We start from the raw sequence: 57671 nt of genomic DNA, 5'->3' as shown, positions 1-57671 counted from the left end.
CGAGCCGGGCGTGCAGGTGGTCCGGGGTGCCGTCGGTGGCGAGCACCGGGAGGTCCGGGACGAGCACGCCCGGGGCGGTGGCGGGCAGCAGTTCGCTGAGTGAGGTGGCGCCGCGCGCGCCGCGCTGCACCGGGACCCGGCCGGGGACCCCGGAGGGTGCCGCCGGGTAGGCGGGCGCACCGCCGAAGCGGCCGGTGCCGAGCTGGCCGTCGGCGAGCAGCGGGGCGTGCTTGCGGAAGCCGCCGACCAGCAGGGAGCGCCGGGTCTGCTGCCAGCCGCGCAGCGGGCGCAGCAGCGGCATGGACTGGTCGACGGCGCGCAGCCGGGCGCCGACCGCGCCGCGCCGCTCGGCCTCGTAGCCGTCCAGCAGCGAGCCGCCGGGCTGCGGGCCGCCGGCGTGGAGGTGCCATGCGAGGGCGAGCCGCCAGGCGAGGTTGTCGGCGTCGCGCAGCCCGTCGGCGAGGTTCTGCATGCCGAGCGCGCCGTGCAGGTGGGCGGCGTCGCCGGCCAGGAAGCAGCGGCCGACCCGGAACCGGGCGGCGAGGCGCTGCTGGGCGGTGTGGTCGGCGGCGGCGAGCAGTTCGAAGCGGGGGAGTTCGCCGCACCAGCCGGTGAGGGTGGAGGTGACCCGGGTGAGCAGGGTGTCGCCGGTGACGATGCCCGGCCAGGTGGCGTGCGGGTCGACCGTCTCGGTGGGGGCGGGGCGGCCCGGGGGCAGCCGCCAGTCGAGCCGCCAGACGCCGTCCGGCAGCGGACGGGCGGAGGCCTCGCGGTCGCCGCGCCACGGGGGTTCGCGGTGCAGCCGGGCGCCGTCGAAGGGCAGGTCGACCCGGACGGTGGCGATGGCGTTGCGGTCGACCGCGGGGCGGCCGGGGAAGCGGATCTTCAGGAGCTTGCGGACGGTGGATCTCGCGCCGTCGCAGCCGACCAGGTGGCTGCCGCGCCACCAGGTGGCGGAGCCGTCCTGGGTGCCCACGGTGCGGACGCTGACGCCGTCCCGGTCCTGTTCGAGCTCCCGGACCCGGTGGAGCGGGACCAGCTTGATCAGCGGGGTGCCGGTCAGGGCGTCGCGCAGGCCGCGCTGGAGGCGGTGCTGGGGGAGGTGGAAGGTGGGCGAGTCGGTGAGGTCGATCCGCAGCACCTCCTGGCGGCGGCGCCAGATGGCGAAGGAGTCCCACAGGGCGGAGTCCGAGACCGCCCGGGAGTAGCCGATCCGGGTCAGGAAGGCGGCGGTGTCGGCGCCGATGACGAGGCTGCGCGGTCCCTCGGGGCAGAGACCGGAGCCCTCGTCGAGGACGACGGTGGGCACCTCGTGCCGGGCCAGGGCGAGGGCCAGGGCCAGACCGACCGGTCCGGCCCCGACCACGATCACCGGGTCCATGAGGGGACCTCCGGGCACGAACCGGCCGATCGGCCGGCGTCAGTTACCGCTGCCGCATATGCCGCGTGGATGCTCCCGGGAGGTGTCACGAAGAGCAATGCAACAGTTCACCTGCGTGTCCGTCAAGCAGCAGCTGATGTGCGCCGGTTCGCGCCGCGACGGCCGCGTGCTTCGATCCAGCGCGCGAGCGCGGTCAGGAGGAGGCACATGACGATGTAGATCGGGCCGATCACGAGCACCACCTGGATGTAGGGGAAGCCCGCGGCGTTCAACGGCTGGCTGGCGATCTTCTTGCCCATGAACAGCAGCTCGTTGTAGGTGATGATGTACCCGAGCGAGGTGTCCTTGAGGGTGACGACCAGCTGGCCGATCATCGAGGGCAGCATCGAGCGGACGGCCTGCGGCACCAGGATGCCGCTCATCACCTGGGTCTTGCGCATGCCGAGGGCGTACGCCGCCTCGCCCTGGCCCCGCGGGACGGCGTTGACGCCACTGCGGATGATCTCCGCCTGGACCGAGCCGTTGTAGAGGGTGAGCCCGAGGACCAGGGCCCACATCGGCTCCTTGGCGAAGAACGCGTAGTAGAGCGCGACGATCAGGATCAGCAGCGGCATCGCCCGGAAGAACTGGACGAAGCCGACGCAGAGCCAGCGGACCGGCCGGTGGTCGGAGAGCTGCCCGGCGGCCAGCAGCGCGCCGAGGGTGAGGGAGAACGCCGCCGCCAGGCCGAAGGCCTCCAGGGTGGCGAGCAGGCCGTCCAGGATCATCTGCTGGACGGTGTTGTACTGGAACGCGTCCCACATCTCCGCGTCGAACTGGCCGTTGTCGGCGAGCGCGGTGACGGCGTACCAGAGCAGACCGGCGACGCCGATCAGCGAGAGCACGCCGAACAGGCGGTAGCGGGAGCGGGCCCGGGGGCCGGGAGCGTCGTAGAGGACGCTGGCCGTTCCGGCGGAGCGCTGAAAAATGCTCATGCGCCCACCTCGCTTCGCTCGGCAGGGGCATCAGCCCATGCGCACCTCTTGATGGTTCGCTCGCTGCGCTCGCTCATCGGGCCACCGCCAGTCGGGATTCCAGGAAGCGGAAGAACGTGGCGACCGTCGCGCTGATCAGCAGGTAGGCGCAGGCCACCCAGAAGAAGATCGCGAAGATCGAGTAGCCGCGCTCGGAGAAGGTCTGCTGGGCGCTGTACAGCTCGGCGACGCTGAACGCGCCGGCGATCGCCGAGTTCCTCGGCAGGGCGATGAACACGCTGCTCATCGGGGCCAGGACGGTGCGGGCGGCCTGCGGCAGGACGACCAGGGTGAGGGTCTGGCCGAAGGTCATGCCCAGGCTGCGGGCGGCCTCCGCCTGGCCGAGCGGCACGGTGTTGATGCCGGAGCGGATCACCTCGCAGACGAACGAGGCGGTGTACCCGCCGAGCGCCAGCACCGCGAAGGTGAGGTGGCTGAAGTGCACGCCCAGCGGCGGCAGGCCGAAGGTGACGGCGAAGAACAGCAGGGTCAGCGGGGTGTTGCGGAAGAGCGTCACCCAGGTGGTGCCGAAGGCGCGCAGGACCGGCACCGGGGAGACCCGGAAGGCCGCCAGCAGGGTGCCCAGCAGCAGGGCGAGCAGTGCGCTGAGGGCGCTCAGCTCGATCGTCTGCAGGAAGCCGTCGCGGAACAACGCGAAGTTGTCGTCCTCGAACAGGAACCCCATCCGGCGGCCCTCCTCTCAATCAGGGTCGGGAAATGTCGTGCGGCGGGCGGATCAGTAGCGGTCGAGGGCCGGGACGTCGGGCGCGGGGGAGCCGGAGGCGCCGAGGGTGGCGTCGTAGGCCTTCTTCCAGTCGCCGTTGTCCTCGTGGGCCTTCAGGGCGTCGCTGATGGCGTTGCGCAGCACCGCGTCGTCCTTGTTGAGGCCGACGCCGTAGTTCTCCTTGGTGAAGGGCTTGCCGACGACCTTGAGCTTGCCGGCGTACTTGGAGGCGTAGCCCTTGAGGATGGCGTCGTCGGTGGTGACGGCGTCGACCTCGCCGGAGAGGAGCTTCTCGACGCAGGCCGAGTAGGTGTCGAACTGCGTGATCTTCGGGCTGTACTGCTGGATGTTCTTGATCGAGGTCGAGCCGGTGGCGGTGCAGACGTTCTTGCCGTTGACGCTCTCCGGGCCGGTGATCGAGGTGTTGTCCTGCTTGACCAGGAGGTCCTGGCCGGCGATGTAGTACGGGCCGGCGAAGGAGACGGTCTTCTTGCGCTCGTCGTTGATGCTGTAGGTGCCGACGTAGAAGTCGATCTGGCCCTTGGCGATCGCGGGCTCGCGCTGCGAGGAGACCAGGGTCTGCCACTTGATCTGCTGCGGGGTGAAGCCGAGGTCGGCGGCGATCATCTTGGCGACCTCGATGTCGAAGCCGCTGCGGTCGCCGCTGGCGACGTCCTCCCAGCCGAGGTTCGGCTGGTCGGCCTTGGCGCCGATGATCAGCTGACCGCGCTTCTTGGCCTCGGCGATGATCGGGGAGTCGACCTTGGCGTCGGTCTTGACCGTGTAGGTCGGGAGCTTCGGGGCGTTGCTCGCGCTGGCGGCGGCGCCGGGGGTGCCGTCCTTGCCGCAGGCGGCGGTGGCGGTGAGCGCGACGGCACAGAGCGCGACGGCGAGGGTGCGGGAAGTCCTCATGAGGGTTGTTCTCCTGGGGCCGGGCCGCGGTGTCAACCGGGCTCTGACGTCTGGAAGTTGTGCACGGGCAGGGCTGATCGGCACCGTTGCCGGAGGCGGCCCCGCGTGGTCTCGAAGAGTCGGTGGAGCGTCAGTGGTGCAGGATCTTCGAGAGGAAGTCCTTGGCGCGGTCCGAGCGCGGCGCGGTGAAGAAGGCGTCCGGGGTGTTCTGCTCGACGATCCTGCCGTCGGCCATGAACAGCACGCGGTTGGCGGCGGAGCGGGCGAAGCCCATCTCGTGGGTGACCACGACCATGGTCATGCCGTCCGCGGCGAGCTGGCGCATGACCTCCAGCACCTCGTTGACCATCTCCGGGTCGAGCGCCGAGGTGGGCTCGTCGAAGAGCATCACCTTCGGCTTCATCGCCAGCGCGCGGGCGATCGCCACGCGCTGCTGCTGGCCGCCGGAGAGCTGGGCCGGGAACTTGTCGGCCTGCGCGCCGACGCCGACGCGCTCCAGCAGCTCCCGGGCGGTCTTCTCGGCCTGCGGGCGGGGCACCTTGCGCACCTTGACCTGGCCGATGACCACGTTCTCCAGCACGGTCTTGTGCGCGAACAGGTTGAAGCTCTGGAACACCATGCCGACCTCGGCGCGCAGCCGGGCCAGCTCCTTGCCCTCGGCCGGCACCGGCCGGCCGTCGATGGTGATGCTGCCGGAGTCGACGGTCTCCAGCCGGTTGATCGTCCGGCAGAGCGTGGACTTGCCCGAGCCGGACGGGCCGATCAGCACGACCACCTCGCCCTGGGCGATCTCCAGGTCGATGTCCTGCAGGACGTGCAGGGCCCCGTAGTGCTTGTTGACCTTGCTCAGCACGACCAGTGGGGCGGCTGCGGGGGTGGAGTCCTGGACCGGGCTCTCGGTCATCGCGCCTGCTCCCTCTGTATCGGATCGTGCCTACCTGAGAAGTCTCAACTCCCTTGGGAGGCAATGGTGGTGCTGATCCGGGAGCCGCGACCGGCGGAGCCGCAGCCCCCGGTGGGCCGACCATAGGAGCCGTGACGGCGCGCCGTCAGCCGATCTGAGCGGAACTTGAGGATCACGAAACGGCCACACGGTCGGCGCGCGCTGTTCGCACGGGTGCCGACGGGGCATGTCACAGCGGGGATCCGCCCCGGTGCTCCCCGTCCCCCACGGGCCCGGTGCGAGGTCGAACCTGGCGCCGGGCCGCCCACTGGCCCATACTGCGCAGGACCGGGACCTGACCGATCGGTCCGGTTCCCACCGGTGACCGCGTGGGGGAAGGAGGAGAACAGGATGCGACTGCTGCTCGTCGAGGACGACGAACGCGTGGCCGCCGCGCTGGTCGCGGTGCTGGGCCGGCACGGCTTCCAGGTCCGGCACGCCCGCAGCGGGCACGAGGCGCTGGACGCCCTGGTGCCGGACGGCAACGAGCCGTACCGGGTGGTGCTGCTCGACCTCGGGCTGCCCGATCGCGACGGCTTCGAGGTGTGCAGCCGGATCAGGGCCGGCAGCGGCGTTCCGGTGATCATGGTCACCGCCCGCGCCGACGTCCGCTCCCGGATCCACGGCCTCAACCTGGGCGCCGACGACTACGTCACCAAGCCGTACGACATGGGCGAGCTGCTCGCCCGCATCCACGCCGTGGCCCGCCGCGGCGCCGTCCCCTCCTCGGTGTCGGTGCCCGCGCCCGACGACGTACCGCAGCAGCGCGGCCCGCTGGAGTCCCGCGGCATCCGGATCGACCGGGAGCGCCGCCGGGTCAGCGTGGACGGCCGCGACGTGCCGCTCACCCGCAAGGAGTTCGACCTGCTCGCCCTGCTCGCGCAGAGCCCCGGCGTGGTCTACCGGCGCGAGCAGATCTTCAGCGAGGTCTGGCGCAGCGGCTGGGAGGGCAACGGACGCACCCTGGAGGTGCACATCGGCTCGCTGCGCAACAAGCTGGCGCTGCCCGGCCTGGTCGAGGCCGTCCGCGGCGTCGGCTACCGCCTGATCCCCGAGTCGCCGGCGCCCGCCGCCGCGGACCCGGCCCCGAACACCCCCGCGGAGCACTGACCGCACGTGCGCACCCGCCTGCTCGGCATCCTGATCGCCCTCATGCTCTGCGTCCTGGCCGCCCTGGGGCTGCCGCTCGCGGCGGCGGTCGCGGCGGCCGAGCAGAGCAAGGTGGTCGTCGACCGGCTCGACGACGCCGCCCGCTTCGCCCAGGACCTGCCCACCTCCGGCGCCAACGACGCCGCCCGCAAGGGCGAGCCCGAGCCCGCCCCCGGCGACCTCAGCCGGCAGCACTCGATCGACGCCGAGGTCCGCCGCTACTACGACCTGTACGGGCTGCGCCTGGGCATCTTCCAGCGCGACGGCCTGCCGATCGCCGCCGCCCCCGCGAACTGGCGGGTGCCCACCACCGGCTGGGGCGCCCAGGCCTTCCAGGAGGCCCTGGACGGGCGGCGCAGTCACAATCCGCCGCAGGTCTGGCCGTGGACCCCGGACCGGACGATCACCGTCGCCGCCCCGGTGGTGCGCGACGGTGACGTGGTCGCGGTGGTGCTGAGCGAGTCCCCGACCGGGCCGCTGCGCACCCGGGTGCTGCACAAGTGGATGGTGCTCGTCGCCGGCGAGGCCGCCGCGATGATCGTCGCCGTGCTGCTGGCCGTCCGGCTCACCGAGTGGGTGCTGCGCCCGGTGCGCACCCTGGACCGGGCCACCCACGACATCGCCACCGGCCGGATGGCCGCCCGGGTCGCCCCCGGCGGCGGACCGCCCGAACTGCAACGGCTGGCACGCTCGTTCAACGAGATGGCGGACCACGTGGTGCTCGCCATGGACCAGCAGAAGGCCTTCGTCGCGGACGCCTCGCACCAGCTGCGCAACCCCCTCTCGGCCCTGCTGCTGCGGGTCGAGGTGCTCGGCCTGGAACTGCCCGAGGGCCACGAGGAGGAGCTCAGCGGCGTACGGGAGGAGGGCACCCGGCTGGCCCGGGTGCTGGACGACCTGCTCGGGCTGGCCACCGCCGAGCACGCCCGCCCCGAACCGGAGCGCACCGACCTCGCCGCGCTCACCCTGGCCCGGATGGACGCCTGGCGGCCGGTCGCCGAACAGCGCGGCATAGACCTGCGCTGGGACGGACCGGCGCTGGCGATCGGCATGGCCGATCCGATCGGCTTCGGTTCGGCGCTGGACGCCGTACTGGACAACGCGCTCAAGTTCGGCCCGGCCGGGAGCGAGGTGCGGGTGCGGGTCGCGGTGCGCCGGGACGAGGTCGCGGTGACCGTCACCGACGCCGGGCCCGGGCTCACCGAGGACGAGCTGTCCCGGGCCGGGGACCGGTTCTGGCGCAGCCCGCGGCACCAGAACGTGGACGGCTCCGGGCTGGGCCTGTCGATCGCCCGCACGCTGCTGGCGGCCGGCGGCGGTTCGCTCGGCTTCGCGCCGGTCCAGCCGACCGGGCTCGCGGTGACGCTGGCGGTGCCGCGCCCGGAGGGCTGACGGCGGCGGGAGGACCGGGCCAGCCGCTCAGGGTTTCCGCTCAGGGCTTCCGCTCAGGGTTTCCGCTCAGGGCTTCACCGAGCGGTAGTAGCGCGCCGCGCCCGTGTGCAGCGGGAGCGGATCGGTGTAGACGGCGGTGCGCAGGTCGACCAGCTGGGCGGCGTGCACCTGCGCGCCGATCTGGTCACGGCTGTCGATCACCGCGCGGGTCATCCCCTCGACCAGCTCCGGGTCCGCGTCGTCCCGGGTGATCAGCAGGTTGGGCACGGCCACCGTGGCGACGGCGTCCGTCGGCTCGGCGTTCGGGTAGGTGCCCTTGGGCATGGTGGCCGCCCGGTAGGCGTCGGTGCCGCCGCCCTCCGCCTTGTGCAGGGCCTCGGACAGGTCGTTCAGCGGCACGATGCGGATCTTGAGGTGGTCGGAGAGGTCGGTGAGGGCGCTGGTGGGCAGGCCGCCCGACCAGAAGAAGGCGTCCAGCTGGCCCGCGCGCATCGCGTCGGCGGCCTCGCCGACCCCCTTCGGGACCGCGACGACGTCGTGCTCCGGGTTCAGCCCGGCCGCGGTCAGCAGCCGCTTGGTGACCAGGTTCACCCCGGACTGCGGCAGGCCGACGCCGACCCGCAGGCCCTTGAGGTCGGCGGTGCGGCGCACCGGGGAGGAGGCCGGGACGACCAGCTGCAGGTAGTCGTCGTACAGCCGGGCGATCGCCCGCAGCCGGTCCTTGCCGGGGCCCTTGTAGTCGGCGACCGCGTCGGCGGTGGCGATCGCGAAGGCGTCCCGGCCGGTGATCACCCGGGTGAGGTTGTCTATCGAGCCCTCGGTGTTGTCGAGGGCCAGCCGCACCCCCGGCATCGTCCGGGCGACGTGCGTCTGCAGCAGCTGCCCGTACCGGTCGTAGACGCCGCGGTCCACACCGGTGGCGAAGCGCACCTCCCCGCGCGGGTACCCGGGCGAACGGCCCGCCGACAGCCACCAGCCGCCGAACCCGGCGACCAGCAGTACCAGTACCAGCACCGTCCGCCACAGCGGGCTGCGGGCCGCCGTGCGGACGGCGGCGCCGAGATGTGACGGGGTGGTGGGGGTCATGCAGGGATACTGCCAGGCGCTCCGGCCGAACGGGAGGGGAACGGGACGGGCAAGCTCCGGGAAAAGCGCTTCGCGGCTGCCCGTACCCTGGTCTGGTGAGCGGTGAGAGCGGATTGAAGAGCTACAAGGTCGTCACGCACGGCTGTCAGATGAACGTCCACGACTCCGAGCGGCTGTCCGGGCTGCTGGAGGAGGCGGGCTACGTCAAGGCCGGGCCCGAGGGCGACCCGGACCTGGTGGTGTTCAACACCTGCGCGGTGCGCGAGAACGCCGACAACAAGCTGTACGGCAACCTCGGCCAGCTGGCGCCGGTCAAGACCCGCCACAAGGGCATGCAGATCGCCGTCGGCGGCTGCCTGGCCCAGAAGGACCGCGACACCATCGTCAAGCGGGCCCCCTGGGTCGACGTGGTGTTCGGCACCCACAACATCGGGCACCTGCCGGCGCTCCTGGAGCGGGCCGCGATCGAGAAGAAGGCCCAGGTCGAGATCCTCGAATCGCTGGAGACCTTCCCCTCCACCCTGCCCACCCGCCGCGACTCCGCGTACGCCGCCTGGGTCTCGATCTCGGTCGGCTGCAACAACACCTGCACCTTCTGCATCGTCCCCGCGCTGCGCGGCAAGGAGGAGGACCGCCGCCCCGGCGACGTCCTCGCCGAGATCGAGGCGCTGGTGGACGAGGGCGTCATCGAGGTGACCCTGCTCGGCCAGAACGTCAACGCCTACGGCTCCGACCTGGGCGACCGCGAGGCCTTCTCCAAGCTGCTGCGCGCCGCGGGCCAGATCGAGGGCCTGGAGCGGATCCGCTTCACCTCGCCGCACCCGCGCGACTTCACCGACGACGTGATCGCCGCCATGGCCGAGACGCCGACCGTGATGCACCAGCTGCACATGCCGCTGCAGTCCGGCTCGGACCGGGTGCTCAAGGCGATGCGCCGCTCCTACCGCCAGGAGCGCTTCCTCGGGATCATCGAGAAGGTCCGCGCGGCCATGCCGGACGCGGCGATCTCCACCGACATCATCGTGGGCTTCCCGGGCGAGACCGAGGAGGACTTCGAGGAGACGATGCACGTCGTCCGCGAGGCCCGCTTCACCAACGCCTTCACCTTCCAGTACTCCAAGCGCCCCGGGACCCCGGCGGCCGAGATGGAGGACCAGGTCCCGAAGGAGGTCGTCCAGGCCCGCTACGACCGGCTGATCGCCCTCCAGGAGGAGATCTCCTGGGAGGAGAACAAGAAGCAGGTCGGCCGCGTCCTGGAGATCCTGGTCGCCGAGGGCGAGGGCAAGAAGGACGACCAGACCCACCGGCTCTCCGGGCGCGCGCCCGACAACCGGCTGGTGCACTTCAGCAAGCCGCAGGAGCCGGTGCGGCCGGGCGACATGGTGACCGTCGAGATCACCTACGCCGCCCCGCACCACCTGCTCGCCGAGGGGCCCGCGCTCGCGGTGCGCCGCACCCGGGCCGGTGACGCCTGGGAGAAGCGCCAGGCCAAGCCCGCGGCCAAGCCGGCCGGCGTGATGCTCGGCCTGCCGTCCATCGGTGCCCCCGCCGCGCTGCCGCTGGCGGCACCGGCCGGCGGGGCCTGCTGCGGCGACTGACGCGCGTGCTGCCGTACGGGCGGCCCGGAGGCGAGCGTGCTCACCTCCGGGCCGCCCTTCGCTTTGGCTAGAGTGATCGACATGCTGGTAGCCGCCGCCGTGTGCCCCTGTCCGCCACTGCTCGTCCCGGAGGTCGCCGCCGGGGCGGCGAGCGAACTGGACGCGCTGCGCGCCGCGTGCGACGAGGCGTTGGCGGCCCTGGTCGCGGCCGGGCCGCAGCTGGTCGTGGTGGTCGGCACCGGGCCGCAGGCCGAGGTGTGGACCGAGGGCGGGGCCGGGTCCTTCCACCGCTACGGCGTGCCGCTGGTCGCCAAGCTGCCGGGCGACCGGGTCGAGGGGCCGGAGCTGGCGCCCTCGCTGACCGTCGGCGCCTGGCTGCTGGAACGCGCCGGGGTGACCCTGCCCACGCACGCCTGCGCGGTGCCCGCCGACGCCCCGGCCGACCGGATGCTCGGCCTCGGCCAGGGCCTGGCCGGGCTCGCCGACCGGGTCGCCCTGCTGGTGCTCGGCGACGGCAGCGCCTGCCGCTCGCTGAAGGCGCCCGGCTACCTGGACGAGCGGGCCGAGGGCTTCGACGCCGCGCTGGCCGCCGCCCTCGGTACGGCCGACCTGCCGGCCCTCGCGGACCTGGACCCGGGCCTGGCCGCCGAACTCAAGGCAGAGGGCCGGGCGCCCTGGCAGGTGTTGGCCGGCGCCGCGGAGGGCGCCGGCCTCACCGGGCGGCTGGGCTACCAGGACGCCCCGTACGGGGTCGGGTACTTCGTGGCGTCCTGGTCCTAGACCGGCCCGAGGCGGTACGGGACGGGCGGCGGGACGGGTCTCAGGCCTGCGGGGGCTGTCCCTCGCCGGGCTTCGGCTTGTGGGCGAAGTCGCCGACCGCGTCCTTGGCCTTGCCCGTGCCGTGCTCGATCTTCTCGCTGTACTTGCCCTTGGTCGCCTTGTCGATCGCGCCGCCGGCCTTGTCCACGAAGTTGTCGATCTGGTCGCTGTGCTTGCCGGCGAGCTCGCTCGCCTTCTCCTTGAGCTCCTCGGCCTTGCCCTTGAGGTTGTCCATCAGACCCATGGCGATCTCACCCTTTCATCCCTGTCTCCGGGACAACGCCCGTGACCGGCGAAGCGTTCGCGAACCGGCCCCGGCCGGGGGAACGGCCGGAAACGGCCATACGGCCGGAAACAGTCATATCGTCGCGCAGTCGGAGCGGAGCGGCAGCCCGGTCCGGGGATCGCCGGGGGTTTGCGAGACTGGAGCGGTGAGCAGCTCCCGTACCCCGCGTGTCGTCTCGATCGTCGGCGCGACCGCCGCCGGCAAGTCCGACCTGGCCGTCGCCATCGCCCAGAGCCTCGACGGCGAGGTGATCAACACCGACTCGATGCAGCTGTACCGGGGCATGGACATCGGCACCGCCAAGCTCACCACGGCCGAACGCGGCGGAGTGCCGCACCACCTGATGGACGTCTGGGACGTCACCGAGGCCGCCAGCGTGGCCGAGTACCAGCGGCTGGCCCGGGCCGAGATCGACCGCCTGCTCGCCGCCGGGCGCACGCCCGTCCTGGTCGGCGGCTCCGGGCTGTACGTCCGGGCGGCGATCGACGAGATGGAGTTCCCGGGCACCGACCCGGCGGTCCGCGCCCGGCTGGAGGCCGAACTGGAGCAGCTCGGCCCGTACGTGCTGCACGGGCGGCTGGCCGCGCTGGACCCGGCGGCCGCCTCGGCGATCCTCACCGGCAACGGGCGGCGGATCGTCCGCGCGCTGGAGGTCATCGAGATCACCGGGCAGCCGTTCACCGCCAACCTGCCGAGCAACACCGCCGTGTACGAGGCGGTGCAGATCGGCGTCGCCGTCCCGCGCCCCGAGCTGGACGAGCGGATCGCGCTGCGGGTCGACCGGATGTGGGAGGCCGGACTGCTGGACGAGGTGCGGGCGCTGGAGGGGGTCGGGCTGCGCGAGGGGAAGACCGCCTCCCGGGCACTCGGCTACCAGCAGGTGCTCGACCACTTCGCCGGCGAGTGCACCGAGGACGAGGCGCGGGCCGAGACCGTCCGGGCCACCAAGCGCTTCGCCCGCCGCCAGGAGTCCTGGTTCCGCCGGGACGACCGGATCCACTGGCTCTCCCGACCGGCCGGCACCGACCCCGTCGAGCTGCTGCAGCAGTCCCTCGAACTGATCGGGCGTCAGGGGGTTCCGGCCGCGTAGGACGGGTTCCGGCCAATTCGGCGGTGCACCTGCGCGCGCAGGTGGCCGTGCAGGACGAACCGGCGGTCACGGCCCGATCACGTGATGGCCACGGATCACCCGCCGACCCCGGTCAGGCCCGGAACGACCCCCTGGACATGCCATCATCGATGCCATAGGGGTCGGCCGAACGGGCCGACCGTGCCCGGCCGCGAGTCCGCTCGTGTCGAACTGTCAGGGGAGGCCGTGTGTCGACGGGTACCGGCCCCGAACCCGGCCAGAGCGGGAGCGTCACCGCACCGGCCGAGGAGTTCGACGAGTCGACGATGGGCGACCTCCCCGTGCTGACCGGACTGGAGGCGCCGACCTCGTACGCGGTCGCGCTGCCCGCCCTGGACACCCGCACCCCGCCCGACGCCGCGGTGCACGAGCGGGAGATCCGGCCGCTGCGCCGGCTGCGCTGGTGGCAGACGCTGCCGATCGCCCTGCTGGGCACCCTGGGCTCGCTGATGTTCGCCTTCCCGCTCGCGTTCGGCTCGGCCGGGGCGCGTGCCACCATGGTCGGGATGCTCGGACTGCTGCTCACCGCCGCCTCGGTCGGCTGGGGCGCGATGGCCGCCCGGCACGCCGGCTACTCCTGGCCGGGCCTGCCCCGCCGGGGCTCCGGGCAGCGGGCCGGCTGGAAGGCGATCGTGCTCTACACCCTGATCGCGGTGGCCGCCTGCGCGCTCGCGGTCTGGCGGGTCGCCTACCTGCGCTGAGCTCCCCGCGCCGGGCCGTCCGGCTGCTCAGTACTATCGGGAGGGTGAGCGCATCCTCTTCCCCGCAGGGCGGCATCCCCTTCTTCAAGGGGCACGGTACCCAGAACGACTTCGTCATCGTGCCCGACCCGGACGGCGCGCTGGAGATCGGTCCCGCGACCGTCGCCGCGCTGTGCGACCGGCGGGCGGGCATCGGCGGGGACGGGCTGCTGCGGGTGGTGCGTTCGGCCGCCGACCCGGCCGCCGCGGGGATGGCCGACCGGGCCGAGTGGTTCATGGACTACCGCAACTCCGACGGCAGCGTCGCCGAGATGTGCGGCAACGGCCTGCGGGTCTTCGCCCGCTTCCTGGTCGAGGCCGGGCTGGCCAAGCCCGGTGAGCTGGCGGTCGCCACCCGCTCCGGGGTGCTCGCCGCGACGGTCGCCGAGGACGCCGCGGACGGCGCGCCCGGTGACGTCACCATCGACATGGGCCGGGCCCGGCTGCCCGGGCCGGACGGCATCGAGGTCGCGGTCGGCGAGCGGCGCTGGCCGGCGCTGAACGTCAACATGGGCAATCCGCACGCGGTGGCCTTCGTGGAAAGCCTGGACCACGCCGGTGACCTGTTCACCGCGCCGCTCACCAGCCCGGAGGGCGCCTACCCGGAGGGCGTCAACGTCGAGTTCGTGGTGGACCGGGGGCCGCGGCACGTCGCGATGCGGGTGCACGAGCGCGGCTCGGGCGAGACCCGCTCCTGCGGCACCGGTGCCTGCGCCGTCGCGGTGGCCGCGATCCGCCGGGACGGTGTCGACCCGGCGGTCACCGGTGAGTCCGTCGCGTACACCGTGGACGTGCTGGGCGGTCGGCTGGTGATCACCGAGTACCCGGACGGCCGGGTGGAGATGACCGGGCCGGCGGTGATCGTGGCCGAGGGGCGGCTGGACGAGCGCTGGTGGGACTCCGTCCGCACCAGCTGACGGCCCCGTTTGCCCATTTCGTACGGCGACGAATCCCCCCGATCGGGTGATACCGGTCGCGGACGGGAATCATCGCGTCGCGGAACGTGCTCTGCTCGGTAGCATGGACCACCGGGTCGATCACCCCACGGGGAGGGGTAGCGCCCGGCGACCGTTGCCGGAGGTGCGCCGATGACCATCGAAGCCGGGCAGTCCCTGACGGGGCAGCCGACGACCGTACGGCAGGCCGGGGCCAGGAGGCCCCTCGGAGAGCTCGGCCGGGCCGCCCTCGGCCGGGCCGGGCGGGCCGCGTTACTGGCCGCCACCGGCCGGCCGCCCGTGCCGGACGCCCTGGAACCGCTCGTCCGGGTCCACCGGCAGCACCATCCGCAGGGCGACCTCGGCCTGCTCGCCCGGGCGTACCGGCTCGCCGAGGCCAGCCACCGCGGCCAGAAGCGCAAGAGCGGCGAGCCGTACATCACCCACCCGCTGGCCGTCACCATGATCCTGGCCCAACTCGGCGCCGGGACCACCACCTTGGTCGCCTCGCTGCTCCACGACACGGTCGAGGACACCGAGTTGACGCTGGACCAGGTGAGCGCCGGGTTCGGGCCCGAAGTCGCCTACCTGGTCGACGGGGTGACCAAGCTGGAGAAGGTCGACTTCGGTGCGGCCGCCGAGGCGGAGACCTTCCGCAAGATGCTGGTCGCCACCGGGGACGACGTCCGGGTGATGGTGATCAAGCTCGCCGACCGGCTGCACAACATGCGCACCATCCGGCACATGAAGCCCGCCAGTCAGGTGCGGATCGCCAAGGTCACCCGGGACGTGCTGATCCCGCTGGCCGAGCGGCTCGGCATCCAGGTGCTCAAGGCGGAGCTGGAGGACATCGTCTTCGCCACCCTGCACCCCGAGGAGCACGCCCGCACCCGGGCCCTGATGGCCGGTCACGAGGCCGAGCCGGACGCCGTGCTGGAGCCCTTCGCCCGGCAGCTGGCGCGGCAGCTGGCCGAGGCCGGGGTGGCCGCCGAGGTGACCGTGCGGCCCCGGCACTGCGTCTCGCTGCACCGGGTCCTGCTCAAGCGGTCCGGCGGGACCGGGCCGGACGGGCGGCCGCAGGGGCCGCGCCCGGCCGACTTCGGGCGGCTGCTGGTGGTGGTCGAGGAGAACGCCGACTGCTACGCCGTGCTGGGCGAACTGCACACCTGCTGGACACCGCTGCCCGGGGAGTTCAAGGACTTCGTCGCCGCGCCCAAGTTCAACCTGTACCAGTCGCTGCACACCGCGGTGGCGCTGAGCGGCGGCGCGGTGGTCGAGGTGCTGGTCCGCACCCGCCGGATGCACCAGGTCGCGGAGACCGGGGTGGTCGCGCTGGGCGACCCCTCCCCGGCCGGCACCGCCCAGGACACCGACGAGCTGGACCGCACCGACCCGGCCCGGCCCGGCTGGCTCAGCCGCCTGCTGGAGTGGCAGCAGGAGACGCCCGACCCGGACGCCTTCTGGTCCGCGCTCACCGCCGACCTGGCCGGCGACCGGGAGATCACGGTCGTGACGGAGAGCGGCGAAACGCTTCAGCTGAGGGCCGGCGCCACCTGTGTGGACGCGGCCTACCTGCTCGGCGAGGAGACCGGCCACCGATGTATCGGCGTCCGGGTCAACGGGCGGCTCAGCGCCCTGTCCACCGTGCTGGAGGACGGCGACCAGATCGCCGTGCTCACCGAGACCCTCCCGGCCGGCGGGGGACAGCCCTCCGGCCCCGCGCCCGAGTGGCTGGCGCACGCCCGCACCCCCGCCGCCCGGCTGGCCATCGAGCGCTGGCTGGCCGACCCGCCGGCCCGGCCGCCGGCCGTCCGCACCGGCCCGGCCGGGGCGCAGCCGGCCCCGCCCGGGCGCCGCACCGCCGAGAAGCGGTCCGCCCCGGTCGCGGTGGCCGGACGGCCCGGGGCGGCGGTACGGCTGGCCCGCTGCTGCACCCCGGTGCCGCCGGACGCGGTCTCCGGCTACCCGATCCGCGGCGGCGCGGTGGCCGTGCACCGCACCGGCTGTCCGGCCGGGGAGCGGATGCGGGCGGACGGGCGGGCCGCGCTGGAGGTCCGCTGGCAGCCGCAGGACACCCCCGCGGCCGGGCACCGGGTCACCCTGCGGGCCGAGGCGCTGAACCGGCCCCGGCTGCTGGCCGACATCACCGCGGCGATCTCCGCCGAGGGCGTCGGGATCGTCGCGGCCGAGGTCGAGCCGCCGCAGGAGTCACGGGTCCGGCAGACGTACACCGTCGAACTGCCGCAGCCGGGGGCGCTGCCCGGGCTGATGCGGGCGATGCTGCGGGTCTCCGGGGTGTACGACGTCAGCCGGCCGCACGCCCCGGAGGTGGGGTAGCCCCCGGGGCCGGGCGCCGGGGCGCCGGTCGGTGCCGGTCGTGCCGGGCGCTGCGTGCCGGGCAGTGCTGGTCGTTGTCCGGCGCCGCGCGCCGGAAATGGGGATGACCCGCCCGCGCCTGGCGTGCGACCATCATGGGGAATTCACGGCCGGTCCACGGCGTTCTCCCGGGCACAGGAGCCCGGTGGCACCCGGGGGCCTGAGGGGTAGCTCACCCCGCCCGGACGGTAGCCGGGGCGGCAGCTGGGCAGACTCCGTACGGGACCGCCCGCCGGTCCCCGAAGCCACCCGTACCAGCAGCCAAAGGACAGAATGACCTCCACGTTCGACACCCGCGACCACGCCGACGCTCCGCGCCGCCTCGACGGTCTGCGGGCGGAAGCCCTCATGGACGAGGACCTCGCGGCCATCGACGAGGACCTCGGCCACCACTACGACGGCGACCAGTACGACCGCAGCGAGCGCGCCGCGCTGCGCCGTGTCGCCGGCCTCTCCACCGAACTCGAAGACGTCACCGAGGTCGAGTACCGCCAGCTCCGCCTGGAGCGCGTGGTGCTCGTCGGCGTCTGGACCGACGGCACCCTGGAGGAGGCGGAGAACTCCATGGCGGAGCTCGCCGCGCTCGCCGAGACCGCCGGCTCCCAGGTGCTGGACGGCGTCATCCAGCGCCGCGACAAGCCCGACGCGGCCACCTACATCGGCTCCGGCAAGGCCAAGGAGCTGCGCGACATCGTCGCCTCCACCGGCGCCGACACCGTGGTCTGCGACGGTGAGCTCACCCCCGGCCAGCTGATCCACCTGGAGGACGTGGTCAAGGTCAAGGTCGTCGACCGGACGGCCCTGATCCTGGACATCTTCGCCCAGCACGCCAAGTCCCGGGAGGGCAAGGCGCAGGTCTCGCTCGCGCAGATGCAGTACATGCTGCCGCGACTGCGCGGCTGGGGTCAGTCGCTGTCCCGGCAGATGGGTGGTGGTGGCTCCGGCTCGTCCGGCGGCGGCATGGCCACCCGTGGCCCCGGTGAGACCAAGATCGAGACCGACCGGCGCCGGATCCGCGAGAAGATGGCGAAGCTCCGCAAGGAGATCGCCGACATGAAGAAGGGCCGCGACACCAAGCGCCAGGAGCGCAAGCGCCACCAGGTGCCGTCCGTGGCCATCGCCGGGTACACCAACGCCGGCAAGTCCTCCCTGCTCAACCGGCTCACCGGCGCGGGCGTCCTGGTGGAGAACGCGCTGTTCGCCACCCTGGACCCGACCGTGCGCCGGGCCGAGACCCCGAGCGGGCGGCTCTACACCCTGGCCGACACCGTCGGTTTCGTCCGGCACCTGCCCCACCACCTGGTCGAGGCCTTCCGCTCGACCATGGAGGAGGTCGCCGACGCGGACCTCATCCTGCACGTGGTGGACGGCTCGCACCCCGAGCCGGAGACGCAGCTGGCCGCCGTCCGTGAGGTCATCGTCTCGGTCGACGCGCAGAGCGTGCCCGAGATCGTGGTGATCAACAAGGCGGACGCCGCCGACCCGCACGTGCTGCAGCGGCTGCTGCGCCGCGAGCCGCACGCCATCGTGGTGTCGGCCCGCAGCGGCGCCGGCATCGAGGAGCTGCTGAAGCTCATCGACGACGAGCTGCCGCGACCGGCCGTCGAGGTGCGGGCCCTGGTGCCCTACACCCAGGGCGCCCTGGTCTCCCGGGTGCACGCGGAGGGCGAGCTGCTCTCCACCGAGCACACCGGGGAGGGCACCCTGCTGCACGCCAAGGTGCCGGCCGAGCTGGCCGCCGAGCTGGAGTACTTCGCGGTGGCCCTGCAGGGCTGAGACCGCGAGCTTCGGGAAGGGCCCCCGGGACCGTACTGGTCCCGGGGGCCCTTCCGCGTGCGGCCGGGGGTCATCGGACGTTCTTGGCGAAGTAGTCGAAGGCCTGCTTCGCCTGGTCCTGCAGCGAGGGGCCGGCCTGGTAGCCGGCGGGGTTGCGGTCGCCGATCGCGCCGACGCTGATCAGGTTGGGCTTGCCGTCCCTGGTGACGAACCAGCCGCCCCCGCTCGAACCGGCGGTCATGGTGCAGCCGATCACGTACATCGGCGGGCGGGTCCGGTCGAAGGAGAGCCGGCCGGGCGCGACCGGGGAGTCGCAGTGGTCCAGTTCCGTGCCGTCGGCGGGCCGCTCGGCCGGATAGCCGTACGCGGCGGCCGAGGTGATCTGGTCGCGCGGGGCGTTGAACCAGATCGGGACGGAGCCGCCGACCGTCTCCTCCAACGAGGCGCCGGAGCCGCTCTCGGCGCGCACCCGGAGGATCCCGTAGTCGAACTGGTCGCGGGCGCCCACGCCGCTCTCCTGGAGCCAGGTCGGCGACACCAGCGCGCGCACCGCCGTCCACCGGCCGTACGGGGCGGCCTGCGCGTCGGGGTACGGCTTGCCGTGGCTCGCCCGGCCGTCCCGGTTGAACCCGGGCACGAAGACCAGGTTCTTCAGCCAGCCGCCGCCCTTGCCGTCGTGCAGGCAGTGCGCGGCGGTGTAGACGAGGTTGCTGCGGCCGGGGTCGGTCGGGTCGGAGACCACGGTCGCGGAGCAGGCGGCGTCGCCCTGCGGGGTGGTCATGAAGAGCCGGCCGACCACGGCGGTGGCCTGGCCGTACGGGTGCGGCTGCGGCTCGGCCGGGACGGCGGCCGGCGGGGCGTCCCGCTCGACGCCGGGGGCGGCGGGGGCGGTGAGCGAGTACTCCGGGGTGGGCCGGGGCTTGGCCGAGTCCATCCGGGCGGCGGACCAGTAGCCCGGCGCCGGCTCGTTGGCGAAGCCGCTGGCGGTGACGTACTTCCTCCAGTCCTCCAGCTTCCAGCCCGTCAGGTCGCCCACGCTGGTGGGCGCGGACTTGGGGAGGGCGGGGGGCGGGGTGGCGGGCCTGGCGCGGCCGTCCGGTCCGCATCCGGCCGCGGCGAGCGCCGCCACGGCGAGCATCGTGGCGCCGACCGTCCCGGCCCGGCGCCCCCGGTTGGTGGTTCTCGGCATGCTGCATCGTCCCCCGTGCTGTGCTGGTGTCTCCGTACCGCCCCCGGTGGCGGCCGCCGCCGCTCCCGCTCCTGCTGAGCGACCGCTCCGCTACTGCTTCCTGGAGATCCAGTCCAGGGCCTGCTTGGCGACCGTCTCCAGGTACGGGCCGCTGAGCGAGGTGTGCTCCTGGGTGCCGATCGAGGTGTTGCTGACCAGGGCGGTCCTCCCGTCCGGCATGGTGGCGAACCACCCGCCGCCGCTGGAGCCCTGGGTCATGGTGCAGCCGATGGTGAGCATCGTGGGCCGCTTGGCGTCGAAGGAGAGCCGGGTCGGCTTGCCGCCGTCGCACTTGTACAGCTCCTGGCCGTCGAACGGCTTGAGCAGCGGGTAGCCGACGGCCGAGACGGCGAGCTTGTCGCGCGGGGCGTCGAACCACACCGGGACGGCCGAACCGACCGTCTCCTCGAGGGACTTGCCGGTGTCGTTCTGGTTGTGCACGCGCATGACGGCGAAGTCGTACTGGTTGGCGGCGTCGCCGGTGCCGCCGCCCTCGACCATCCACTGCGGCGAGGTGGTGACCTGGTCGGCCCACCAGGTGCCGAGCGGGGCCAGTTCGGACAGCGGGGCGCGCTTGCCGCCGCTGGAGGCACCGGAGTTGTTGTAGGCCGGCACGAAGACCAGGTCCTTGTAGAAGTTGCCGCCCTTGCCCTCGTGCACGCAGTGGCCGGCCGTCCAGACCAGGTTGCTCCGGCCGGGGTGCTGCGGGTCGGCGATCACCGTCGCCGAGCAGTTGCCGCGGCCGCCCTTGGCGGAGAAGAAGACCTTGCCGGAGGGCTGCTTGGTGTACGGGCGGGGAACCGCCACGGCGTTGACCACCGGCGGCTCGGGGTCGGTCACGCCGTCGTCGGTGGCGGGCTTGGGGGTGGCCGGCGAGGGCTTGGTGACGGGCGGGGCCGGCTCGGCGGGCTTGGAGTCGCCCATCGTGTCCGGGTCCCAGAAGTCCTTCACCACCGGGTTGTTGAAGACGTGCTTGGACGCCCAGGAGTCCCAGTCCTCGAACTTCCACTTCTTCAGGTCGTCCCAGCTCCGCGGCAGGCCCTCCAGCAGGCTGGTCGGCAGTCCGGACGGCAGGGTGATCCCGCCGATCACCCCGCCGCCGGTGCCGCCGCCCGACGCGGCCGAGGAGGGCGGCGGCGCGGCGCTGCCCCCGCCGTCGCCCGCCGGGCCGTCCGGCCCGCAGGCGCTGACGGCGAGCAGGGTTCCCGCGACCAGGGCGGCGGCCAGGGCTGACCGGTGGATCGTAGGCATCTGTGCGCTTCCCCCTGCGTTCGGTCGGTGTCGGTTCGGTCGGTGGGCGCTCGGGTGGTGCTCGGTCGGTTCCGTTCCGGGTCCGGTCGGTCCGGGCCGGGGCGGCCCGCCGTCCTGGAGTCTTCCATCGCGGATGAGGACGGCCGTGCCCACCCCCCGGGTTGCGGCACCGGCCGGAGACCGTCGATCCGTGACGCGGGCCCGGTCGGCTCGTTGGCACAGCAGGGCCCTGCGCTCCGGTGGCGGACAATCCCCGATCTTCACCCGGACGAGTGAGCCGTCCTTGTGATCACCCCTCAGGGATAGGTAACCCTTACCTGACGCGACGGTGTGAGTGCCCGCCGATCCCGCCGGCACAGAGCGCGTCCGCACTCCCACGCGCCCCAAGGAGCAGCCTTGAGCACCGCCCTCACCGGAGCCCCGCCCGAACCGCCGCAGCAGGCGGTGCCCGTGCGCGAGGAGCACCGGACCGAGCCCGACCCGCTGCTGCACCCCGATCCCGCCGTCGCCGCCGAACAGGCCGCCCTGGAAGCCCTGTTGCGCTGCTGGACCCGGGAGACCGGGGCCCGGCCCGGCCCGGACGGCCGGCTGCGGATCACCGTCCTCGGCGGCGCCGCCCGGCTCACCGTCCCGGTCCGCTACTGGTCGCCCGGCGGCTGGCACCGCTTCGGCCCGGCCGGCCTCGCGGCCGGCGGGGACGGTGCCGCCGGGGAGAACGGTGCCGTGGCGGAGAGCGGTCCCGCGGGGCACAACGGTGCCGCGGCGGGCGGCGCCGAGGCCCCGGTGGACGCCGTCACCGCCGCCGCGCTGCTCGCCGCCGCGGCCGCCGACCGGCCCGACCCCGGGCAGGTCGCCGACCTCGCCGGCCGGGTCGCCGACTCCGTCGTCCGCACCGCCGAGATCCTCGCCCACCGCCGCACCGCCGCCGCGCCCGGCGGCCCCGAGCGCTCGTACTTCCTCGCCGCCGAGCAGTCCCTGCTGCTCGGCCACCCGCTGCACCCGACCCCGAAGAGCCGCGACGGCCTCGGCCCGGCCCAGAGCGCCGCCTACTCGCCCGAACTGCACGGCTCCTTCCGGCTGCACTGGTACGCCGTGGACCGCGAGCTCCTCGCCGCGGGCTCCGCCGTCGCCGAGACCGCCGACCGGCTCACCGCCGGGCTGCTCGACGGCGCGCTCGCCCTGCCGCCCGGCACCGCCGCCCTGCCGCTGCACCCCTGGCAGGCCCGCGAACTCGCCCACCGACCCGCCGTCGCCGCGCTGCTCGCGGACGGCCTGCTGCACGACCTCGGCCCGGCCGGCGAGCCCTGGTACCCCACCTCCTCGGTGCGCACCGTCTACCGGCCCGGCACCCCCTGGATGCTCAAGCTCTCGCTCGGCCTGCGGATCACCAACTCCCGCCGGGAGAACCTGCGCAAGGAGCTGCACCGGGGCCTGGAGATGCACCGGCTGCTGGAGAGCGGGCTGGCCGCCGAGTGGCGGGCCGCCCACCCCGACTTCGACATCGTCCGCGACCCGGCCTGGATCGGCGTCGACCACCCGGCGCTCGGCGACCCGGGCGGGCTGGACACCGTGCTGCGCGCCCAGCCCTTCGCGCCCGCCGAGCGCGTGCTGTGCGTCGCCGGGCTGGTCGCCGAACAGCCGCTCGGCACCGGCGACACCGTGCCGTCCCGGCTCGGCGACATCCTGCGGGCGCTCGCCGCCCGCTGCGGCCGCCCACTGCAGACCGTCGCCGCCGAATGGTTCCTGCGCTACCTGGACGCCGTCGTGCTGCCCGTCCTGTGGCTGGACGGCCGCGGCGGCATCGCCCTGGAGGCGCACCAGCAGAACAGCCTGGTCCTGCTGGACCAGGACGGCTGGCCGAGCGGCGGCCGCTACCGCGACAACCAGGGCTACTACTACCGGGAGAGCGCCGCCGAGCGGCTCACCGCCCGGCTGCCCGGGCTCGGCGCCGAGAGCGACACCTTCCTGCCGGACCCGGTGATCGACCACCACTTCGCCTACTACCTCGGCATCAACCACGTCCTCGGCCTGATCGGCGCCCTCGGCTCCCAGCGACTGGCGGACGAGACCGTGCTGATCGCCGGGCTGCGGCGCTTCCTGGCCGGACCGCGGGCGGCCGCCACCGGCTCGGCGCTGCCCGGGCTGCTGCTGGACGCGCCCACGCTGCCCTGCAAGGCCAACCTGCTCACCCGGATCAACGGCATGGACGAGCTGGTCGGCCCGGTCGCCAGCCAGTCCGTCTACGTGGACATCCCCAACCCGGTGGCGGGTCACTGATGTGGGACGACCTGCCCGGGTGGGGCCCGATCCCCACCCCGGCCGGCGAGTTCCGGCTCAGCCCGGTCCGGCTGCCCGCCGACCTGGCGCTGCTCGCCGGATGGATGAACGACCCCGAGGTCGCCGCCTTCTGGGAGCTGGCCGGCCCGCCGGACCTCACCGACCGGCACGTCCGGGCCCACCTGGACGGCGACGGCCGCAGCGTCCCCTGCCTCGGCCTGCTCGACGGAGAGCCGATGAGCTACTGGGAGGTCTACCGCGCCGACCTCGACCCGCTGGCCGCGCACTACCCCGCCCGGCCGCACGACGTCGGCGTCCACCTGCTGCTCGGCCCCGCCGCCAGCCGGGGCCGCGGCCTCGGCGCCGTGCTGCTGGCCGCGCTCGCGGAGCGGATCCTGTGCCGCCGCCCGTCCTGCGAACGGGTCGTCGCCGAACCGGACGTCCGCAACCGGCGCTCGGTCCGGGCCTTCGAACGGGCCGGGTTCCGGGCGGCCGCCGAACTCGACCTGCCCGACAAGCGGGCCGCCCTGATGGTGCGCGTCCGAGCGGCCACTCCCCGGCCCCCGGCCGCGACCGGCCCGCCCCGGCCCCGCCCGGCCCCGACCCCGACCGGCCCCGCCCCGGCCGGCCCCGACCCCGTCTAGGACGCCCCGTGGACACCGCAGCATCCCAGCCGCCGTACGACCTGCTCGGGGTCGGCATCGGCCCGTTCAACCTCTCGCTCGCCGCACTCGCCGCGCCCGTCCCCGGCCTGCGCACGCTCTTCTGCGACCAGCGCCCGGAGTTCCGCTGGCACCCCGGGATGCTGGTGGACGGAGCCAGGATGCAGGTGCCCTTCCTCGCCGACCTGGTCTCGCTGGTGGACCCGACCAACCCGTGGTCCTTCCTCAACTACCTGCGCGAGCAGGACCGGCTGTTCCCGTTCTACTTCGCCGAGCGCTTCCAGCTGCCGCGCCGCGAGTACGACCACTACTGCCGCTGGGCCGCCGAGCGGCTGGCCAACTGCCGCTTCGGCACCGAGGTCACCGCCCTGCACTGGACCGCCGCACCGGGCGGAACGCCCTGCTACCGGGTCGAGCTGACCGACACCGCGACCGGCCGGCGGACCACCGTACGGGCCCGCAACCTCGCCCTCGGCGTCGGCACCCGGCCCGTGCTGCCCGAGGCCTTCGCGGGCCTGGCCGGCCACCCGCGGGCCTTCCACTCCGCCGACTACCTGGACCGCCGCGCCGACCTGGCCGGCGCCCGGGACATCACCGTGATCGGCAGCGGCCAGTCCGGCGCCGAGGTCTTCCTCGACCTGCTCCGGCGCCACCAGGACGACGGCGTCCGGCTGCGCTGGCTCACCCGCACCCGGGCCCTCGCCCCCATGGAGTACTCCAAGCTCGGCCTGGAGCACTTCACCCCCGACTACACCCGCTACTTCCACGGCCTGCCCGGACCCGTCCGGGACGCCCTGGTCAGCGCCCAGTGGCAGCTGCACAAGGCCGCCAGCGCCGAGACCCTCGCCGAGATCCACGACCACCTCTACGAACGCACCATCGGCCGCCCGATCGACACCGCCCCGGTCGAGATCACCCCCGGCACCGCCGTCACCGACGCCCGCCCCGGCCCCTGCGGCGGCCTCGAACTGCACTGCCGGCACACCGACTCCGGCGCCGAACACCTCGTGCGCACCGACGCCGTGGTGCTCGCCACCGGCTACCGGGCCGCCCGCCCGGCCGCGCTCGAACCGCTCGCCGACCTGATCGACTGGGACGAGTCCGGGCGCTACCGGGTCGACCTGCACCACCGGGTCGCCACCCGGCCCGAGCTCACCGGCGGCCTCTACGTCCAGAACGCCGAACTGCACACCCACGGCGTCGGCACCCCCGACCTCGGGCTCGGCGCCCACCGGGCCGCCGTGATCCTCAACGCCGTCACCGGACGGACCGTCCACCGGCTGCCCGGCCGCACCGCCTGGACCGGCTTCGCCCCGCCCGCCCCCGCCCCCTACGGACAGACCCCCGTCCTCCCTCGCCCCCAGGAGCTGACCCGTGCCGCAACCGTCGGCCGCTGAACCCCCGCTCTACCTGCCCCCGCACCTGACCGCCGGGCACTGGCGGCGGGCCGGTCGCGCCCTCCTGGCCAAGATGCTCGGCGAACTCGCCTACGAGGACCTGCTCAAGCCCGCTCCCGGCGCCCTCGACGGCGAGTACCTCCTGAAGCTGCCCGAGGTCGAGTACCGCTTCACCGCCCGGCGCGGCGCCTACGACGGCTGGCAGGTCGACCCGGAATCCGTCAGCTGCTCCGCACCGGACGGACTGGACCCGCTGCGCTTCCTCCCGTACGCCCGGCAGGCCCTCGGGATGTCCGGCGACACCACCGCCCACCTGATCCGCGAACTCTCCGCCACCCTCACCGCCGACGCCCGCCAGCTCGCCACCGAGCTCACCGCCGCCGAACTCGCCGACCTCGACCACACCGCGCTGGAGGGCCGGCAGGGCGGCCACCCCTGGATCGTCCCCAACAAGGGCCGGATCGGCTTCTCCGCCGCCGACGCCGCCCGCTGGGCCCCGGAGGCCCGCAGCCCGCGCCCACTGCCCTGGATCGCCGTCCACCGCCGGCTCGCCGAGTACCGGGGGGTGCCCGGCCTGGAGCGCCCGGAGCAGCTGTACGCCCGCGAGCTGGACGACGTGGCCGCGCTGCGCGCCGCGCTCGGCCCGGACGCCGAGGACTACCTGCTGCTGCCCGTCCACCCCTGGCAGTGGGACGAGACCGTCCTGCCGCTGTTCGCGCCCTGGATCGCCTCCGGCGAGATCGTCCCGCTGCCCTCGGACGGCGACCCACGGCTGCCCCAGCAGTCCATCCGCACCTTCTTCAACACCGCCCACCCCGAGCGCTGCTCCGTCAAGCTGCCGCTGTCCATCCTCAACACCCTGGTCTGGCGCGGCCTGCCCACCGAGCGCACCCTCGCCGCGCCCGCCGTCACCGCCTGGCTGCACGGGCTGCGCGACGCCGACCCCTTCCTGCGCGACCAGTGCCGGGTCATCCTCCTCGGCGAGATCGCCTCCGTCACCGTCGACCACCCCCTGTACCGGGAGCTGCCCGAGGCCCCGTACCAGTACAAGGAGCTGCTCGGCGCGATCTGGCGCGAACCGCTCGGCCCCTTCCTGGACGACGGCGAACGCGCCCGCACCCTTGCCGCCCTGCTGCAGACCGGCTCCGACGGACGGGCGCTCGCCGCCGAGCTGATCACCCGCTCCGGCCTCACCCCCGCCGAGTGGACCGGCCGGCTGTTCGCCGCGATGCTGCCGCCGCTGCTGCACTTCCTCTACCGCTACGGGCTGGTCTTCTCCCCGCACGGCGAGAACGCCATCGTGGTCTTCGACGAGCGGGACACCCCCGCCCGGCTCGCGGTCAAGGACTTCGTCGACGACGTCAACCTCAGCTCGCACGACCTCCCCGAGCTGCGCGACCTGCCCGCCGAGGTGGCCGACGTGCTGCTGCGGGAGGCGCCCCAGGGGCTCTGCCAGTTCATCCACTCCGGGCTGTTCATCGGCGTCTTCCGCTACCTCGCCCCGCTGCTGGAGGCGCAGACCGGACTGCCCGAGACCGAGTTCTGGGCCCTGCTGCGCGCCGAGGTCCTCCGCCACCAGGAGCGCTTCCCCGAGCTGCGCGAGCGCTTCGAGCTGTTCGACCTGTTCCGGCCCCGGATCGACCGGCTCTGCCTCAACCGCAACCGGCTGCTCCTCGACGGCTACCAGGACCGTCCGCACCGCCCGCACGCCGCCCGCTTCGGGACCGTGCCGAACGCGCTGGTGACCGTGGACGTGCGGCTGCCCGCGCAGCGGGACCGGATTGTCACCCCCGCCCCGTAGGGTGGGAGGGTCATGACGAACGACTCCGAATCCCACGACTCCGAGCCCCGCGACTCCGAGTCCCGCGACTCCGAAGCCCGGCCGGCGGTGGACCTCGGCGACGAGGCCGAGGAAGCCGTCGCCGTCCCGCGCTCGCGGATCCCCGAGCTGCTGCACGCCGCGGTGGCGGCCGTCGGCGGCGTCGAGCGCCCCGGCCAGGTCCGGATGGCCGAGGCCGTCGCCGACGCCGTCGACCACGGCGAGCACCTGCTCGTCCAGGCCGGCACCGGCACCGGGAAGTCCCTCGCCTACCTGGTGCCCGCGCTCGCCCACGGGGACCGCGTGGTGGTCGCCACCGCCACCCTGGCCCTGCAACGCCAGCTGGTGGAACGGGACTTGCCGCGCACCGTCGAGGCGATGCACCCGGTGCTGCGCCGCCGCCCGCTGTTCGCGATGCTCAAGGGCCGCTCCAACTACCTGTGCCTGCACCGGGCCAACGAGGGCACCCCGAGCGACGAGGGCGAGGGGCTGTTCGACCCGGTGGACGCGCTCGGCGGGCCGACCGGCAAGCTCGGCCAGGACGTGCTGCGGCTGCGCGACTGGGCCGACGAGACCGACACCGGGGACCGCGACGACCTGAGCCCCGGCGTCTCCGACAAGGCCTGGGCCCAGCTGTCGGTCACCTCCAAGGAGTGCCTGGGCGCCACCCGCTGCCCGTACGGGCAGGAGTGCTTCGCCGAGAAGGCGCGGGAGCGGGCCAAGCTGGCCGACGTCGTGGTCACCAACCACGCGATGCTCGCGATCGACGCGATCGAGGGCGCGCCGGTGCTGCCCGAGCACGGGCTGCTGATCGTGGACGAGGCCCATGAGCTGGTCAACCGGGTCACCGGCGCGGCCACCGCCGAGCTGACCGTCGGCGCGGTCAACCGGGCGGTGAAGCGCGCCGCCCGGCTCGCCAACGAGAAGGCCGTGGACGCCCTGCAGGCCGCCGCCGAGAACTACCACGGCCTGATGGAGACCGCCCAGCCCGGCCGGGTCGAGGAGCTGCCCGAGTACCTGGCGTACGCGGTCACCGCGATCCGGGACGCGGCCCGCCAGGTGATCACCTCGCTGGGCGAGACCCGCGACAAGGGGCTCAGCGACGAGGACGCCGTCCGCAAGCAGGCGATGGCCTCCGCCGAGGCGCTGCACGAGACCGCCGAGCGGCTGCTGGAGGACTCCGAGTACGACGTCGTCTGGATCGAGCGCAGCGACCGCTACGGGCTGGGCACCGCCTCGCTGCGGGTCGCCCCGCTGAGCGTCTCCGGGCTGCTGCGGGAGGGGCTGTACAAGGAGCGCTCGGTCGTCCTCACCTCGGCCACGCTCAAGCTCGGCGGGGACTTCAACGGCGTCGCCGCCTCGGTCGGCCTGCCCTCGGAGGCGCGGCTGCCGGACGTCCGGACGGCCGGGGACAACCCGGAGCCCGGCCCCGGGTTCGGCGAGGACGCCGTCCCGCACTGGCGCGGGATCGACGTCGGCTCGCCGTTCAAGTACCCCAAGCAGGGCATCCTGTACGTCGCCAAGCACCTGGCCGATCCCGGGCGCGACCCCGAACGGCCGGACATGCTCGACGAGTTGGCCGAACTGATCGGCGCGGCCGGCGGGCGGACGCTCGGCCTGTTCTCCTCGATGCGCGGTGCCCAGACGGCCGCCGAGGCGATGCGGGAGCGGCTGGACCAGCGGATCCTGCTCCAGGGGGAGGACACCCTGGGCGAGTTGATCCGGGAGTTCGCCTCGGACGCGTCCACCTGCCTGTTCGGCACCCTGTCGCTCTGGCAGGGCGTGGACGTGCCCGGCTCGGCCTGCCAGCTGGTCGTGATGGACCGGATCCCGTTCCCGCGGCCGGACGACCCGCTGATGAGCGCCCGCCAGAAGGACGTCGAACAGCGGGGCGGCAACGGCTTCATGGCGGTCGCGGCGACGCACGCGGCGCTGCTGATGGCGCAGGGCGCGGGCCGGCTGGTGCGCGCCGCCGACGACCGGGGCGTGGTGGCGGTGCTCGACCCGCGCGTGGAGACCAAGCGGTACGGGGGCTTCTTCCGCTCCTCGATGCCCGAGTTCTGGTACACCACGGACCGCAACCAGGTGCGCCGCTCGCTGGCGGCGATCGACGCCTCGGCGGCGCCGGTGCGGCCGGTGGCGAAGCGGGGCTGAGGCACCGGGACCGCCGGGTGGCGGAACGCCGGAGGGGCTCCCCGCGGGTGCGGTGGAGCCCCTCCCGTTTCGGCTTCTTCGGCGCCTTCGGCGGTGCCGGGCGTGGGCCGGGCGTGGGTCAGACGTCGGCCGGGCGTGAGCCTGGCGTGGGTCAGAGGCGTCGGAGGACCGCGACGACCTTGCCCAGGATGGTCGCGTTGTCGCCGTTGATCGGCTCGTACGCCGGGTTGTGCGGCATCAGCCAGATCCGGCCGTCCTCGCGCTTGAGGCGCTTGACGGTGGCCTCGCCGTCGATCATCGCGGCCACGATGTCGCCGTTCTCGGCGACCGGCTGGCGGCGCACGGTGACCCAGTCGCCGTCGCAGATGGCCGCCTCGATCATCGAGTCACCGCGCACGGTGAGCGCGAACAGCTCGCCCTCGCCGACCAGTTGGCGGGGCAGCGGGAAGACGTCCTCGACCGTCTGCTCGGCCAGGATCGGTCCGCCGGCGGCGATCCGGCCCACCAGCGGTACGTACGAGGTGGACGGGCGGCCGGCCGTCTCGGCGGTGTTGGGGCGGGCCACCTCGACGCCGCGGACCTCGTAGGCGCGCGGACGGTGCGGATCCCGGCGCAGGAAGCCCTTGCGCTCCAGGGCCATCAGCTGGTGGGCCACCGAGGAGGTGCTGGACAGGCCGACGGCCTGGCCGATCTCGCGCATGGACGGCGGGTACCCCCGGCGCTGGACGGAATCCCGGATGACCTCGATCACCCGGCGCTGGCGCTCGGTGAGACCGGCCTCGTCGGTACGGATGCCGGGGGGGCGGCCGGGCATCGCGCGGGCCGGGGAGGGGTGGGTGTCGTCCATGGCGGGGGAGTGTTCGATCGGCTGGTCGGGCACCCGGTTCGAGCCGGAAAGGCCCGTGCCGGACAGGCGGTGGTCTTCACTGCGGTCCATGCTGATGTCCACGCTCTGCTGATTCGTGGTGCGCTGCCCCACCTTGAACTGGGAGTGTTCCTGCACCGGGATGGTGTTGCTTTCGATCGTGTTCACGGCGGCCCCTCTCGACGGCTGTCCTCTCCCTTTTCCAGCCCAACGCACCTCCTATCGAAAGGTTGCGCCAAACACACGTTCGAGTGAATTATTCGGGAGTTGGCTGACTCGATCAAGGCTTTGTTGTACATCGATTAAATGTTCGACCGGAACTCGACTCCGGCAGTCTAATCGGCGCCGACACGCCAGGGGTGTCGCCTCCCCCCGAGACCTAGATGTAGTGGCTACAGTCCTCTCCGTGCCCAGTACTAGTGGTCGCGTCGCATGATCAGCTTGCCGAGGCCGGGGGCGCATCGCATAGACTCGACAGGTCCGCACGATCTGCCAGGGAGGGATCCCGAGGTGCACTGCCCCTTCTGCCGGCACTCCGACAGCCGCGTTGTCGACAGCCGGACCACCGAGGACGGCAGCTGTATCCGCCGCCGCCGCCAGTGCCCGGACTGCGGCCGCCGCTTCACCACGGTGGAGACGGCCGCGTTGATGGTCATCAAGCGCAGCGGCGTCACCGAGCCGTTCTCCCGGCAGAAGGTCATCACCGGCGTCCGCAAGGCCTGCCAGGGCCGACCGGTCACCGAGGACGCCCTGGCCCAGCTCGGCCAGCGGGTCGAGGAGTGCGTGCGGGCCAGCGGCAACGCCGAGCTGACCACCCACGACGTGGGCCTGGCCATACTCGGCCCGCTCAAGGAACTCGACGTGGTCGCCTACCTGCGCTTCGCCAGCGTGTACCAGGCGTACGACGGACTGGAAGACTTCGAGGCCGCCATCGCGGAGCTCCGCGCCGAGCGGCCCCTCACCCCGGAGACGGACGACGCCCGCGTCTCCGTCCCCGCCGCCGCGCCCTAGGAGGCGCCGGCGCACCGGGCCCCGGACGGGGCCCAGCCGCACCACACCGGCCCCACGGGGTCCCCGCGCGCCCGGAAACGGGGCGCAGAACACTACAAACCGTGCGAAAACGAGGCAGGGTCTCCGCCTGCCCGCACACCGGAAGAACGAACCAGCGGTGCCCGGACTTTTCGGGGCACTTCGGGCGTTTGCCCAGGAGGAGGAGCGAGAAGTGACAGACACCACGAGCGGTTCCGCACGCGGGTCGAAGTCCGAGAAGGCCGCGGCCAAGGGCGCCAAGGCCCCGAAGGGCGGCCTGCGGATGGAGCGCATCCACACCACTCCTGGCGTGCACCCGTACGACGAGGTCCGCTGGGAGCGGCGTGACGTCGTCATGACCAACTGGCGCGACGGGTCGATCAACTTCGAGCAGCGCGGCGTCGAGTTCCCCGACTTCTGGTCGGTCAACGCCGTCAACATCGTCACGTCCAAGTACTTCCGCGGCGCCGTCGGCACCCCGCAGCGCGAGTGGAGCCTCAAGCAGATCATCGACCGCGTGGTGCTCACCTACCGCGCCGCCGGCGAGAAGCACGGCTACTTCGCGAGCACGGACGACGCCGACGTCTTCGAGCACGAGCTGACCCACGCCCTCCTCCACCAGGTGTTCAGCTTCAACTCGCCGGTCTGGTTCAACGTCGGCACCAAGCAGCCCCAGCAGGTCAGCGCCTGCTTCATCCTGTCCGTCGACGACTCCATGGAGTCGATCCTCGACTGGTACAAGGAAGAGGGCATGATCTTCAAGGGCGGCTCCGGCGCCGGCCTCAACCTCTCCCGGATCCGCTCCTCCAAGGAACTGCTGTCCTCCGGCGGCAACGCCTCCGGCCCGGTCTCCTTCATGCGCGGCGCCGACGCCTCCGCCGGCACCATCAAGTCCGGTGGCGCCACCCGCCGCGCGGCCAAGATGGTCGTGCTCGACGTCGACCACCCGGACGTCGAGGCCTTCATCGAGACCAAGGTGAAGGAGGAGGAGAAGATCCGCGCCCTGCGCGACGCGGGCTTCGACATGGACCTCGGCGGTGACGACATCACCTCCGTGCAGTACCAGAACGCCAACAACTCGGTCCGCGTCTCCGACGAATTCATGACCGCCGTCGAGAACGGCACCGAATTCGGCCTGCGCGCCCGGATGACCGGCGAGGTCATCGAGACCGTCGACGCCAAGAAGCTCTTCCGCAAGATGGCCGAGGCCGCCTGGGCCTGCGCCGACCCGGGCATCCAGTACGACTCCACCATCAACCACTGGCACACCTGCCCGGAGTCCGGCCGCATCAACGCGTCCAACCCCTGCTCCGAGTACATGCACCTGGACAACTCCAGCTGCAACCTCGCCTCGCTCAACCTGATGAAGTTCCTGCGGGACGACGACTCGTTCGACGCCGAGCGGTTCGCCAAGGTCGTCGAGCTGGTCATCACCGCGATGGACATCTCCATCTGCTTCGCCGACTTCCCGACCGAGAAGATCGGCGAGACCACCCGCGCCTACCGTCAGCTCGGCATCGGCTACGCCAACCTCGGCGCCCTGCTGATGGCCACCGGCCACGCCTACGACAGCGAGGGCGGCCGCGCCCTGGCCGGCGCCATCACCTCGCTGATGACCGGCACCGCCTACCGCCGCGGCGCCGAACTCGCCGGCGTGGTGGGCCCGTACGACGGCTACGCCCGCAACGCTGCCGCGCACCGGCAGGTCATGAAGCAGCACGCGGACGCCTCGCTCGACGCCGTCTCGGTGGACGAGCTGGACGCCCCGGTCTGGCTGGCGGCCAACAAGGCCTGGCAGGACGTCGTGCGCATCGGCGCGCAGAACGGTTTCCGCAACGCCCAGGCCTCGGTGCTCGCCCCGACCGGCACCATCGGCCTGATGATGGACTGCGACACCACCGGCGTCGAGCCCGACCTGGCCCTGGTCAAGTTCAAGAAGCTCGTCGGCGGCGGCTCGATGCAGATCGTCAACGGCACCGTCCCGCGCGCCCTCAAGCGCCTCGGCTACCAGGACGAGCAGATCGAGGCGATCGTCGCCCACATCGCCGAGCACGGCAACGTGGTCGACGCGCCGGGCCTCAAGGCCGAGCACTACGAGGTGTTCGACTGCGCGATGGGCGAGCGCTCCATCTCTCCGATGGGGCACGTGCGGATGATGTCGGCGATCCAGCCGTGGATCTCCGGCGCCATCTCCAAGACCGTCAACATGCCTGCCAGCGCGACCGTCGAGGACGTCGAGGAGATCTACTTCGAGGCGTGGAAGATGGGCGTCAAGGCGCTCGCCATCTACCGCGAGAACTCGAAGGTCGGCCAGCCGCTCTCGGCCAAGAAGAAGGACGAGAAGGCCGAGGAGACCGAAGCGCCTGCCGCGGTCGAGAAGGTCGTCGAGTACCGCCCGGTCCGCAAGCGCCTGCCCAAGGGCCGTCCGGGCATCACCACCTCCTTCACGGTCGGTGGCGCCGAGGGCTACATGACCGCCAACTCCTACCCGGACGACGGCCTCGGCGAGGTCTTCCTGAAGATGTCCAAGCAGGGCTCGACCCTCGCGGGCATGATGGACGCCTTCTCCATCGCCGTCTCGGTCGGCCTGCAGTACGGCGTGCCGCTGGAGACCTACGTCTCGAAGTTCACCAACATGCGCTTCGAGCCGGCCGGCCTGACCGACGACCCGGACGTGCGGATGGCGCAGTCGATCGTCGACTACATCTTCCGCCGCCTGGCGCTGGACTTCCTGCCGTTCGAGACCCGCTCCGCCCTCGGCATCCACTCCGTCGAGGAGCGCCAGCGCCACCTGGAGACCGGCTCGTACGAGCCGCTGGACGCCGAGGAGCTCGACACCGAGTCCCTCGCCCAGTCGGCCCCGGTGGTCGCCGCCAAGCCGGCCCCGGCCGTGGAGGCGCCGAAGGCGGCCCCGAAGCAGGCCCACAACTCCACGGAGCTGATGGAGATCCAGCTCGGCCTCAACGCCGACGCCCCGCTCTGCTTCTCCTGCGGCACCAAGATGCGCCGCGCCGGCAGCTGCTACCTCTGCGAGGGCTGCGGCTCCACCAGTGGCTGCAGCTGATCGTGCCCGACCCGGTTTCCACCCGCTGAGGTGAAAGCCCGAGGCGGGGCGAGGACTTCACGTCCTCGCCCCGCCTCTTTTCCGTTTCCCGCCTCTTCCGTTTCCCGCCCCTTTTCCGCCCGGCGGGCCGCCGATGTCACGGATCGGGGCCGTGTCCGGTCCGTAGGGGTGACAGGTGTTCGACGGAAGGAACGGCGTGGTGAACGGGACGGTGCTGGTGACCGGGGCGACGGGGACGCTGGGGCGGGAGGTGGTGCGGCTGCTGGTGGCGCGCGGGGTGGCGGTGCGGGGGTTGAGCAGGCGGGCGCGGGGCGGGGGCGACGGGGTCGACTGGGTGGTCGGGGACCTGGTGACCGGGGCCGGGATCGCGGAGGCGACGGCCGGGGTCGAGGTGGTGGTGGACTGCGCGACCACGCAGAGGAAAGCGGACGTGTCGGGGGTGCGGACGCTGGTGGAGCGGGCGCGGGAGGCCGGGGTGCGGCACCTGGTGTACGTGTCGATCGTGGGGATCGACCGGGTGCCGCTCGCGTACTACCGGGCGAAGCTCGCCTGTGAGCGGGTGGTGCGGGAGTCGGGGCTCGGGTGGACGGTGCTGCGGGCGACGCAGTTCCACGACCTGCTGCTGAAGGTCTTCGACGCCTCGGCGAAGCTGCCGGTGTTCCCGGCGCCCGGTGGGGTCCGGTTCCAGCCGGTGGACGTCCGGGAGGTGGCCGCGGCGGTGGCCGGGCTGGTGGGGGAGGAGCCCGCCGGGTTCGCGCCGGAGGTGGCCGGGCCGCAGGTGCGGTCGTACCGGGAGCTGGCCGAGGCGTACCTGCGGGCGGCGGGCAGGCGGCGGGTGCTGCTGCCGCTGCGGATCCCGGGTGCGGTCGGCCGGGGGTTGCGCGCGGGCGGGAACCTGGCGCCGGAGCGGGCGGTGGGCCGGGGGACCTTCGAGGAGGCGCTGGAGCGGCGGTTCGGGGACCGCTGACGACCCCATCTGTCAACCGGGGTTGACACCCGCGCCGATGTCAACCAGAGTTGACAGCATGAGCGAGAGCGGAGAACTCGCGGCCGCGGCGAGCAGCCGTGACCCCGCGGTGGGACTCCGGGCGGTCCGCGCCCTGCGCGATCTGGCGGACCGTCTGGAGGGCCTGCAGGTGGGCAACGCCCGGTCGCAGGGCTGGTCCTGGCAGGACATCGCGGTCTGCCTCGGGGTGACCAGGCAGGCGGTGCACAAGAAGTACGCCCGGCGCGGAGCCGGCAAGGAGCAGGAAGGGGGCTGAGGGATGTTCGAGCGATTCACCGAAGCGGCGCGGCAGGTCGTGGTCACCGCACAGCAGGAGGCGCGGGAGCTGCGGCACGGACACGTCGGCACGGAGCACCTCCTGCTGGCGATCCTGAGGCAGTCGGAGGACCCGGCGGCCGGGGTGCTGACGGAGGCCGGCCTGGACCACGCCACGGCGCAGCGGGCGGTGCGCCGCCTGCTGGGGGAGACCGGCGAGGCGCAGGCGCTCGCCGCGATCGGGGTCGACCTGGACGCGGTGCGCGAGGCTGTCGAGTCGGTCTTCGGGGAGGGGGCACTGGACGCCCCGCCCGAGGAGGTGCCGAAGCGTCGCGGCTGGTTCCGCTCCGGCGGGGGGAGGGGCGGGCACGTCCCGTTCACGGCGCGGGCGAGGAAGGCGGTGGAGCTGTCGCTGCGGGAGTCGCTGCGGCTGAAGTCGGGGGAGATCGGGGTCGGGCACCTGCTGCTCGGCGTGCTCCGCGAGGGGGAGGGGCTGGGGGTGCGGGTGGTGGTCGACCACGGGCTGGACCCGAAGGCCGTCCGGGAGGCGGTCGAGCGGAAGCCGGGCTGAGGCCCGGCTTCGCGCCCCGGCTGGGGACCCCGGGCCGTGGACCCCGGCTGCGCGCCCCGGCTGCGCGCCCCGGCTGGGGCGCCCGGCTGTGAACCCGGCCACGCGGCCGTGCGGCGGTTGCGTCGCCAATCGGTGTACGACGCGTGGACGGAGGAGACTGCCCGTCAACTGACCGCTTGAGGGCAATGTCTGAATCGATATGATCGGCCGAAAGCGTGAACCGATCAGCCGCCCGGAGACGTTTCGCCGCGTCCCCGGGCGGTCTGGTATGCGCCCGACCAGCTGTCGGCGGTCGCGATCGTCGCCGACCCGCCGCCGTGCCGCCGCCCGCCGACGTTGCCGAGGACCGCACCGATGAGAGAAGCCACCAGCCCCGACGGCCGGCCGCGCCGACGGCCCGCGCCGCGCACCGTCGCCCTGACGGCGGCCGCCGTCCTGCTGGCGCTGGTCGCCGCACCGGTCGGTGTCAGCCGGGCCCTGGACGCGCACCAGCCGCTCACCGCCCTGGCCGTGGGCGCCGTCACCGTCCTGTGGCTGATCGCGGTCGGTCTCGCGGCGACCGGCGTCGAGCGCTCCCGCCGACTCGCCGAGGACGTGGCGGAGCAGCACCAGGAGGCCATGACGGCACTGGTCGTCGCCGGTGCCGCCCGGCAGGCGGAGACGGCGGCCAAGGGGCGCGCCACCGCCGCTGAGGCCGAGCGGGACGCCGCCCGTGCCGAGCAGGCCCGCGCCGAGGCGGAGGTCGTCGCCGCGCGGGCCGAGGTGGCCCGGGTGCGGGCCGAGCTGGACGCCGAGCGGGCCGGGGCGGAGGCGGAGCGCGCCGCGGTCGAGGCCGAGCGCGCCGAGCTGGACCGGATCGCGGAGGGCGTGCTGCCCGCGCTGGTGAAGAAGCTGCGGGCGGGCGCGGCCGTGGACAGCGCGCTGGCCGCCCACCGCAAGCACCCCCAGTACGCGCTGCTGCGCGCCGTCGGCGAGGAGATCGGCCGGGGGGAGCGGCTGCGGGCCGCCGCCCTCGCGGTCTGCGCGACGGCCGCCGGCCGGGTGCAGGCGCTGGCCACGAGCATGCACGCCGAGCTGCGCGAGATGCAGCACCGGCACGACGAGGAGGTGCTCGGCGACCTGCTGAGCCTGGACCACTCGACCGCCCAGGCGGGCCGGATGGCCGACAGCATCGCGGTGCTCACCGGTGCCCGCTCGGGCCGCCGCTGGGCCAAGCCGATCGCGGTGGAGTCGGTGCTGCGCGGCGCGCTCGGCCGGATCGGCGCCTACCAGCGGGTGCGGCTGCACAACGCCAGCTCCGCCGCGGTGGCCGGGTACGCCGCCGAGGGGATCATGCACGCGCTGGCCGAGCTGCTGGACAACGCGACCAACTTCTCCGCCCCGCCGGCCGAGGTGCACGTCTACGTCGAGGAGGTGCCCGCCGGACTGGCGGTCACCGTCGAGGACAGCGGACTGGGCCTGAGCGACAGCTGGCTGCGCCGCGCCGAGCGGGCGGTCTCCGCCGAGCCGCTGGACCTCACCACGCTCTCCGCCGGTACCCGGCTGGGGCTCGCGGTGGTCGGCGTGCTGGCGCGCAAGCACGGGCTGCAGGTCTCCTTCCGGCCGTCGGCACGCGGCGGTACGGGGGTGGTGGTGCTGATCCCGCAGCAGCTGATCACGCACCAGGCTCCGGCGCCCGCACCGGCGTCCGTCCCCGCGCAGGCGCCGGCCGCGGAGTCCGCGCGCCCCGCCCTGACCCCCGCACGCCCGGGCCGTACGCCCCTGCCGCCGGCGCCCGCCGCGCCGACCGCGCTCACCACCCCGGCGGCGATCACCACCCCGGCCGCACCGGCGCCGATCGCCGCCCCCCTGCCGCCCGCGCCCGCCCGGATGACCGACAGCGGCCTGCCCCAGCGCCGTCGCGGGCAGACCCTGACGACCGCCCCGGCGGCGGACCGGACCGCGAAGCCCGTACGCGCCGACGCGGCGAGTGCGGCCGCCCGGTTCGGCGCGTTCCGCCGGGCCGCCGCCCGTCCGGTGGAGCTCGAGCAGCGCTCCACCGGGACCCCGACCCCGACGCCGACCCCGACGCCGACCCCGACGCCGACGCCGACGCCGACCACGGACCCCGACACCACACCCGACGCTTCCCCCGGCACCGAGAAGGACACCTGATGAGCAGCGCCCCCGACCGCGACCTCGACTGGCTGTTGGAAAACCTGCTGGCGGCCACCCCCGGCACCCGGCACGCCCTGGTGCTCTCCGCCGACGGCCTCAAGCTCTGCCACACCGCCGGGCTGGACACCGACCAGGCCGACCAGCTGGCCGCGATCGCCTCCGGTCTGCAGAGCCTCGCCCACGGCGCCTCGATCGAGTTCGGCGACGGCAGCGGCGGCGTCCGCCAGTCGATGACCGAGTTCCACGGCGGCATCCTGTGCATCGTGGCGGCCGGTGAGGGCGCGCATCTCGCGGTGGTCACGGACGACGACGCGGACGTCGGCGTGGTCGGCCACAACATGCACGGCCTGATCGAGCAGATCGGCGTCCACCTCAGCGCGCCGGCCCGGGAGGCGGCGGACGTGGCGGAGGCGGAGGCCGGGGCCGGAGCCGCGGCCGGGAGCGCCACCACACCGGAGGGCGCGGGGATATGACCGCCGGGCCGGTGCTGCCGGGCCGTGACGACGACCCGGACCGCCTCTACACCATCACCAAGGGCCGCAGCCGCGCCCCGGAGAACGCCTTCGACCTGGTCACCCTGATCGTCGCCGAACGGCAGCCGGTGCCCGGGATGCAGTCGGAGCACGCCCGGATCCTGCGGATGTGCGAGGCCCCGACCGCCGTCGTGGAGGTGGCGGCGGAGCTGGCGCTGCCCGTCTCGGTGGTGAAGATCCTGCTCGGCGACCTGCTGGAGTCCGGGGCGGTCACCGCCCGCCACCCCCGGTTCGCGCCGAACAAGGCCCGGCTGCCCGACCTCGACACGCTGAAGCAGGTGCTGCATGGCCTCCAACGGCTCTGACGTCCGGCCCGCCGCGCGCACCCCGCTGCGGGCGACCGCCGACAACGCGCTGAAGATCGTCGTGGTCGGCGGCTTCGGCGTGGGCAAGACCACGCTGGTCGGCTCGGTCAGCGAGATCCGCCCGCTGAACACCGAGGAGGTGATGACCCGGGCGGGCGAGGGCATCGACCCGGCCGGTGCCTGGGGCAAGCGCTCCACCACGGTCGCCTTCGACTTCGGCCGGATCACCCTCTCCGCGCGCCAGGTGCTGTACCTGTTCGGCGCACCCGGGCAGGAGCGCTTCTGGTTCCTCTGGGACCGGCTGTTCAGCGGCGCCCTGGGCGCGGTCGTCCTGGTGGACACCCGGCGGCTGGAGGAGTCCTGGTACGCGATCGACCGCCTGGAGCACCACGGCACCCCGTTCATCGTGGCCCGCAACAACTTCGGCGAGCCGACCCACACCCTGGAGCAGGTCCGCGAGGCGCTGGACCTGCCGGCCCAGGTGCCGCTGGTGGACTGCGACGCGCGCGACCGCGAGTCCGGCAAGCGGGTGCTGATCGAACTGGTCCACCACCTGGCGGCCCTGGCCGGGGCCGACGAGGCCGACCTGGCCGACCTGACCCGCGCCGACGAGGGTGACCCGGCCGACCTGGCCGACCTGACCCGCGCCGACGAGGGTGACCCGGTCGGCGCGGTCGGCCCGGCCGGCGTGGCAGGCACGACCGGCTCCGAAGAGGCCGCCGCCCCGGCGGCGGCCCCCACCGCGACGTACGAGGAGAGCACCCCGTGACCGAGCCCGCCGCCACCCCGCCGCCGGGCTGCCCGGCGCACGCCGGCGCCACGCCGCTGTACGGGCCGCGCTTCCAGACCGACCCGGCCCAGCTCTACCGCGAGCTGCGCGCCGCGCACGGCCCGGTCGCCCCGGTCGAGCTGGCCGGCGGCGTGCCCGCCTGGCTGGTCATCGGCTACCGCGAGCTGCAGCAGGTCACCGGCCAGCCGCAGCTGTTCGGCCGCGACTCCAGCCGCTGGCACGCCTGGGAGACGCTGCCCGCCGACTGGCCGCTGAAGCCGATGATGGCGCCGGTGCCGTCGATCCTCTACGCCGAGGGCGAGGAGCACGTCCGGCGTTCGCGCGCGGTCACCGACGCGCTGGCCGGGATCGATCCGTACGAGTTGCGCAAGCACTCCGAGGAGATCGCCGACCGGCTGATCGACGAGTTCGCCGGGCGCGGCGAGGCGGACCTGGTCGCCGAGTACGCGCACCGGATGCCGCTGCTGGTGCTGTGCCGGGTGCTCGGCCTGGACGAGGAGCAGGCGCCGCAGCTGATCGCGGCGCTGCTGGCGATGCTGGACGGCGGCCCGGACGCGCCGGCCGGCGCGCAGCGGCTGCTGGAGCTGATGCTCGCGCTGGTGGAGGAGAAGGCCGAGTACCCGGGCGCCGACGTGGCCTCCCGGATGCTGGCGCACGAGGCCGGGCTGAGCCACGACGAGGTGATGCGGGACCTGCGGGTGCTGCTGATCGCCGGTCACCAGCCGAGCTCGTACTGGATCTCCAACGCGCTGCGGCTGATGCTCACCGACGAGCGCTTCGCCGCCTCGCTGGCGGGCGGCCGGCGCAGCATCAGCCAGGCGCTCAACGAGGCGCTCTGGGAGGACACCCCGACGCAGATCTTCGCCGGGCGCTGGGCGGTGCGGGACACCCAGCTGGGAGGCCAGCGGATCGGCGCGGGCGACATGCTGCTGCTGGGCTTCGCCGGGGCCAACGCGGACCCGTCGGTCCGGCAGGCCGACGGCCGCCCGGCCGAGGGCAACCGGGCGCACATGAGCTACTCGTACGGCGAGCACGGCTGCCCGTTCCCGGCGCAGGAGGCGGCCGAGGTGATCGCGACCACCGCGATCGAGGTGCTGCTGGACCGGCTGCCGGACCTGCGGCTGGCGGTGGCCGAGCACGCGCTGGTGTGGCGGCCGTCCGCCTGGGTGCGCGGGCTGGTGGCGCTGCCGGTGTCGTTCACCCCGGGCCACCCGGCCTGATCCGCGGCCGCTGTCAGCCCCCTGTCGACCCCGGTCGACCCCCGTCACCGGACGTCGATTCGCCGAACGTCCGGTCGCTGTACGTCCGAGAGAGGGATCCGCCAGGGATCCGAAGGAGAGTTGCCGATGACCGCCGCTGCGGCCCCGATCGTCCTCGACCCGCTGGCCCGTGACAACGCGGCCGAGGGCGCCCTGCTGCGGGCCGCCGGTCCGGTGGTGCCGGTCGTGCTGCCCGGTGGGGTGGCCGCCTGGGCGGTGGCCCGGCACGCGGAGGCCCGCGAGCTGCTGACGGACGCCCGGCTGGTGAAGGACGCCGCCCACTGGGGCGCCTACCAGCGCGGGGAGGTGCCCAAGACCTGGCCGCTGATCGGCCTGGCGGTGCCCGGTCCGAGCATGGTGACCACGGACGGCGCGGCTCACCGCCGGCTGCGGGCGCTGGTCGCGCAGGCCTTCACCCCGCGCCGGGTGGAGCTGATGCGTCCGCGCGTCGAGGAGATCACCCACGCCCTGCTGGACGCCCTGGCGGCGGGGGAGCCGGAGGTCGATCTGAAGACGGCGTTCGCCTTCCCGCTGCCGATGACGGTGATCTGCTCGCTGCTGGGTGTGCCGGAGTCGGACCACGGCGTGCTGCGCGACCTGTACGAGCGGTTCTTCGGCATCAAGCCGGACCCGGCGGGCATCCAGGCGACCATCGCCGGGCTGAACGCCTTCGTCAACGACCTGGTGGCGCAGCGTCGTTCGGCCCCCGGTGAGGACCTGGCGAGCGTGCTGCTGGGGGCCGACGCCGAGGGCGGGGCGCTGACCGACGCGGAGGCGGCGGCCACCCTGCGGGTGATCATCGCGGCCGGTCACGAGACCACGGTGAACCTGATCGGCAACGCGGTGCGGGCGCTGCTGGCGCACCCGGACCAGCTGGAGCTGGTGCGCTCGGGCCGGGTGTCCTGGGACGCGGTGGTCGAGGAGTCGCTCCGCTGGACGCCGCCGACCAGCAACTTCCTGTTCCGCTTCGCGGCCGCGGACATCCCGGTCGGTGACGTGGTGATCCCGGCGGGCGAGCCGGTGCTGGTCTCGTACAACGCGATCGGCCGGGACCCGTTGCAGCACGGGGTGACGGCGGAGGTGTTCGACGTCACCCGGGACCCGAGCCGTCACCTGTCCTTCGGTCACGGCCCGCACGTCTGCCCGGGCTCGCCGCTGGCCCGGCTGGAGGCGGGGGTGGCGCTGCCGGCGCTGTTCGAGCGGTTCCCGAAGCTGTCGCTCGCGGTGCCGGACGCCGAGCTGCGGCCGAGCCCGTCGCTGGTGGTGAACAGTCTGCTGGAGCTGCCGGTCCGACTGTTCTGACGTAACGTCATGAAACGGGCCCCGTCCGGGTTTCCCGGCGGGGCCTTCGACTTCTGGTGGCGGGTCTCCGGAAAACGCCTGGTCGTCGGTCACGGTCCGGATACCGAGGGGTGAAGGTCGAACGCAGACCTTGGCGGGGGGCTGCTGCTGCGTTAACGTCTTCGATCAGTCCGGCCGCCGTCCGCCCGTGATCCCTGTAGGCCCATCTCCGGTACAGCGCAATGTCGTTCAGTCACCACCGGCAGCAATGCCCTGGCGAGGAGGACCGCATTGACCCCCAACCCGACAGCGCCGCAACCGAGTCACCGCCGCCGATCGGCCGCCGTGCCCGCCCTGTTGGCGGCACTGGTGCTGACCGCGGCCTGCTCCAACAGTTCCGGCGGGTCGGGTGACGGCGGTGGGGCGGCCCAGTCGCTGTCCGGCGACTGCGCCAAGTACCAGTCGTACGCCGGACATTCGGGCACGACCGTGACGATGTTCGCCTCCATCCTGAGCCCGGAGTCGGACAACCTGGAGAAGTCCTGGGCCGAGTTCAGCACGTGTACCGGGATCAAGATCAGTTACGAGGGCTCGAACGACTTCGAGTCGCAGCTCCCGGTCCGCGTGGCCGGAGGCAACGCCCCGGACTTCGCGATCATCCCGCAGCCGGGACTGCTGGCGCAGATGGTGAAGAGCGGCAAGGTGGCCAAGCCGCCCGCCCAGACCGTCGCCAACCAGGACAAGTGGAGCCCGATCTGGAAGACCTACGGATCGGTCAACGGCACCTTCTACGCGGCCCCGATGAGCGCCAACATGAAGTCGCTGGTCTGGTACTCGCCGAAGGCCTTCAAGGCGGCCGGCTACGAGGCACCGAAGACCTGGGCGGACCTGATGGCGCTCAGCGACCGGATCGCCAAGGCGGGCGGCCCCAAGCCGTGGTGCGGAGGCATCGCCTCCGGCACGGCCACCGGCTGGCCGGCCACCGACTGGCTGGAGGAGGTGGTGCTGGGCAGCTACGGCGGCGAGGTGTACGACCAGTGGGTCGGGCACAAGGTGAAGTTCTCCGACGAGAAGATCACCACGGCGATGCGCACGGTCGCCGACTGGATGCAGAACCCGGCCTGGGTCAACGCGGGCTTCGGCGACGTGAAGTCGATCGCCACCACGACCTTCCAGGACGCGGGCACGCCCGTCCTGAGCGGCAAGTGCATGATGCTGCAGCAGGCCTCCTTCTACGAGGCGCAGTGGCCCAAGGGCACCAAGGTCGGCCCGGACGGGGACGTCTTCGCCTTCCACCTGCCCGCGGTGAACCCGTCCGTCGCCAACCCGGTGGAGGGCGGCGGCGAGTTCCTGGCCGCCTTCGCGAGCCGGCCCGAGGTGCAGGCGGTGCAGAACTACCTGTCCAGCTCGGACTGGGCGAGCAGCCGGGTGAAGACCGCGAGCGGCTGGGTCTCGGCCAACCAGGGCGTGGACAAGAGCCTGTACACCGACCCGATCGACAAGCTGTCCGCCGAGGCGCTGACCGACCCGGCGGCCACCTTCCGCTTCGACGGCTCCGACCTGATGCCGGCCGCCGTCGGCGCCGGACAGGAGTGGAAGTCGCTGACCGCCTGGTTCGCGGAGGGACAGTCGATCCAGAAGACGGCTGCCGACATCGACGCCGCCTGGCCGCAGTAGCCGGTTCGCCGCGGCCCTTCCCGGCGCGGCACAGGACCACCTGTCGAGGGCGGTGCGGGGCCACCCACCCGCACCGCCCACCCCCTTCCCACCGGACCCGAAGGGACGCGCAGCCATGTCCGTACCCGGATTCCCGTCACCCCTAGCCGCCCTGGCCGCCGAGGGACCGGCCGCCGCAGGGCCGGCCGTCGAGAGACTGGCGGTCGGCGCCTGGGGCGACGCGGCGGTCAAACTCGGCAACACCTTCGGCGCCGTCGCGGGCTTCCTCGGCATCCTGCTGGTGGTCTTCCTGGTCGCCGGCCGGGCCCGCGGCCGACTGTCCCGCCCGCTGAGCGTCGCCGTGTTCCTCGGCCCGGCGGTGCTGCTGCTGGCGGTCGGCCTGGTGGTGCCGCTGGTCCGCACGGTCTACCTGAGCCTGCAGAACGACGACGGCAGCCGGTTCGTCGGCGGCGAGAACTTCGGCTGGGCCCTCACCACCGACTCGGTGCAGAAGGTGCTGCTGAACACCCTGCTGTGGCTGGTGGTCGCGCCGCTGGTGGCGACCGGGCTGGGGCTGGTGCTGGCGCTGCTGGCGGACCGGATGCGCGGCCAGTCGGTCTACAAGTCCCTGATCTTCATGCCGATGGCGATCTCGCTGGTCGGCGCCTCGATCATCTTCAAGTTCGTCTACGAGTCGCGCGGACCGGGGCAGCCGCAGATCGGTCTGCTCAGCCGACTGGCCGTCGCGGTCGGCTGGGACGACCCGCCCAACTGGATGCTGTCGCAGCCCTTGAACACCTTCCTGCTGATGGCGGTGCTGGTCTGGGTGCAGACCGGCTTCGCGATGGTGGTGCTGTCGGCGGCGATCAAGGCGATCCCGGACGAGGTCGTGGAGGCGGCCCGGCTGGACGGCGCGAGCGGGGTGCGGCTGTTCTGGTACGTCACGGTGCCGATGATCCGCACCACGGTGATGGTGGTGCTGACCACCGTCATGATCATCACGCTGAAGGCCTTCGACATCGTCCGCACCATGACGGGCGGCAACTTCGGCACCCAGGTGCTGGCCAACGAGATGTACTCGCAGTCCTTCGTGCAGTTCAACTCCGGGCGGGGGAGCGCCCTCGCGGTGATCCTCTTCCTCGCGGTGCTGCCGCTGGTGGCCTACAACATCGTCCAGCTGCGGAAGGAGCGTGAGGTGCGGTGACCTCGCTTCGGAAGGATTCCGTTCCCGGGGAGAACGCCGGCGCTGGCGGCGCGGGCGGTGCGGGCGGTGCTGGGGGCACTGATGGCGCGGGCGGCGCTGGTGCCGCTGCTGCCGTGGGTGCGGGCGGCGCTGGTGCCGCTGCTGCCGTGGGTGCGGGCGGCGCTGCTGCCGTTGGTGGCGGGAGCCAGGTCCGCAAGGCCTTCAGCAGTCCGCTGGCCTCGGTGTTCGTGATCGCGATGACGGTGCTCTGGACGATCCCCACGCTGGGCCTGCTGGTGACCTCGCTGCGGCCCAAGCAGGACGTGACCTCCAGCGGCTGGTGGAGCTCGCTGCTCCACCCGGACTTCGGCCTCGGCAACTACCACTCCGTCCTGTTCGAGGGCGGCTCGGGCGCCTCCAGCGGCCTGATGCCGTTCCTGGTGAACTCGCTGGCGATCAGCGTCCCGGCGACCGTCTTCCCGCTGGTGCTCGCGGCGATGGCGGCGTACGCGCTGGCCTGGGTGCGGTTCCGGGGGAGCGACGCGGTGTTCTTCACGGTGTTCGCGCTGCAGGTGGTGCCGCTCCAGATGGCGCTGATCCCGCTGCTGCGGCTGTTCTCCAGCGGTGCGCACCTGGGCTCGTTGACCCTGGTGCCGGCGGTGGACCTGAAGGGCAGCTACGCCCCGGTCTGGCTGGCGCACACCATGTTCGCGATGCCGCTCGCGGTGTTCCTGCTGCACAACTTCATCGCCCAGCTGCCGCGTGACCTGATGGAGGCGGCGGTGGTGGACGGCGCCTCGCACTTCAAGATCTTCCGCTCGATCGTGCTGCCGTTGAGCGCCCCGGCGCTGGCCTCGTTCGCGATCTTCCAGTTCCTCTGGGTCTGGAACGACCTGCTGGTCGCGCTGACCTTCGCCGGCGGCACGCCCGAGGTGGCGCCGATGACGGTGCGGCTGGCGCAGCTGTCGGGCTCCCTCGGCGGGCGTTGGGAGCTGCTGACGGCCGGAGCGTTCCTGTCGATCCTCGTGCCGTTGATCGTCTTCTTCAGCCTGCAGCGGTACTTCGTCCGGGGGCTCCTGGCCGGGTCGGTGAAGGGCTAGGGGGTTCTGAACGCGTTCAGAACCAACTTTTGAACCCGTTCAGAATGGTCTACAGTCGGCGGTGCGGCGCCTGGTGCGCCCGCCGGCGGACTGCCCCGAGGGCGGCTTCCGCATGCCTGCCGACCACTGAGGGGGACTCATGCCAGGCCCGTCCACGCCTGCCTCGTCCGATGCGCCAGGTGCGGCCGAGTCGCTCGACCCGACCGGCGTCGCGAACGAGTCGGCCGGCGCCGAACGCGACCCGGCCGGCCCGGCTGGCGACCCGTATGACCCGTACGCTCCGTACGCTTCGCACAGCTCGGCGGGCCAGGGCGCGTACCGTTCGACGGCCCGTGGTCCGCAGCGGGCGGCGCCCGGCCCGCGGGTCGTCCTGGCGGTGCTGATCGTCGCCCTGGCGGCCGTCGGGCTGCTCGTCACCGGCCGAGGCCCCGGTTTGCTGCTGCTCGCCGTCGTCGCCGCCGTTGCGGCCACGGTCGCCACCCGGTCGGTCGGCACGCAGGCGTCCTCGGCCTCCTCCTGGCTGCGCCGCAGCGACCCCGAGCGGCGGGCGGCGGCCGGCCCCAAGGTCCTCCTGGCGGCGCTGGCCACCGGTCTGCTCACGGCCTGGCAGCTCTACGACGGCCTCGGTCCCGACCTCCTGCTGCTCGGAGCCGTCGCGGCCGCCGGAGCCGGGTTCGCCGCGCACGCGGCCGGTCGCCGGATCCGGCCCTGGACGGTGGTGTGGAGCCTGCTCGCCCTCGCCCTGCTCGCCGTCCCGGCCTGCTGGGGCGCCGGGTGGCCCGCGACGCTGGCGGTGCTCGGCGCGCTCTCGGTGGCCTCGCTCGCCCTGCACGGCGGGCGTCGCTGGCCGGGCGTGCTGCTCCCGCTGCCCGGCATCCTGTGGCAGCTGGTGCCCTCGGCGGCCTGGGCCCGGGAGGGTCTGGGCCGGGGGCCGCTGCCCGGCCGGGGCCGGATCGTCCCGGTGCTCAAGGCGCTCGTGGTCGCCGTCGTCCTGCTGACCGTCTTCGGCGTGCTGTTCGCCAGCGCCGACGCCGCCATGGCGGACCTGTTGGGCAACCTCAGCCCGGACCTCGACCTCGACGAACTCCCCGGCCGTGCCCTGCTCTTCGTCCTCGGGACGCTGACCGCGCTGGGCTTCGCGCACATGGCCGCCGGCCCGCGCCGCTGGGACCGCACCACGATCCGGCCGGGCCGGGAGCGGCGGCGGCTGGAGTGGGCGCTGCCGCTGGCCGCACTGAACCTGCTGTTCGGCGTCTTCGCGGTGCTCCAGGCCGTGGTGGTGCTCGGCGGCGCGGACGCCGTGCTGCGCAACACCGGGATGAGCCGCTCCGCGTACGCCCGACAGGGCTTCTGGCAGCTGAGCGTGATCACCGTGCTGACCCTGGTCGTGGTGGCGGTCGCCAAGCGCTGGGCGCCGCGCACCACCGCCGCCGACCGCCGGCTGGCGCGGATCCTGCTCGGGCTGCTCTGCGTGCTGGCGCTGGCCGTGGTCGCCTCGGCGCTCGGCCGGATGTGGTTCTACGTGGACGCCTCGGGGCTCACCCGGCTGCGGCTCTGGGTGCTCGTGGTCGAGGTCTGGATGGGCGCCGTCTTCCTGCTGCTGATCGCCGCCGGACTGACCCGCCGCACCGGCTGGCTGCCGCGCGTCGTCGTCCTCAGCGGGGTCCTCACCGTCGCGGTGTACGGCCTGATGGGCCCGGACGCGATCATCGCCGACCAGAACGTCGGCCGGTACGAGCAGGCCCTGCGCACCGACCCGCACACCGCGTCGATCGACCTGCGCAACGTCCGCGACCTGTCGGCGGACGCGGTGCCCGCCCTGGACCGGCTCCCCGAGCCGCAGCGCAGCTGCGCGCTGCAGCTGATCGCCCAGGACCTGGGCCCGGCCTCGACGCCCTGGTACGCGACCGACCTCGCGGCCGCCCGGGCCCGGCGGATCCTCGCGGAGCGGCCGCCGGTCCGGGACTCCTCGCTCATCGGCCGCTGGGCCTGCGACCGGGCGGGACTGGCGGACACGGACTGGTAGGCGTCGGCCCGGGGTCAATGCTCGGGGTCAATGCTCGGCGCGGGCGCGGGCGCGGGCGCGGGCGCGGGCGCGGGCGCGGGGTCGGGCGCGGGGGCCGATGCTCGGCTCCGCGCGGGAGCCGGGGCCCGGGGAACGATGTCCGGGGTGTGGGGACCGGCACCCGGGGCGTGCGGGGAAAGCGGAGGGCCGACCGGGAGCGTGCTGCTCCCGGTCGGCCCTCGGTGCTGTGCCGGCTCGGTGCCGTGCCGTGCCGGTCCGGTGCCCTGCCGTGCCGGCTCGGTGCCGACGTCGGGCCGGCGTCAGTGCATCGCGACGGCGGTGTCACCGCTCGGCAGGTCGCTGGCCTTGGCCTTGATCACGAAGACCGCGACCAGCAGGGCGACCGCCGCGAGCGCGGCACCCACGATGAAGCCGTGCGAAATGCCCTGGGTGAGCACGGTGTTGGCGGCGTCGGTGCCCGCCGGGAACTCGTGGTGCTGCTGGAGGTAGCCCAGCTGCTCCGGAGTCGCGCTCTCCATGAACTTCGGCAGCTGCACGGCGGCCTCCGCCGTCGCGTAGTGCGCGAAGACCGTGGTCAGGATCGACAGGCCGAGCGAACCACCTATCTGCTGCATCGAGTTGAGCAGGCCGGAGGCGGCCCCGGTCTCCTCGCCCGGGACGCCCGCGACGGCGAGCAGCATCACCGGGACGAAGATCAGGCCCATGCCGAAGCCGAACACCACCGTGGGGCCGAGCACCCCGTCCAGGTAGCCGCTGTCCTTGCCCATCTGGGTCAGCCAGCTGAGGCCGACGGTGACCAGCAGCGCGCCGCCCGCCATGAACGGCTTCGGGCCGTACTTGGCCTGGAGGTTGGACGCGAGCTGCGCGGCGATGATGATCGAGACGCTGATCGGCAGGAAGGAGACACCGGCCATCAGCGGGCTGTAGCCGAGCGGGCCCTGCACGAACAGCACCACGTAGAAGAAGATGCCGAACATGGCCGCGGCCAGGCAGAGCATCATCACCAGGCCGCCGGTGCGGTTGCGGTCGGCGAACAGGTGCATCGGGGTGATCGGCTGGTCGGTGCGGGTCTCGATCACGAGGAAGGCGGCCAGCAGGACGGCACCGGCCGCGAAGGAGCCGAGCGTGACGCTGTCCGACCAGCCGTCCGAGGCGGCCCGGATGAAGCCGTAGACCAGGCCGACCAGGCCGAGCGTCGAGGTGAGCGCGCCGGGCAGGTCGAAACGGCCCGGGTGGCGCTCGGACTCGGCGATGTAGCGCGGCGCGGCGATCGCGATCAGGATCGCGATCGGCACGTTGACGAAGAACACCCAGCGCCAGTTCAGGTACTCGGTGAGCAGACCGCCGGCCAGCAGGCCGATCGCGGCGCCCGAGCCGGCCACCGCCGAGAACACGCCGAACGCCTTGTTGCGTTCCGGCCCCTCCTCGAAGTTGGTGGCGATCAACGCGAACGCGGTCGGGGAGCAGATCGCGCCACCGATGCCCTGGAGTGCGCGGGCGGCCAGCAGCAGGCCGCTGTCCTGGGCGAAACCGCCGAGCAGCGAGGCCAGGCCGAACAGCAGGGTGCCGAAGATGAACACCCGGCGGCGGCCGAGGATGTCACCGGCGCGACCGCCGAGCAGCAGCAGACCACCGAAGGTCAGCGTGTAGGCGTTGATGACCCACGAAAGGTCGGTGGTGGAGAAGTTCAGGGCGTCCTTGATGTGCGGCAGCGCGATGTTCACGATGGTCGCGTCGAGCACCACCATGAGCTGGGTGGCCGCGATGACGGTCAGGGTGATGCCCTTGCCCCGACCCTTTCCGGCCTGCGGTGGTGAGTTCTTGTTGAGCGTGTCGGAGATAGCCACGAATGTGCCCCCTGCTGGCTACGTGCTCGGTGCTGTGGACCCGGCCGGGCGCCGGTGTCCGGGTGTGGCGCTGCGCCCTTGCGCAGACCGGGAAGGAACGGGATCGTTCACTAATCTGGACGATATCCTGAGCGTGATTGTGAACGCAAGCGTTCCTTAAGGGTGGTGGTGATGGAACGGTTGGTACGGCGCCTGGTGGCGGACCGGTCCGGCCGGTCGGCGGCGCGGTCGACCGACGGGTCCTCGGGCGGGCCGGCGGACGGACCGACGGGCGAGGCGCCCTCGCCTGCGGGAGCGTCCTCTCCCGCAGGTGCCTCCGAGGTGGCCGGCGCGTCGGGGGCCTCGGCGGCCCCGGGCGGCTGTCCGGTCCGGGCCGCCCATCAGGCCCTGGCACGGCCGGGCCGGCGCCGGGGCAAGGAGCTGGAGAACGCGATCTTCGAGGCCACGCTCGACCAGCTCACCTCCGGCGGATACGCGCGGCTGACCATGGAAGGGGTCGCCGGTGCGGCGCGGACCGGGAAGGCCGCGCTCTACCGGCGCTGGGCGTCCAAGGACGAGCTCGTCATCGACGCCCTGGACGCCACTCTTCCACGCCCTTACGACACCCCCGACCTCGGGGCCGCCCGGGACGAACTCCTGCAGCTCATCGAGACGTTCACGGTCGCGGTGACGTCCCGGGTGGGCGCCGCCCTGCACGCGCTGATGGCCGAGATCGACCAGGAGCAGGCCGAGGTCTTCAAGGGCTTCATCGAGGACCGGGTCATCGGGCCGACCACGGCGACCATCCTGGAGATCCTCCGCCGCGGTGCCGAGCGCGGGGACGTACGGCCCGGCGCGGCCACCCCGCTGGTGGCCGACGTCATCCCGGCGATGCTGCTCTACCAGGCCAAGATCCGCGGATTCCAGGACCTGGCACCGGAGTTCGCCACCCGGCTGGTGGACGAGGTCCTGCAGCCGATGATCCGGGCCTGAGGCCCGGGCCGTGGGTCCGAGGGCGGCGGATCCGGCGGGTGTGCGGCGGGCTTAGGCTGGAGGCTGCCCCAGTTGAACGGAAGCCACCATGCCCATCGTCCCGCCGACGCACTCCGTCGAACGCTCGCTCCGCCGGGCCGGCGCCAGGATCGTGGTCGGTCTGGACGAGGTCGGGCGCGGCGCCTGGGCCGGTCCGGTCACCGTGGGCGCGGCCGTCACCGGCCTGCGCAAGGCACCGGAGGGGCTGACGGACTCCAAGCTGCTCACCGAACTGCGCCGCCGCGCGCTCGCCCCGGTCCTGGCCGACTGGGTCACCGCCTACGCCCTCGGGCAGGCCTCGCCGCAGGAGTGCGACGAGCTCGGCATGACGGCGGCGCTGCGCCTGGCCGCCGTGCGCGCGCTGGAGGCGCTGCCGGTCGAGCCCGACGCGGTGATCCTGGACGGCAAGCACGACTACCTCGGCGGCCCCTGGCGGGTGCGCACGGTGATCAAGGGCGACCAGTCCTGCGTCTGTGTCGCCGCCGCCTCGGTGCTCGCCAAGGTCCACCGCGACGGCCTGATGGCCGACGTGGGCGAGGGGTGCCCGGACTACGGCTTCGCCGACAACGCCGGTTACCCCTCGCCGGTGCACCGCGCCGCGCTGGAGGAACTCGGCCCCACCGAGCACCACCGCCTCTCCTGGGCGTACATGGACGGACTGTCGAAGTGGCGCCACCTCAAGCGCGTCCGGGAGGTCGCGGGCGAGGGCCGGGGATCCGCCGACGAACAGTTGACGCTCGGTTTCTGACGGTCCGTCTGGAATTGCCCCGGGTGGGGGTGGCGGGAGTCCGGTGCCCAATGGGTGGGGCGCCCGTGCGCGTTCGACCGGCATTTGATAGATATCCGGGTATGCCTGTCTTCCCCGAGGAGCCGGAGATTCACGAGAGCCTCCCGGGCCCCGGCGTTCCCTTCCCCCGAGAGTCGGACGCACAAGCCCTCCACGCGCCTGCCACCGGCGGCGCACCCGCCACCGCACCCACCACCGTCGCCGCCCCGGCTCCGGTGCCCGGCCCCCGACCGGCGCCGCCGCGCCCGGCCCCGCCGCGCGCCGCCCGGCCCGGTCCGCCGGGGCTGATCCCCAAGCCCGGCCCGGCGCCGCGCGTTCCGGCGCCCGCCGCACCGCAGGTGGAGGTCCAGCGGATCGGGGCCGCCGCGCACCAGGCGCTGCAGCGCGCCGACGACGCGGTCGACCTGCTGCTGGACTCCGGCCGCAACCCGGGCGACATCCTGGTGCTGACGGTCGGCGAGGCGCACCCCTGGCAGCAGCACGAACTCTCCTTCGGCGAGGAGCGCTACTGGGCACAGCTCGCCGACGGCGGGGACGTGTTCTACGCGGACGCCGCGCTGACCCGTCCGGCCCGCCGCGAGGTGGTCGTCCTGGTGGTCAACGGCGGGACGCCCGCCCGGGCCGCCGAGGCGTACACCGAGGCGCTCGGCCGTGCGACCGCTCTGCTGGTGGTCTGCGGCGACGCGGGCCCGGTGGCCGCGGGGGCGGCCGGCGCCGCGCCCGGCCGCCCGGTCAAGGCCTGACCCCAGCCGTTCCGTCCCGGGCCCGGCACCGTACGGTGCCGGGCCCGACACCCGTCCTGCGGCGGGTGGTCCGGGGACCCGCCCTCGCGGAGGGCGGCGCAGACCGTCGCGCCGCGCCGTGGCGTCGGTGGCGTCCCTGCCGCGTCGTGCCGCGCCATCGCGTCGTGCCGCGCCATCGCGTCGTGCCGCGCCATCGCGTCGTGCCGCGCCATCGCGTCGTGCCGCGCCATCGCGTCGTGCCGTGACGTCCGTGCCGCGTCGCGCTGTGACGTCCTCGCCGCGCCGCGACGGCCGTGCGTCCGGCCGGCGGCCCGCCTGGCTGCCCGGCCGGTGATCGTCCGCCCGCGCGGGCTCAGCGCGTGCCGGTGCGGCGGGTCGGCTCGGCCGCCGTGACCCGCGCCGGGTTCCACGGCAGCTCGGACTGCGGGGGGCGCTGCGCGTCGCCGAGCACCGAGCGCGGCGGCAGCTCCGTCACGGTGTGCACCGGTCCGTCCGTCCACGAACCCGCGTGCGGATTGCGTCCGCTCCGCCCGTCCCCGAGGACCTGCCAGCCCGCCGGGGTGAGCCCGATGTACGCGCCGCAGCGCAAACCGTGCAGCACGGTCGCGTCCCGCAGGGCCCACATCCAGGCGCCGTCCTGCTCCGTCCAGCCGGGCGCGCCGTCGCGGCAGCGCAGCACGACGGCCGTGCGGGTCGGCTCGGGCAGCCGCAGGTCGTGCGGCACGACCCGGCGCAGGTGCGTCAGCAGGGCGTTGCGGTGCTGCCAGCCGTCGGTGTCGTGCGGCCAGGGGGTGAAGGAGGCCGACGCGGCGAGGTGGTGGAGCGCGTCCAGGACGGCGACCACGACCGTGCCCGGCTGGGGCAGGTGGCGCTGGTGCAGCTCCAGGACGAACTCGCGGGGGGCGCGCAGCAACGGGATCCCCGAGGCGGTCCAGGCCTCCAGGTCCAGCACCCGTCTGGATGCCGAACCCCGGGGGAGGGGATTCTGACCTCGGTCGATACCGTTGATCACGATCCTCCTTCCGGACCCGCGGGCAGTCGGGTGCCTGGGTACGCCGAAGGGCTGGTCCGGCGGACCGAGTTTCGGGTACCCCCCGATTCTCGGGGCATCGGGGGCGGAGCGGCAACGATGAAATGATGAACGCCACCCGAAAGCCCATGGTCTGCCGGATATGTTCCACCGGGGGCCGAGTACCGCCCGAGCGCTTCCGGGCTTTGATCCGCAATGCGTGGAGCGCGAGGCGGGTCGTCAATGGCGCATTGACCACTCCTTTCTCCGGGCCGGTTGGGCCGTGTGATCGAAGTCGCTTCGCTTGATCCCTTCCGTTAGGCCATTCGAGTGAAGGCCGCCGTCCTCTCGACGGCCCTCCCCCCTCCCGTCACCCCTGCACGGCGAGCACCAGCGGCAGCACCGCGCTCGCCCCGGCCCGGCGCAGCAGCCGGGCGGCCACGGTGACCGTCCAGCCGGAGTCGACGAGGTCGTCCACCAGCAGCACCGGACCACCGGCGGCCGCGACCGCCTGCTCCACCTCCGGCGGCAGGGTCAGCGCCCCGGCCAGCGAGTGCAGCCGTTGGGCGCTGTTGCTGCGGGCCCCGTGCGGCGGCAGCCCGCCCGCGTACTCGATCCGGCCGAGCAGCGGCAGCCGGCCGATCTCGGCGATCCGCGCGCCGAGGCTGCCGACCAGCTGGGGGCGGGACGAGGAGGCCATGGTCACCACGCCGACCGGCCGCTCCAGCCGGGTGCCCTCCGTCGTCGCGGGCCCGGCCCAGCCGCCCGGTCCGCGCGCCCAGTCCGCGAGCACCGCCACCAGCGCGTCCACCGCCTCGCCGGGCACCGGCACGTCCGGCGCCTGCTCGGCCAGCAGGGTGCGCAGCCGGTTGCCCCAGCCGATGTCGGACAGCCGGCCGAGCGCCCGGCCGGTCTCGGCCTGCTCGCCCGCGGGGATCCTGCCCTTGAGCGGAACCCCGAGCGCCTCCATCCCGGTCGGCCAGAGCCGGCGCGGCTCGAAGGTCACGCCCGGGCGCCCCAGCGCGGCCCGGGCGGCGGCCAGCGCCTCGGCGGAGACCTCCGGGGTGTGCAGCGGCCCCGCGCAGTTGTCGCACCGCCCGCACGGCGCGGCCTGGTCGTCGTCCAGCTGCCGGCGCAGGAACTCCATCCGGCAGCCGGTGGCCGCCGCATACTCGCGCATCGCCCGCTGTTCCGCCTCCCGGGAGGCGGCGACCTTGGCGTAGCGGGCGGTGTCGTACGCCCAGCTCTGCCCGGTGGCCGTCCAGCCGCCCTTGACCCGGCGGACGGCGCCGTCCACGTCCAGCACCTTGAGCATGGTCTCCAGCCGGGCCCGGCGCAGGTCCACGCGCGGCTCCAGGGCGGCGGTGGAGAGCGGGCGGCCGGCCTCGGCCAGCGCGTCGATGGTGCGGCGCACCTGCTCCTCCGGGGGGAAGGCCAGCGAGGCGAAGTAGCGCCAGATCGCCTCGTCCTCGCGGCCGGGCAGCAGCAGCACCTCCGCCCGGTCCACACCGCGCCCGGCCCGGCCGACCTGCTGGTAGTAGGCGATCGGCGAGCTGGGCGAGCCGAGGTGCACGACGAAGCCGAGGTCCGGCTTGTCGAAGCCCATGCCGAGCGCGGAGGTGGCGACGAGGGCCTTGACCCGGTTGGCCAGCAGGTCGGCCTCGGCGGTGCGGCGCTCGGCGTCCTCGGTGCGGCCGGAGTAGGAGGCCACCGGGAAACCGCGCTCGCGCAGGAAGGCCGTCACCTCCTCGGCCGCGGCCACCGTCAGGGTGTAGACGATGCCCGAGCCGGGGAGCCGGTCGAGGTGGTCGGCCAGCCAGGCGAGCCGGTGCGCCGGGTCGGGCAGCGCCAGCACGCCCAGGGTGAGGCTCTCCCGGTCCAGCGGTCCGCGCAGCACCAGCGCGTGCTCGTCGGAGCTGCCGGTGCCGAGCTGCTCGGCGACGTCCGCGGTGACCCGGGCGTTGGCGGTGGCGGTGGTGGCCAGCACCGGGACGCCGGGCGGCAGCTCGGCGAGCATGGTGCGCAGCCGGCGGTAGTCGGGCCGGAAGTCGTGCCCCCAGTCCGAGATGCAGTGGGCCTCGTCGACCACCAGCAGGCCGGTGGAGGCGGCGAGCTTGGGCAGCACCTGGTCGCGGAAGTCCGGGTTGTTCAGCCGCTCGGGGCTGACCAGCAGGATGTCGACCTTCCCGGCGGCGACCTCGGCCTGGATCTCGTCCCACTCGTCGGTGTTGGCGGAATTGATGGTGCGCGCGTGGATGCCGGCCCGGGCCGCCGAGTCCACCTGGTTGCGCATCAGGGCGAGCAGCGGCGAGACGATCACGGTGGGCCCGGCGCCGCGGGCCCGGAGCAGGGCGGTGGAGATGAAGTAGACCGCGGACTTCCCCCAGCCGGTGCGCTGGACGACCAGGGCGCGGCGGTGGTCGACCACGAGGGCCTCGATGGCCGTCCACTGGTCCTCGCGCAGGACGGCGCCGGGGCCGGCGAGCTCGCGCAGGACGGCCTCGGCCCGGGCCCGGACCTCGGCGCGGTCGGCGGTGGCGGTGGTGTGGGTGTCGGGCTGCTGCATGGCGTCCATGTAACCCCGTGCCGCCGACAAGCGGCGAATGCCGGGGGTCGGGGAGAAGGGGAAGGCCGGATGTATTTCATCCGCTGGTCCGCTGAACGGAGCTCAAAATCCACTCCACGGAAGGAGTTTCGCTTGCTCCGAATGAGTGAGGAGCGCTTCGGAGGCGGAGTTATCCACAGAAAAAAGTCGGTTTCGGCGCCGTTCGCGGATTGCGTCCACTCTTGCGGTCATGAACGCCATGAACAACGAACACGTCATTCTGTCCCTCGGCCCGGCCTCCGAGCACCGGCCGGTCGTCCTGCGCGGTCCGGCCGACATGGCCGAGCTGCTGCCCTACCTGCTGGGGTTCTACCCCGACGACAGCATCGTCGCCGTCGGCCTGCAGGGCCCCGACCTGCGCCAGGGCGGGGTGATCCGGGCGGACCTGCCGGACTCGCCCGCCCAGTGGCCGGCCGCCGCCGAGGAGACGGCCGCCCTGCTGGTGGCCCTCGCCGAGCGGCACGGCGGCCGGCCGCTCCAGGTGCTCCTCTACCTCTGCCAGGATCCCGGCGCACCGCACGCCCCGCCGGTGGTGGACGGCCTGCGGCCGCTGGCCGACGACCTGAGGGCGGCCTTCGGGCGCCGGGGCGTCGCCGTCAAGGAGTCGCTGTGCGTCTCGGGCGGCCGCTGGTGGTCCTTCCTCTGCCGCGGCACGGGGTGCTGCGATCCGGCGGGCAACCCGGTGCGGCGCGGCCCCGATCCGGGCCCGGCGGCGGCCGCCGCGACGGTGGCCGGCCTGGTGCCGCGCGGCAGCCGGAAGGCGATCATCGGCGGGCTGGTCCCGATCGGGCCGCCGGAGGACGCCGCCCAGCGCGGGGCGCTCGCCCGGGCCGAGGCGGTCGCGGGCGCCCTCTCCCGGGAGCAGGGCATCGGGCTGCTCGACCAGGCGGTCGCCGAGTTCGCGGCCGGTGCCCGGGAGCTGGACCCGGACCGGACGGCCCTGCTGCTGTTCGCCCTGCGGGACCGGACCGTCCGGGACCGCGGCGTCGAGTACGTCCGGCCCGCCGAGCTGGCTCCCGCCGAGCGGCTCTGGCGCTTCCTCGCCCGCCGCGCCGTGCCGCCGTACGAGAGCTGCGCGGTGGCCCCGCTCACCCTGCTCGCCTGGGCCTCCTGGGTCGCCGGGGACACGGCGACGACCCGGGTCGTGCTCGGGCACGTCCTGAGCCTCGCCCCGGACTACCTGCTGGCCGAGCTGCTCCACGAGTCGCTCAACGACGGCATGACGCCCGCGGCGCTGCTGGCCGCCGTGGACGCCCAGCGGCGGCGGCGCGAACAGCGGCCGCCGGCGTCGGCCCCGGCCGGCGATCCGCCGTCCGCCGACGACCCGCCGTCCGTCGACGCCCCGTCCACCGACGGGGTGCCGCCCGCCGACCCGCCGTCCGCCGCGGCCCCGCCGACCCGCCGTCCGCCGCGGCCCCGCCGCCCGGCCCTCCGGCGGGCGACGCCGCCGACGAGAGCTCCGGCCGCTCCTCCGGCGGGCGCCGTCGGCGCCGGGGCGGCCGCCGGAAGGGCGCGCCCACGGCGCCCGCGCAGGCACCGGCC

At 73.6% G+C, this 57671-nt stretch carries 45 protein-coding genes and 1 pseudogene (2 of these 46 cut by a window edge); 33 read left to right on the top strand and 13 right to left on the bottom strand.

Annotated features, from left to right (window positions below; genetic code table 11):
- The 5 genes from ACIRD3_RS31400 to ACIRD3_RS31380 form a co-directional block, all read right to left on the bottom strand.
- On the bottom strand, positions 1 to 1381 hold the 5' portion of the coding sequence (locus ACIRD3_RS31400; protein ID WP_402223371.1) for an FAD-dependent monooxygenase. 323 nt of this gene lie to the left of the window's left edge; only the first 1381 of its 1704 coding nucleotides appear in the window; the start codon lies at positions 1379 to 1381; the stop codon falls past the left edge of the window.
- 122 nt (positions 1382 to 1503) lie between these two features.
- Entirely contained in the window at positions 1504 to 2355 is an 852-nt protein-coding gene (locus ACIRD3_RS31395; protein ID WP_402223369.1) for an amino acid ABC transporter permease, read from the bottom strand.
- Positions 2356 to 2428: 73 nt separating this feature from the next.
- The gene (locus ACIRD3_RS31390) at positions 2429 to 3079 is read right to left on the bottom strand and encodes an amino acid ABC transporter permease (protein WP_402223368.1); all 651 of its coding nucleotides are present in this window, start codon (positions 3077 to 3079) and stop codon (positions 2429 to 2431) included.
- Positions 3080 to 3130: 51 nt separating this feature from the next.
- Complete coding sequence (locus tag ACIRD3_RS31385; protein WP_402223366.1) at positions 3131 to 4030, bottom strand: glutamate ABC transporter substrate-binding protein; 900 nt, start codon at positions 4028 to 4030, stop codon at positions 3131 to 3133.
- A gap of 130 nt (positions 4031 to 4160) precedes the next feature.
- The gene (locus ACIRD3_RS31380) at positions 4161 to 4934 is read right to left on the bottom strand and encodes an amino acid ABC transporter ATP-binding protein (protein ID WP_402223364.1); all 774 of its coding nucleotides are present in this window, start codon (positions 4932 to 4934) and stop codon (positions 4161 to 4163) included.
- A 390-nt stretch (positions 4935 to 5324) separates the two neighbouring features.
- On the opposite strand from ACIRD3_RS31380, the gene ACIRD3_RS31375 reads away from it, so the two are divergent.
- Both ACIRD3_RS31375 and ACIRD3_RS31370 read left to right on the top strand, forming a co-directional pair.
- The gene (locus tag ACIRD3_RS31375; RefSeq protein WP_402223362.1) at positions 5325 to 6083 is read left to right on the top strand and encodes a response regulator transcription factor; all 759 of its coding nucleotides are present in this window, start codon (positions 5325 to 5327) and stop codon (positions 6081 to 6083) included.
- A gap of 6 nt (positions 6084 to 6089) precedes the next feature.
- Complete coding sequence (locus ACIRD3_RS31370; RefSeq protein ID WP_402223361.1) at positions 6090 to 7514, top strand: sensor histidine kinase; 1425 nt, start codon at positions 6090 to 6092, stop codon at positions 7512 to 7514.
- A gap of 66 nt (positions 7515 to 7580) precedes the next feature.
- On the opposite strand, the gene ACIRD3_RS31365 is transcribed toward ACIRD3_RS31370, so the two are convergent.
- Positions 7581 to 8600 (bottom strand): TAXI family TRAP transporter solute-binding subunit, encoded by a 1020-nt coding sequence (locus ACIRD3_RS31365; protein WP_402223359.1) that lies wholly within the window; start codon positions 8598 to 8600, stop codon positions 7581 to 7583.
- A gap of 95 nt (positions 8601 to 8695) precedes the next feature.
- Between ACIRD3_RS31365 and miaB the strand changes: the two genes are divergently transcribed.
- Positions 8696 to 10198: a tRNA (N6-isopentenyl adenosine(37)-C2)-methylthiotransferase MiaB gene (gene miaB, locus ACIRD3_RS31360; RefSeq protein WP_402223357.1), complete on the top strand. Its 1503-nt coding sequence runs from the start codon at positions 8696 to 8698 to the stop codon at positions 10196 to 10198.
- An 81-nt stretch (positions 10199 to 10279) separates the two neighbouring features.
- A complete protein-coding gene (locus ACIRD3_RS31355; RefSeq protein ID WP_402223355.1) occupies positions 10280 to 10978 on the top strand; it encodes a class III extradiol dioxygenase subunit B-like domain-containing protein in 699 nt (232 codons plus the stop codon).
- Between the two features lie 40 nt (positions 10979 to 11018).
- Here ACIRD3_RS31355 and ACIRD3_RS31350 read toward each other — a convergent pair whose 3' ends face one another.
- Positions 11019 to 11261, bottom strand: coding sequence for an antitoxin (locus ACIRD3_RS31350; protein ID WP_402223353.1), 243 nt, complete (start codon positions 11259 to 11261; stop codon positions 11019 to 11021).
- A 187-nt stretch (positions 11262 to 11448) separates the two neighbouring features.
- On the opposite strand from ACIRD3_RS31350, the gene miaA reads away from it, so the two are divergent.
- From miaA to hflX, 5 genes are all read left to right on the top strand, one after another.
- Positions 11449 to 12393: a tRNA (adenosine(37)-N6)-dimethylallyltransferase MiaA gene (miaA, locus tag ACIRD3_RS31345; protein ID WP_402223351.1), complete on the top strand. Its 945-nt coding sequence runs from the start codon at positions 11449 to 11451 to the stop codon at positions 12391 to 12393.
- Between the two features lie 227 nt (positions 12394 to 12620).
- Complete coding sequence (locus tag ACIRD3_RS31340) at positions 12621 to 13133, top strand: hypothetical protein (protein WP_402223349.1); 513 nt, start codon at positions 12621 to 12623, stop codon at positions 13131 to 13133.
- A 44-nt stretch (positions 13134 to 13177) separates the two neighbouring features.
- Positions 13178 to 14089, top strand: a complete 912-nt coding sequence (dapF, locus tag ACIRD3_RS31335) for a diaminopimelate epimerase (protein WP_402223347.1) — start codon at positions 13178 to 13180, stop codon at positions 14087 to 14089.
- A 171-nt stretch (positions 14090 to 14260) separates the two neighbouring features.
- Positions 14261 to 16444 carry a RelA/SpoT family protein gene (locus ACIRD3_RS31330; protein WP_402223346.1) on the top strand — a complete coding sequence of 728 codons (2184 nt, stop codon included), beginning with the start codon at positions 14261 to 14263 and terminating at the stop codon, positions 16442 to 16444.
- A gap of 312 nt (positions 16445 to 16756) precedes the next feature.
- Positions 16757 to 18259, top strand: coding sequence for a GTPase HflX (hflX, locus tag ACIRD3_RS31325; RefSeq protein WP_402223345.1), 1503 nt, complete (start codon positions 16757 to 16759; stop codon positions 18257 to 18259).
- A gap of 70 nt (positions 18260 to 18329) precedes the next feature.
- On the opposite strand, the gene ACIRD3_RS31320 is transcribed toward hflX, so the two are convergent.
- Both ACIRD3_RS31320 and ACIRD3_RS31315 read right to left on the bottom strand, forming a co-directional pair.
- Positions 18330 to 19448 carry a trypsin-like serine peptidase gene (locus ACIRD3_RS31320; protein ID WP_402223343.1) on the bottom strand — a complete coding sequence of 373 codons (1119 nt, stop codon included), beginning with the start codon at positions 19446 to 19448 and terminating at the stop codon, positions 18330 to 18332.
- Between the two features lie 90 nt (positions 19449 to 19538).
- On the bottom strand, positions 19539 to 20738 hold the full coding sequence (locus ACIRD3_RS31315) for a trypsin-like serine peptidase (RefSeq protein ID WP_402223341.1): 1200 nt from the start codon (positions 20736 to 20738) through the stop codon (positions 19539 to 19541).
- Positions 20739 to 21134: 396 nt separating this feature from the next.
- On the opposite strand from ACIRD3_RS31315, the gene ACIRD3_RS31310 reads away from it, so the two are divergent.
- The 5 genes from ACIRD3_RS31310 to ACIRD3_RS31290 are packed head-to-tail and all read left to right on the top strand — an operon-like array spanning position 21135 to position 29047.
- On the top strand, positions 21135 to 23015 hold the full coding sequence (locus ACIRD3_RS31310; protein WP_402223339.1) for an IucA/IucC family protein: 1881 nt from the start codon (positions 21135 to 21137) through the stop codon (positions 23013 to 23015).
- Positions 22907 to 23659, top strand: a complete 753-nt coding sequence (locus ACIRD3_RS31305) for a GNAT family N-acetyltransferase (RefSeq protein WP_402223387.1) — start codon at positions 22907 to 22909, stop codon at positions 23657 to 23659. Before ACIRD3_RS31310 ends, ACIRD3_RS31305 begins: the two co-directional genes overlap by 109 nt.
- An 8-nt stretch (positions 23660 to 23667) precedes the next feature.
- Positions 23668 to 25074 (top strand): lysine N(6)-hydroxylase/L-ornithine N(5)-oxygenase family protein, encoded by a 1407-nt coding sequence (locus ACIRD3_RS31300; protein ID WP_402223337.1) that lies wholly within the window; start codon positions 23668 to 23670, stop codon positions 25072 to 25074.
- Entirely contained in the window at positions 25052 to 26875 is a 1824-nt protein-coding gene (locus ACIRD3_RS31295) for an IucA/IucC family protein (protein WP_402223336.1), read from the top strand. Before ACIRD3_RS31300 ends, ACIRD3_RS31295 begins: the two co-directional genes overlap by 23 nt.
- A gap of 12 nt (positions 26876 to 26887) precedes the next feature.
- Positions 26888 to 29047: an ATP-dependent DNA helicase gene (locus ACIRD3_RS31290; RefSeq protein ID WP_402223334.1), complete on the top strand. Its 2160-nt coding sequence runs from the start codon at positions 26888 to 26890 to the stop codon at positions 29045 to 29047.
- Between the two features lie 151 nt (positions 29048 to 29198).
- Here ACIRD3_RS31290 and lexA read toward each other — a convergent pair whose 3' ends face one another.
- Entirely contained in the window at positions 29199 to 30080 is an 882-nt protein-coding gene (gene lexA / locus ACIRD3_RS31285; RefSeq protein WP_402223332.1) for a transcriptional repressor LexA, read from the bottom strand.
- A gap of 342 nt (positions 30081 to 30422) precedes the next feature.
- Here lexA and nrdR point away from each other — a divergent pair, with 342 nt between their 5' ends.
- The 15 genes and pseudogenes from nrdR to ACIRD3_RS31210 all read left to right on the top strand — a co-directional run bounded on the left by nrdR (position 30423) and on the right by ACIRD3_RS31210 (position 48127).
- Positions 30423 to 30923 carry a transcriptional regulator NrdR gene (gene nrdR, locus ACIRD3_RS31280; protein WP_402223330.1) on the top strand — a complete coding sequence of 167 codons (501 nt, stop codon included), beginning with the start codon at positions 30423 to 30425 and terminating at the stop codon, positions 30921 to 30923.
- Between the two features lie 211 nt (positions 30924 to 31134).
- On the top strand, positions 31135 to 34005 hold the full coding sequence (locus tag ACIRD3_RS31275) for a vitamin B12-dependent ribonucleotide reductase (protein WP_402223329.1): 2871 nt from the start codon (positions 31135 to 31137) through the stop codon (positions 34003 to 34005).
- Between the two features lie 175 nt (positions 34006 to 34180).
- Positions 34181 to 34972: an SDR family oxidoreductase gene (locus tag ACIRD3_RS31270; protein WP_402223327.1), complete on the top strand. Its 792-nt coding sequence runs from the start codon at positions 34181 to 34183 to the stop codon at positions 34970 to 34972.
- Between the two features lie 58 nt (positions 34973 to 35030).
- Positions 35031 to 35267 (top strand): RNA polymerase subunit sigma-70, encoded by a 237-nt coding sequence (locus ACIRD3_RS31265; protein WP_402223326.1) that lies wholly within the window; start codon positions 35031 to 35033, stop codon positions 35265 to 35267.
- Between the two features lie 3 nt (positions 35268 to 35270).
- Positions 35271 to 35837, top strand: coding sequence for a Clp protease N-terminal domain-containing protein (locus tag ACIRD3_RS31260; protein ID WP_402223325.1), 567 nt, complete (start codon positions 35271 to 35273; stop codon positions 35835 to 35837).
- Positions 35838 to 36191: 354 nt separating this feature from the next.
- A complete protein-coding gene (locus ACIRD3_RS31255) occupies positions 36192 to 37991 on the top strand; it encodes a sensor histidine kinase (RefSeq protein WP_402223323.1) in 1800 nt (599 codons plus the stop codon).
- Positions 37991 to 38467, top strand: coding sequence for a roadblock/LC7 domain-containing protein (locus ACIRD3_RS31250; protein ID WP_402223322.1), 477 nt, complete (start codon positions 37991 to 37993; stop codon positions 38465 to 38467). Before ACIRD3_RS31255 ends, ACIRD3_RS31250 begins: the two co-directional genes overlap by 1 nt.
- Positions 38464 to 38832 (top strand): DUF742 domain-containing protein, encoded by a 369-nt coding sequence (locus tag ACIRD3_RS31245; protein ID WP_402223321.1) that lies wholly within the window; start codon positions 38464 to 38466, stop codon positions 38830 to 38832. The genes ACIRD3_RS31250 and ACIRD3_RS31245 overlap by 4 nt, the downstream gene beginning before the upstream one ends.
- Positions 38813 to 39406: pseudogene (locus tag ACIRD3_RS31240) on the top strand (GTP-binding protein); the annotation flags it as partial. The gene ACIRD3_RS31245 and the pseudogene ACIRD3_RS31240, both read left to right, overlap by 20 nt.
- Positions 39407 to 39597: 191 nt before the next feature.
- Complete coding sequence (locus tag ACIRD3_RS31235; RefSeq protein ID WP_402223319.1) at positions 39598 to 40842, top strand: cytochrome P450; 1245 nt, start codon at positions 39598 to 39600, stop codon at positions 40840 to 40842.
- 126 nt (positions 40843 to 40968) lie between these two features.
- A complete protein-coding gene (locus ACIRD3_RS31230; protein ID WP_402223317.1) occupies positions 40969 to 42183 on the top strand; it encodes a cytochrome P450 in 1215 nt (404 codons plus the stop codon).
- A 324-nt stretch (positions 42184 to 42507) separates the two neighbouring features.
- Positions 42508 to 43839, top strand: a complete 1332-nt coding sequence (locus ACIRD3_RS31225) for an ABC transporter substrate-binding protein (RefSeq protein ID WP_402223315.1) — start codon at positions 42508 to 42510, stop codon at positions 43837 to 43839.
- A gap of 115 nt (positions 43840 to 43954) precedes the next feature.
- Positions 43955 to 45022, top strand: a complete 1068-nt coding sequence (locus ACIRD3_RS31220) for a carbohydrate ABC transporter permease (protein WP_402223313.1) — start codon at positions 43955 to 43957, stop codon at positions 45020 to 45022.
- A 146-nt stretch (positions 45023 to 45168) separates the two neighbouring features.
- A complete protein-coding gene (locus tag ACIRD3_RS31215) occupies positions 45169 to 46101 on the top strand; it encodes a carbohydrate ABC transporter permease (protein WP_402223311.1) in 933 nt (310 codons plus the stop codon).
- Positions 46102 to 46240: 139 nt separating this feature from the next.
- Entirely contained in the window at positions 46241 to 48127 is a 1887-nt protein-coding gene (locus ACIRD3_RS31210; RefSeq protein WP_402223310.1) for a DUF4153 domain-containing protein, read from the top strand.
- Positions 48128 to 48426: 299 nt separating this feature from the next.
- Here the strand turns inward: ACIRD3_RS31210 and ACIRD3_RS31205 are convergent, their stop codons facing one another.
- Complete coding sequence (locus ACIRD3_RS31205) at positions 48427 to 49974, bottom strand: MFS transporter (protein WP_402223308.1); 1548 nt, start codon at positions 49972 to 49974, stop codon at positions 48427 to 48429.
- A gap of 321 nt (positions 49975 to 50295) precedes the next feature.
- On the opposite strand from ACIRD3_RS31205, the gene ACIRD3_RS31200 reads away from it, so the two are divergent.
- From ACIRD3_RS31200 to ACIRD3_RS31190, 3 genes are all read left to right on the top strand, one after another.
- Positions 50296 to 50946 (top strand): TetR/AcrR family transcriptional regulator, encoded by a 651-nt coding sequence (locus ACIRD3_RS31200; RefSeq protein ID WP_402223306.1) that lies wholly within the window; start codon positions 50296 to 50298, stop codon positions 50944 to 50946.
- Positions 50947 to 51034: 88 nt separating this feature from the next.
- On the top strand, positions 51035 to 51733 hold the full coding sequence (locus ACIRD3_RS31195; RefSeq protein WP_402223304.1) for a ribonuclease HII: 699 nt from the start codon (positions 51035 to 51037) through the stop codon (positions 51731 to 51733).
- A 101-nt stretch (positions 51734 to 51834) separates the two neighbouring features.
- Positions 51835 to 52515 (top strand): hypothetical protein, encoded by a 681-nt coding sequence (locus tag ACIRD3_RS31190; protein ID WP_402223302.1) that lies wholly within the window; start codon positions 51835 to 51837, stop codon positions 52513 to 52515.
- 352 nt (positions 52516 to 52867) lie between these two features.
- On the opposite strand, the gene ACIRD3_RS31185 is transcribed toward ACIRD3_RS31190, so the two are convergent.
- Together ACIRD3_RS31185 and ACIRD3_RS31180 are read right to left on the bottom strand one after the other, a co-directional pair.
- Positions 52868 to 53467, bottom strand: a complete 600-nt coding sequence (locus ACIRD3_RS31185; RefSeq protein ID WP_402223301.1) for a hypothetical protein — start codon at positions 53465 to 53467, stop codon at positions 52868 to 52870.
- 427 nt (positions 53468 to 53894) lie between these two features.
- Complete coding sequence (locus ACIRD3_RS31180) at positions 53895 to 56090, bottom strand: RecQ family ATP-dependent DNA helicase (protein WP_402223299.1); 2196 nt, start codon at positions 56088 to 56090, stop codon at positions 53895 to 53897.
- 229 nt (positions 56091 to 56319) lie between these two features.
- On the opposite strand from ACIRD3_RS31180, the gene ACIRD3_RS31175 reads away from it, so the two are divergent.
- Positions 56320 to 57671 carry the 5' portion of a DUF4192 domain-containing protein gene (locus ACIRD3_RS31175; RefSeq protein WP_402223297.1) on the top strand. 25 nt of this gene lie beyond the right edge of the window, so the window shows 1352 of its 1377 coding nt (coding positions 1-1352); the start codon lies at positions 56320 to 56322; its stop codon lies off the right edge, out of view.

The sequence above is a fragment of the Kitasatospora sp. NPDC093550 genome, assembly GCF_044764985.1.
GTDB lineage: Bacteria > Actinomycetota > Actinomycetes > Streptomycetales > Streptomycetaceae > Kitasatospora.
This window is presented reverse-complemented; position numbering and strand designations above follow the sequence as displayed.

Coding starts and splice junctions, on each gene's coding strand:
- ACIRD3_RS31395 (WP_402223369.1), bottom strand. CDS start 2,355: ATGAGCATTTTTCAGCGCTCCGCCGGAACGGCCAGCGTCCTCTACGAC.
- ACIRD3_RS31390 (WP_402223368.1), bottom strand. CDS start 3,079: ATGGGGTTCCTGTTCGAGGACGACAACTTCGCGTTGTTCCGCGACGGC.
- ACIRD3_RS31385 (WP_402223366.1), bottom strand. CDS start 4,030: ATGAGGACTTCCCGCACCCTCGCCGTCGCGCTCTGTGCCGTCGCGCTC.
- ACIRD3_RS31380 (WP_402223364.1), bottom strand. CDS start 4,934: ATGACCGAGAGCCCGGTCCAGGACTCCACCCCCGCAGCCGCCCCACTG.
- ACIRD3_RS31375 (WP_402223362.1), top strand. CDS start 5,325: ATGCGACTGCTGCTCGTCGAGGACGACGAACGCGTGGCCGCCGCGCTG.
- ACIRD3_RS31365 (WP_402223359.1), bottom strand. CDS start 8,600: ATGACCCCCACCACCCCGTCACATCTCGGCGCCGCCGTCCGCACGGCG.
- ACIRD3_RS31355 (WP_402223355.1), top strand. CDS start 10,280: ATGCTGGTAGCCGCCGCCGTGTGCCCCTGTCCGCCACTGCTCGTCCCG.
- ACIRD3_RS31350 (WP_402223353.1), bottom strand. CDS start 11,261: ATGGGTCTGATGGACAACCTCAAGGGCAAGGCCGAGGAGCTCAAGGAG.
- ACIRD3_RS31330 (WP_402223346.1), top strand. CDS start 14,261: ATGACCATCGAAGCCGGGCAGTCCCTGACGGGGCAGCCGACGACCGTA.
- hflX (WP_402223345.1), top strand. CDS start 16,757: ATGACCTCCACGTTCGACACCCGCGACCACGCCGACGCTCCGCGCCGC.
- ACIRD3_RS31320 (WP_402223343.1), bottom strand. CDS start 19,448: ATGCCGAGAACCACCAACCGGGGGCGCCGGGCCGGGACGGTCGGCGCC.
- ACIRD3_RS31315 (WP_402223341.1), bottom strand. CDS start 20,738: ATGCCTACGATCCACCGGTCAGCCCTGGCCGCCGCCCTGGTCGCGGGA.
- ACIRD3_RS31290 (WP_402223334.1), top strand. CDS start 26,888: ATGACGAACGACTCCGAATCCCACGACTCCGAGCCCCGCGACTCCGAG.
- ACIRD3_RS31265 (WP_402223326.1), top strand. CDS start 35,031: ATGAGCGAGAGCGGAGAACTCGCGGCCGCGGCGAGCAGCCGTGACCCC.
- ACIRD3_RS31260 (WP_402223325.1), top strand. CDS start 35,271: ATGTTCGAGCGATTCACCGAAGCGGCGCGGCAGGTCGTGGTCACCGCA.
- ACIRD3_RS31255 (WP_402223323.1), top strand. CDS start 36,192: ATGAGAGAAGCCACCAGCCCCGACGGCCGGCCGCGCCGACGGCCCGCG.
- ACIRD3_RS31250 (WP_402223322.1), top strand. CDS start 37,991: ATGAGCAGCGCCCCCGACCGCGACCTCGACTGGCTGTTGGAAAACCTG.
- ACIRD3_RS31245 (WP_402223321.1), top strand. CDS start 38,464: ATGACCGCCGGGCCGGTGCTGCCGGGCCGTGACGACGACCCGGACCGC.
- ACIRD3_RS31230 (WP_402223317.1), top strand. CDS start 40,969: ATGACCGCCGCTGCGGCCCCGATCGTCCTCGACCCGCTGGCCCGTGAC.
- ACIRD3_RS31220 (WP_402223313.1), top strand. CDS start 43,955: ATGTCCGTACCCGGATTCCCGTCACCCCTAGCCGCCCTGGCCGCCGAG.
- ACIRD3_RS31210 (WP_402223310.1), top strand. CDS start 46,241: ATGCCAGGCCCGTCCACGCCTGCCTCGTCCGATGCGCCAGGTGCGGCC.
- ACIRD3_RS31195 (WP_402223304.1), top strand. CDS start 51,035: ATGCCCATCGTCCCGCCGACGCACTCCGTCGAACGCTCGCTCCGCCGG.
- ACIRD3_RS31190 (WP_402223302.1), top strand. CDS start 51,835: ATGCCTGTCTTCCCCGAGGAGCCGGAGATTCACGAGAGCCTCCCGGGC.
- ACIRD3_RS31180 (WP_402223299.1), bottom strand. CDS start 56,090: ATGCAGCAGCCCGACACCCACACCACCGCCACCGCCGACCGCGCCGAG.